The 57,671-nt window shown below is 57.2% G+C and carries 47 protein-coding genes (2 of these 47 only partly in view); 22 read left to right on the forward strand and 25 right to left on the reverse strand.

What is annotated here, in order from left to right:
• From ACR0B0_RS08975 to ACR0B0_RS08990, 4 genes are all read left to right on the forward strand, one after another.
• Nucleotides 1-910: the 3' portion of a sulfatase-like hydrolase/transferase gene (locus ACR0B0_RS08975; RefSeq protein WP_480647402.1), read on the forward strand. 779 nt of this gene lie to the left of the window's left edge; the window shows 910 of its 1,689 coding nt (coding positions 780-1,689); its start codon lies beyond the left edge, outside the window; it ends in the stop codon at nucleotides 908-910.
• Nucleotides 911-998: 88 nt separating this feature from the next.
• Nucleotides 999-2,516, forward strand: coding sequence for a 2,3-bisphosphoglycerate-independent phosphoglycerate mutase (gene gpmI / locus ACR0B0_RS08980; RefSeq protein WP_480647404.1), 1,518 nt, complete (start codon nucleotides 999-1,001; stop codon nucleotides 2,514-2,516).
• Nucleotides 2,513-3,643 (forward strand): murein hydrolase activator EnvC family protein, encoded by a 1,131-nt coding sequence (locus ACR0B0_RS08985; protein WP_480647406.1) that lies wholly within the window; start codon nucleotides 2,513-2,515, stop codon nucleotides 3,641-3,643. Before gpmI ends, ACR0B0_RS08985 begins: the two co-directional genes overlap by 4 nt.
• 6 nt (nucleotides 3,644-3,649) lie before the next feature.
• The gene (locus ACR0B0_RS08990; RefSeq protein WP_170350038.1) at nucleotides 3,650-4,990 is read left to right on the forward strand and encodes a S41 family peptidase; all 1,341 of its coding nucleotides are present in this window, start codon (nucleotides 3,650-3,652) and stop codon (nucleotides 4,988-4,990) included.
• Nucleotides 4,991-5,033: 43 nt separating this feature from the next.
• Here the strand turns inward: ACR0B0_RS08990 and ACR0B0_RS08995 are convergent, their stop codons facing one another.
• The 3 genes from ACR0B0_RS08995 to ACR0B0_RS09005 all read right to left on the reverse strand — a co-directional run bounded on the left by ACR0B0_RS08995 (nucleotide 5,034) and on the right by ACR0B0_RS09005 (nucleotide 7,766).
• Nucleotides 5,034-6,560 carry an MFS transporter gene (locus tag ACR0B0_RS08995; protein ID WP_170350039.1) on the reverse strand — a complete coding sequence of 509 codons (1,527 nt, stop codon included), beginning with the start codon at nucleotides 6,558-6,560 and terminating at the stop codon, nucleotides 5,034-5,036.
• A 79-nt stretch (nucleotides 6,561-6,639) separates the two neighbouring features.
• A complete protein-coding gene (locus tag ACR0B0_RS09000) occupies nucleotides 6,640-6,993 on the reverse strand; it encodes a hypothetical protein (RefSeq protein WP_170350040.1) in 354 nt (117 codons plus the stop codon).
• A gap of 11 nt (nucleotides 6,994-7,004) precedes the next feature.
• Nucleotides 7,005-7,766 (reverse strand): DUF6478 family protein, encoded by a 762-nt coding sequence (locus ACR0B0_RS09005; RefSeq protein WP_480647408.1) that lies wholly within the window; start codon nucleotides 7,764-7,766, stop codon nucleotides 7,005-7,007.
• A gap of 241 nt (nucleotides 7,767-8,007) precedes the next feature.
• On the opposite strand from ACR0B0_RS09005, the gene ACR0B0_RS09010 reads away from it, so the two are divergent.
• Genes ACR0B0_RS09010 through ACR0B0_RS09025 form a run of 4 tightly spaced genes read left to right on the forward strand, consistent with a single transcriptional unit; the run spans nucleotide 8,008 to nucleotide 14,260 of the window.
• Nucleotides 8,008-11,115, forward strand: coding sequence for an ABC transporter transmembrane domain-containing protein (locus ACR0B0_RS09010; protein WP_170350042.1), 3,108 nt, complete (start codon nucleotides 8,008-8,010; stop codon nucleotides 11,113-11,115).
• Nucleotides 11,108-11,998 (forward strand): CPBP family intramembrane glutamic endopeptidase, encoded by an 891-nt coding sequence (locus ACR0B0_RS09015; RefSeq protein WP_480647410.1) that lies wholly within the window; start codon nucleotides 11,108-11,110, stop codon nucleotides 11,996-11,998. The genes ACR0B0_RS09010 and ACR0B0_RS09015 overlap by 8 nt, the downstream gene beginning before the upstream one ends.
• 58 nt (nucleotides 11,999-12,056) lie before the next feature.
• Nucleotides 12,057-12,989, forward strand: a complete 933-nt coding sequence (accD, locus tag ACR0B0_RS09020) for an acetyl-CoA carboxylase, carboxyltransferase subunit beta (RefSeq protein WP_170350044.1) — start codon at nucleotides 12,057-12,059, stop codon at nucleotides 12,987-12,989.
• Entirely contained in the window at nucleotides 12,986-14,260 is a 1,275-nt protein-coding gene (locus tag ACR0B0_RS09025; RefSeq protein WP_480647412.1) for a bifunctional folylpolyglutamate synthase/dihydrofolate synthase, read from the forward strand. The genes accD and ACR0B0_RS09025 overlap by 4 nt, the downstream gene beginning before the upstream one ends.
• Before the next feature lie 78 nt (nucleotides 14,261-14,338).
• Here the strand turns inward: ACR0B0_RS09025 and zapE are convergent, their stop codons facing one another.
• Nucleotides 14,339-15,397, reverse strand: coding sequence for a cell division protein ZapE (gene zapE / locus ACR0B0_RS09030; RefSeq protein ID WP_480647414.1), 1,059 nt, complete (start codon nucleotides 15,395-15,397; stop codon nucleotides 14,339-14,341).
• Nucleotides 15,398-15,547: 150 nt separating this feature from the next.
• Between zapE and ACR0B0_RS09035 the strand changes: the two genes are divergently transcribed.
• The gene (locus ACR0B0_RS09035; protein ID WP_480647416.1) at nucleotides 15,548-16,789 is read left to right on the forward strand and encodes an MFS transporter; all 1,242 of its coding nucleotides are present in this window, start codon (nucleotides 15,548-15,550) and stop codon (nucleotides 16,787-16,789) included.
• A gap of 1 nt (nucleotide 16,790) precedes the next feature.
• Here ACR0B0_RS09035 and ACR0B0_RS09040 read toward each other — a convergent pair whose 3' ends face one another.
• From ACR0B0_RS09040 to ACR0B0_RS09060, 5 genes are all read right to left on the reverse strand, one after another.
• On the reverse strand, nucleotides 16,791-17,411 hold the full coding sequence (locus ACR0B0_RS09040; RefSeq protein WP_480647418.1) for an HAD family hydrolase: 621 nt from the start codon (nucleotides 17,409-17,411) through the stop codon (nucleotides 16,791-16,793).
• Nucleotides 17,412-17,556: 145 nt separating this feature from the next.
• Nucleotides 17,557-18,012: a YaiI/YqxD family protein gene (locus ACR0B0_RS09045; protein ID WP_170350049.1), complete on the reverse strand. Its 456-nt coding sequence runs from the start codon at nucleotides 18,010-18,012 to the stop codon at nucleotides 17,557-17,559.
• Entirely contained in the window at nucleotides 18,009-19,466 is a 1,458-nt protein-coding gene (gene sthA / locus ACR0B0_RS09050) for a Si-specific NAD(P)(+) transhydrogenase (protein ID WP_170350050.1), read from the reverse strand. The genes ACR0B0_RS09045 and sthA overlap by 4 nt, the downstream gene beginning before the upstream one ends.
• Before the next feature lie 3 nt (nucleotides 19,467-19,469).
• Nucleotides 19,470-20,303 carry an S-formylglutathione hydrolase gene (gene fghA / locus ACR0B0_RS09055; RefSeq protein WP_480647420.1) on the reverse strand — a complete coding sequence of 278 codons (834 nt, stop codon included), beginning with the start codon at nucleotides 20,301-20,303 and terminating at the stop codon, nucleotides 19,470-19,472.
• A 101-nt stretch (nucleotides 20,304-20,404) separates the two neighbouring features.
• Nucleotides 20,405-21,334, reverse strand: a complete 930-nt coding sequence (locus ACR0B0_RS09060) for an AEC family transporter (RefSeq protein ID WP_170394637.1) — start codon at nucleotides 21,332-21,334, stop codon at nucleotides 20,405-20,407.
• A 182-nt stretch (nucleotides 21,335-21,516) separates the two neighbouring features.
• Between ACR0B0_RS09060 and ACR0B0_RS09065 the strand changes: the two genes are divergently transcribed.
• Nucleotides 21,517-22,134, forward strand: a complete 618-nt coding sequence (locus tag ACR0B0_RS09065) for a TetR/AcrR family transcriptional regulator (RefSeq protein WP_170350053.1) — start codon at nucleotides 21,517-21,519, stop codon at nucleotides 22,132-22,134.
• Between the two features lie 86 nt (nucleotides 22,135-22,220).
• Here the strand turns inward: ACR0B0_RS09065 and ACR0B0_RS09070 are convergent, their stop codons facing one another.
• The 3 genes from ACR0B0_RS09070 to ACR0B0_RS09080 form a co-directional block, all read right to left on the reverse strand.
• Nucleotides 22,221-23,591, reverse strand: a complete 1,371-nt coding sequence (locus ACR0B0_RS09070; RefSeq protein ID WP_480647422.1) for an HlyD family type I secretion periplasmic adaptor subunit — start codon at nucleotides 23,589-23,591, stop codon at nucleotides 22,221-22,223.
• Entirely contained in the window at nucleotides 23,588-25,330 is a 1,743-nt protein-coding gene (locus tag ACR0B0_RS09075; RefSeq protein ID WP_480647424.1) for a type I secretion system permease/ATPase, read from the reverse strand. Before ACR0B0_RS09075 ends, ACR0B0_RS09070 begins: the two co-directional genes overlap by 4 nt.
• Before the next feature lie 61 nt (nucleotides 25,331-25,391).
• Entirely contained in the window at nucleotides 25,392-28,595 is a 3,204-nt protein-coding gene (locus ACR0B0_RS09080) for a beta strand repeat-containing protein (protein ID WP_480647426.1), read from the reverse strand.
• A gap of 340 nt (nucleotides 28,596-28,935) precedes the next feature.
• Here ACR0B0_RS09080 and ACR0B0_RS09085 point away from each other — a divergent pair, with 340 nt between their 5' ends.
• From ACR0B0_RS09085 to ACR0B0_RS09115, 7 genes are all read left to right on the forward strand, one after another.
• On the forward strand, nucleotides 28,936-29,856 hold the full coding sequence (locus ACR0B0_RS09085; protein WP_170350057.1) for a LysR family transcriptional regulator: 921 nt from the start codon (nucleotides 28,936-28,938) through the stop codon (nucleotides 29,854-29,856).
• A gap of 303 nt (nucleotides 29,857-30,159) precedes the next feature.
• The gene (locus ACR0B0_RS09090) at nucleotides 30,160-31,743 is read left to right on the forward strand and encodes an ABC transporter substrate-binding protein (protein WP_170350058.1); all 1,584 of its coding nucleotides are present in this window, start codon (nucleotides 30,160-30,162) and stop codon (nucleotides 31,741-31,743) included.
• 69 nt (nucleotides 31,744-31,812) lie between these two features.
• The gene (locus tag ACR0B0_RS09095) at nucleotides 31,813-32,907 is read left to right on the forward strand and encodes a M24 family metallopeptidase (RefSeq protein ID WP_480647428.1); all 1,095 of its coding nucleotides are present in this window, start codon (nucleotides 31,813-31,815) and stop codon (nucleotides 32,905-32,907) included.
• Nucleotides 32,907-33,914 (forward strand): ABC transporter permease subunit, encoded by a 1,008-nt coding sequence (locus tag ACR0B0_RS09100; RefSeq protein WP_170376837.1) that lies wholly within the window; start codon nucleotides 32,907-32,909, stop codon nucleotides 33,912-33,914. Before ACR0B0_RS09095 ends, ACR0B0_RS09100 begins: the two co-directional genes overlap by 1 nt.
• Nucleotides 33,914-34,816, forward strand: coding sequence for an ABC transporter permease subunit (locus ACR0B0_RS09105; protein ID WP_170350061.1), 903 nt, complete (start codon nucleotides 33,914-33,916; stop codon nucleotides 34,814-34,816). The genes ACR0B0_RS09100 and ACR0B0_RS09105 overlap by 1 nt, the downstream gene beginning before the upstream one ends.
• A gap of 4 nt (nucleotides 34,817-34,820) precedes the next feature.
• A complete protein-coding gene (locus ACR0B0_RS09110; RefSeq protein ID WP_170350062.1) occupies nucleotides 34,821-35,798 on the forward strand; it encodes an ABC transporter ATP-binding protein in 978 nt (325 codons plus the stop codon).
• On the forward strand, nucleotides 35,795-36,751 hold the full coding sequence (locus ACR0B0_RS09115; protein WP_170376836.1) for an ABC transporter ATP-binding protein: 957 nt from the start codon (nucleotides 35,795-35,797) through the stop codon (nucleotides 36,749-36,751). The genes ACR0B0_RS09110 and ACR0B0_RS09115 overlap by 4 nt, the downstream gene beginning before the upstream one ends.
• A 6-nt stretch (nucleotides 36,752-36,757) precedes the next feature.
• On the opposite strand, the gene ACR0B0_RS09120 is transcribed toward ACR0B0_RS09115, so the two are convergent.
• Complete coding sequence (locus ACR0B0_RS09120; RefSeq protein WP_170350064.1) at nucleotides 36,758-37,432, reverse strand: GntR family transcriptional regulator; 675 nt, start codon at nucleotides 37,430-37,432, stop codon at nucleotides 36,758-36,760.
• A gap of 231 nt (nucleotides 37,433-37,663) precedes the next feature.
• Between ACR0B0_RS09120 and phnY the strand changes: the two genes are divergently transcribed.
• Nucleotides 37,664-39,112 (forward strand): phosphonoacetaldehyde dehydrogenase, encoded by a 1,449-nt coding sequence (gene phnY, locus ACR0B0_RS09125; RefSeq protein ID WP_480647431.1) that lies wholly within the window; start codon nucleotides 37,664-37,666, stop codon nucleotides 39,110-39,112.
• Nucleotides 39,113-39,118: 6 nt separating this feature from the next.
• Here phnY and ACR0B0_RS09130 read toward each other — a convergent pair whose 3' ends face one another.
• Nucleotides 39,119-39,961, reverse strand: coding sequence for a fumarylacetoacetate hydrolase family protein (locus tag ACR0B0_RS09130; RefSeq protein ID WP_480647433.1), 843 nt, complete (start codon nucleotides 39,959-39,961; stop codon nucleotides 39,119-39,121).
• A 288-nt stretch (nucleotides 39,962-40,249) separates the two neighbouring features.
• Here ACR0B0_RS09130 and ACR0B0_RS09135 point away from each other — a divergent pair, with 288 nt between their 5' ends.
• Both ACR0B0_RS09135 and ACR0B0_RS09140 read left to right on the forward strand, forming a co-directional pair.
• Complete coding sequence (locus tag ACR0B0_RS09135) at nucleotides 40,250-40,894, forward strand: GNAT family N-acetyltransferase (RefSeq protein ID WP_170350067.1); 645 nt, start codon at nucleotides 40,250-40,252, stop codon at nucleotides 40,892-40,894.
• Between the two features lie 143 nt (nucleotides 40,895-41,037).
• Entirely contained in the window at nucleotides 41,038-42,756 is a 1,719-nt protein-coding gene (locus ACR0B0_RS09140; RefSeq protein WP_254440214.1) for an adenylate/guanylate cyclase domain-containing protein, read from the forward strand.
• 62 nt (nucleotides 42,757-42,818) lie between these two features.
• Here ACR0B0_RS09140 and ACR0B0_RS09145 read toward each other — a convergent pair whose 3' ends face one another.
• From ACR0B0_RS09145 to ACR0B0_RS09175, 7 genes are all read right to left on the reverse strand, one after another.
• Complete coding sequence (locus ACR0B0_RS09145) at nucleotides 42,819-43,712, reverse strand: hypothetical protein (protein WP_170350069.1); 894 nt, start codon at nucleotides 43,710-43,712, stop codon at nucleotides 42,819-42,821.
• Between the two features lie 153 nt (nucleotides 43,713-43,865).
• Nucleotides 43,866-45,161, reverse strand: a complete 1,296-nt coding sequence (locus ACR0B0_RS09150) for a gluzincin family metallopeptidase (RefSeq protein WP_170350139.1) — start codon at nucleotides 45,159-45,161, stop codon at nucleotides 43,866-43,868.
• A gap of 42 nt (nucleotides 45,162-45,203) precedes the next feature.
• Nucleotides 45,204-46,514 carry a TfuA-like protein gene (locus tag ACR0B0_RS09155; protein ID WP_170350070.1) on the reverse strand — a complete coding sequence of 437 codons (1,311 nt, stop codon included), beginning with the start codon at nucleotides 46,512-46,514 and terminating at the stop codon, nucleotides 45,204-45,206.
• Entirely contained in the window at nucleotides 46,511-47,716 is a 1,206-nt protein-coding gene (locus ACR0B0_RS09160; RefSeq protein ID WP_480647435.1) for a YcaO-like family protein, read from the reverse strand. The genes ACR0B0_RS09155 and ACR0B0_RS09160 overlap by 4 nt, the downstream gene beginning before the upstream one ends.
• A gap of 178 nt (nucleotides 47,717-47,894) precedes the next feature.
• A complete protein-coding gene (locus ACR0B0_RS09165; protein ID WP_480647437.1) occupies nucleotides 47,895-49,958 on the reverse strand; it encodes an ABC transporter permease in 2,064 nt (687 codons plus the stop codon).
• A 4-nt stretch (nucleotides 49,959-49,962) separates the two neighbouring features.
• Nucleotides 49,963-51,042: a quaternary amine ABC transporter ATP-binding protein gene (locus tag ACR0B0_RS09170; protein WP_480647439.1), complete on the reverse strand. Its 1,080-nt coding sequence runs from the start codon at nucleotides 51,040-51,042 to the stop codon at nucleotides 49,963-49,965.
• 60 nt (nucleotides 51,043-51,102) lie between these two features.
• The gene (locus ACR0B0_RS09175; RefSeq protein WP_170361707.1) at nucleotides 51,103-52,038 is read right to left on the reverse strand and encodes an ABC transporter substrate-binding protein; all 936 of its coding nucleotides are present in this window, start codon (nucleotides 52,036-52,038) and stop codon (nucleotides 51,103-51,105) included.
• A gap of 434 nt (nucleotides 52,039-52,472) precedes the next feature.
• On the opposite strand from ACR0B0_RS09175, the gene ACR0B0_RS09180 reads away from it, so the two are divergent.
• Both ACR0B0_RS09180 and ACR0B0_RS09185 read left to right on the forward strand, forming a co-directional pair.
• Complete coding sequence (locus tag ACR0B0_RS09180; protein ID WP_480647441.1) at nucleotides 52,473-53,576, forward strand: Hint domain-containing protein; 1,104 nt, start codon at nucleotides 52,473-52,475, stop codon at nucleotides 53,574-53,576.
• 353 nt (nucleotides 53,577-53,929) lie between these two features.
• On the forward strand, nucleotides 53,930-54,817 hold the full coding sequence (locus ACR0B0_RS09185) for a DMT family transporter (protein ID WP_480647495.1): 888 nt from the start codon (nucleotides 53,930-53,932) through the stop codon (nucleotides 54,815-54,817).
• Nucleotides 54,818-54,952: 135 nt separating this feature from the next.
• On the opposite strand, the gene ACR0B0_RS09190 is transcribed toward ACR0B0_RS09185, so the two are convergent.
• The 4 genes from ACR0B0_RS09190 to ACR0B0_RS09205 form a co-directional block, all read right to left on the reverse strand.
• A complete protein-coding gene (locus tag ACR0B0_RS09190; RefSeq protein ID WP_170350076.1) occupies nucleotides 54,953-55,156 on the reverse strand; it encodes a hypothetical protein in 204 nt (67 codons plus the stop codon).
• A 348-nt stretch (nucleotides 55,157-55,504) separates the two neighbouring features.
• Nucleotides 55,505-55,861 carry a DMT family transporter gene (locus tag ACR0B0_RS09195; protein ID WP_170350077.1) on the reverse strand — a complete coding sequence of 119 codons (357 nt, stop codon included), beginning with the start codon at nucleotides 55,859-55,861 and terminating at the stop codon, nucleotides 55,505-55,507.
• 29 nt (nucleotides 55,862-55,890) lie between these two features.
• Complete coding sequence (locus ACR0B0_RS09200; RefSeq protein ID WP_480647443.1) at nucleotides 55,891-57,327, reverse strand: UbiA family prenyltransferase; 1,437 nt, start codon at nucleotides 57,325-57,327, stop codon at nucleotides 55,891-55,893.
• A 104-nt stretch (nucleotides 57,328-57,431) separates the two neighbouring features.
• Nucleotides 57,432-57,671, reverse strand: partial view of a nucleotide sugar dehydrogenase gene (locus ACR0B0_RS09205; RefSeq protein ID WP_480647445.1) — the 3' portion only. 1,131 nt of this gene lie beyond the right edge of the window; 240 of the gene's 1,371 nt are visible here — the last part of the coding sequence; its start codon lies off the right edge, out of view; its stop codon occupies nucleotides 57,432-57,434.

The following is a 57,671-nucleotide window of genomic DNA, read 5'->3' on the forward strand; positions in this document are numbered from 1 at the left end:
CGAGGTCGAGCGCCAAAAAGCCCACCCGGTGCTGCGGGCCTTTATGGACACGAAGATCGGCCAGACATTTTCGCGCCAGGATGTGCGCGATGCGGTGATCCCCGCCTATATGGGCCTGATCAAACAGGCCGATGACCAGATGGGCCGCCTGTTCGACTGGATGGAGAAAACCGGCCGGATGGACGATACGATGATCGTGTTGACCTCGGACCATGGGGATTTTCTGGGCGATCACTGGATGGGGGAGAAGACCTTCTTCCACGATGCCTCGACCAAAGTGCCCCTGATCATCTACGACCCGTCACCCGAGGCCGACGCCACGCGCGGCACTGTCAGTGATGCGCTGGTCGAATCCATCGACCTTGCCCCGACTTTTGTGGAGGTTGCGGGGGGCGATGCGCCTTTGCACATCCTCGAAGGGCATTCCTTGCTGCCGATCCTATACGGGCAGCAGGAAGAGACCGCGCGCGATGTGGTGATCTGTGAGTATGATTATTCGGCCTCACCGATTGCCGATACGCTGAACGCCTCGGTCCGGGATGCGGTGATGTTCATGGTTGCCGACAAAAAGTGGAAGCTGATCCATTGTGAAGGTGGCCATCGGCCGATCCTGTTTGATCTGGAAAACGACCCGGACGAGTTGATCGATCTTGGTGAAAGCGCGGATCATGCCGAAATTATCGACCGTATGTACGATTACCTTTTCGCGTGGACGCGCCGCGCCTCGCAACGGACCACGCGCTCGGAACAACAACTGATCGATATGCGGACCAAAAGCCGCGGCAGGGGTGTTGTTGTCGGGGTCTATGACGAAAACGATGCTCCGCTGGATCTGACCGTCAAGTACCGGGGGCGCAAGGCTCGGCCATTCACCGAATATATCGGCAAGGAAAAACCGCCCCGGCATTAAATCTGCCCACCACAGGCCAAAAGGCGGTTCACCCGCCGATGGTCAGGCGGTAAAAGATCGACCAAGAGCAGAAATCCGGAGAGCTATAATGACCGCCCCCAAACCCGTTGTCCTGTGCATTCTCGATGGGTGGGGCCTGTCCGAGGACACCAAAGCCAACGCGCCGTATCTGGCCAATACCCCTACGTTCGACGCAATCATGGCCAACGGGCCGCATGCCACTTTGATAACGCACGGGCCCGATGTTGGCCTGCCCAGCGGTCAGATGGGCAATTCCGAGGTCGGCCATACCAATATTGGCGCGGGCCGCATCGTGGCCATGGATCTGGGTCAAATTGATCTGGCGATCGAAGATGGCTCATTCTTCGACAACAACGCCCTGCAGGATTTCATCGCCAAGGTGAAGGCCGCGAGTGGTACAGCGCATCTGATGGGGCTGGTTTCGGATGGCGGGGTGCATGGGCATCTGAGCCACATCATCGCAGCGGCCAAAGCCATCACCGATGCGGGCGTTCCTGTCGCGCTGCACGCGATCACGGATGGGCGCGATGTGGCCCCGAAATCGGCTTTCACCTACATTGCCGAGCTTGAGGACCGACTGCCCGAAGGTGCGCGCGTTGTGACTGTCAGCGGGCGCTATTTCGCGATGGACCGCGACAACCGCTGGGAACGCGTCAGTGAGGCCTTTGAGGCGATGATCAAGGGGCAGGGGCGGACTGCGGCCACAGTCCACGGTGCGGTTGACCACGCCTATAACCAGTCGGAAACCGACGAGTTCATTGTGCCGACGGTTCTACAAGGCTATGACGGCGTAAGTGATGGCGATGGTGTTTTCTGCCTCAACTTCCGCGCTGATCGGGCGCGCGAGATTCTACGCGCGATTGGCGAGCCGGATTTTGCTGATTTCGACACCGGTCCGCGCCCGCACCTGTCTGCGCTATTGGGTATGGTGGAATACTCGGACGGTCACAATGCCTATATGGCAACCGTGTTCCCAAAGCGCGATATCGTGAACACGCTGGGCGAATGGGTCGCTAAACAGGGGCTGCGTCAGTTCCGCTTGGCCGAGACCGAGAAATACCCGCATGTTACGTTTTTCCTCAACGGTGGCAAAGAAACGCCCGAAGTGGGCGAAGATCGTTATATGCCGAAGTCACCAAAAGTGGCGACATATGATTTGCAGCCCGAAATGTCCTCGGCCGAGGTTACCGCCAAGTTTATCGAGGCGATCGAGGCCGGGTACGACTTGATCGTCACCAATTATGCCAACCCCGATATGGTGGGTCACACCGGTAATCTTCAAGCCGCAATCAAAGCCTGCGAGGCGGTGGACCAGGGCCTGGCACAGGTGGTTGCCGCGCTGAAAAAGGCAGGTGGTGCGATGATCATCACTGCCGACCACGGCAACTGTGAAATGATGGTGGATCCCGAAACCGGCGGACCGCACACCGCGCATACCTTGAATCCCGTTCCCGTGGCGCTGGTGGGTGGGCCGGAAGGTTCCACGTTGCGCAATGGGCGTCTGTCCGATCTGGCACCAACCCTGTTGCAGTTGATGGGCCTTGAACAGCCACCCGAAATGACCGGCAAGAGTCTGTTGTTATGACCTTGCGCGCGCTTCTTTGGGCAGTGCTGTTTGCGACGCCGGTCCACGCCCAGACCGACCCGTCCACAGCGGCGCTGAATGCGGTGCAAATGCTGGAAGACGCATCCGTTGCCTTGACTGAGGCCGACAGCGCCCGTGACCGCGTGCGTGCCCTGACCGAAACCATTCAGGCCTATGAGGCCGGTCTGACCGCCATGCGCGAGGGCCTGCGCCGCGCCGCCACGCGCGAGGCACAGTTGACCACTGAATTGCGCAGCCGCGAGGATGAAATCGCGCAGTTGCTGGGCGTGTTGCAAACCATCGAAACAACCGCGCCACCGGTTCTGATGCTGCACCCCTCTGGCCCGTTGGGATCGGCCCGCGCAGGTATGATGCTGTCCGAGGTCACGCCAGGTTTGAACGCTCGCGCGCAAGAACTGGCCCACGACCTGCAAGAGGTTCAGACCCTGCGGCAGCTACAACAAAGCGCCGCTGATACTCTGACCGAAGGTCTGACCGGCGTGCAAACCGCGCGCACGAAGCTCAGTACCGCCATAGCAGATCGGACCGATTTGCCGGTGCGTTTTGTCGAAGATCCGGTTCGAACGGCGATCCTGATCTCGTCCACAGAAACGCTGGAAGGGTTTGCCAGCGGACTGTCGGAAATCTCAGAAGGGGAGATTGCTGAAACCAACGCGGATATTTCACAGCGCAAGGGTAAAGTTGCCTTGCCCGCTCAGGGTGTTGTGCTGCACCGCGCTGGTGACACGGATGCAGCAGGGGTCAAGCGCCCGGGTGTGGTGCTGGGCACACGTCCACGCGCGATTGTGACATCGCCTACCGCGGCTACGATACGTTATCGCGGGCCACTGCTGGATTTGGGGAATCTGGTCATCCTAGAGCCTCAACCCGGTCTTTTATTCGTATTTTCGGGGCTGCAAGAGGTCTACGGCAACCCCGGTCAGGTGATCCCCGAGGGCACTCCGGTCGGCTTGATGCCTGGTGAAACGCCCGAAATCGGCGCTATTTTGTCAACAAGCAGTGATGGCACTGGAACTGATCGGTCAGAAACGCTCTATATAGAGGTAAGACAGGATAACAGCCCCGTGGACCCGGAATCGTGGTTTCGGACCAGCAAGGATGGATAAATACATATGAAGAAATTTGTGATGGCCGGTTTGGCCGGAACCGTGGCAGGCATACTCGCAACTACTCAGATCGCAGGACCCCTGTTGGCACAAGAGGCTGAGAACAAGGCCAGCGTCTATGAGCAGCTTGATCTGTTCGGGGACATTTTCGAACGCATACGTGCGCAATATGTTGAAGAGGTTGAGCCCGAGGAGCTGATCGAAGCCGCGATTGATGGCATGCTGACATCGCTGGACCCGCATTCCAGCTATCTGTCGCCTGACGATGCCGAACAGATGCGCGTGCAGACACGCGGCGAATTTGGCGGGCTGGGTATCGAAGTCACGCAGGAAGAGGGCTTTGTGAAAGTCGTCTCTCCGATCGATGACACCCCGGCGGATGCGGCTGGGATCGAGGCTGGGGACTTCATCACCCATGTCGATGGCGAAAGCATTCTGGGCCTGACGCTGGACAAGGCGGTGGATCTGATGCGCGGACCTGTGGGTTCGGAAATCGTGATTACGGTCGTGCGCGAAGGGGAACAGGAACCCTTTGACGTCACGATCATTCGCGACACGATCAAGCTGACCGCTGTGCGTGCCCGCACCGAAGGCACCAGCGTCGTGCTGCGAGTGACCACCTTTAACGACCAGACCTTCCCCAACCTTCAGGAAGGGCTGAACGAACAGATCGAAGAGGCTGGTGGCATCGAAAAGGTCAATGGCTTTGTTCTGGACCTGCGCAACAACCCGGGCGGTCTGCTGACGCAGGCGATCAAGGTTTCCGATGCCTTCCTGAACGAGGGTGAGATCGTGTCTACCCGTGGCCGCGATCCGGGCGAGGGTGAGCGGTTCAACGCAACCCCAGGCGATCTGGCCGAAGGCAAGCCGATTGTGGTTCTGATCAATGGGGGTTCGGCCTCGGCGTCCGAGATTGTTGCCGGTGCCTTGCAGGATCACCGCCGCGCCATCGTGGTCGGCACCAAAAGCTTTGGCAAAGGTTCTGTTCAGACGGTCATGCCGCTGCGTGGCGACGGGGCCATGCGCCTGACTACGTCGCGGTATTACACACCGTCGGGTCGTTCGATCCAGGCGCTTGGCGTCAGCCCCGACATCATTGTCGAGCAACCGCGCCCGGTGCCGGATTCGGAAGAGGAAGATTCGAACCGTCCCGCCCGGTCCGAAGCCGACCTGCGCGGCAGCCTGAACAATGACAGCCTCAGCGAAGATGAGATTCGTCAGATCGAGGAAGACCGAGCCCGGGCCGAAGCCACAGCCGAGCTACGGGAAGAAGATTATCAAATGGCCTATGCTATCGATATCCTCAAAGGTTTGTCGGCCTTCAACCCGAACGGGCCGTCGCAGTAAACAAACGGGGCCGCCAGACAGGCGGCCCTTCTTCTTTGGTGGATCAGCTTTCCACTTTGTGCAGCTTTTCCTCATCCAGCAACATCGCCAATAAGACGCCGACAGATACTGACACAGTGGCGAAAATGAACGCCATGTTCATGCCGGTGTCAAACGCTGCGGTGATGGCGGTTTTGACCTTTTCGGCTTCGGCCGTGCTCAGTTTGTCCATGATCGCGCGTGCAGAGGATGTGGTCAGCGTCCCACCGTTGATGGCTCGCTGATCGGATTCCGACATATCAATCCCGGCGGTCGCCAGACGTTCGCCCAGGCTACGCAGACTGGCCAGATACATGATCGCGGTCGCGCAGGCCACCGAGATGGCACCATAGACGAGGTGAGTCATGAAACTCAGCCCACCGACCAACCCGGCCCGTTCCGGTTTCACCGCGCAAACCGCAGCGGTGCCTGATGGGCCAACCGTCAGCGTGGCCCCCAACCCAATCATCGCCATACCGGGCAGAATCTGAAAATAGCCCAACCCTGCGGGCAACACGACAACACTGGCCGCACCGATAGTGGCGCACAGGTAACCCCAGAACAAAAGCCGTTTGGGACCGAAATCGTTGTACAGTTTGCCCGACAAGATGGACCCCACGGCAAGCAGAACAGTAAGCGGGGCCAACCCGAATGCAGATTGCAACGTCGACCAGCCCAATACCTTTTGCATGTATTGGGGGAAATACATCAACCCTACGAACGCTGCTGAGACATTGAACATGTTCAGGCCCAGCGTGATGCGAAACTCTCTGTTCGCCATCATCTGGGGCAGCAACAGGGGTTCTTTCACGCGTTTTTCCACTTGTGGGAACAAGACGAACAAAACAGCGCAGACGAAGAACAGCATCAGCAACGGCGATGAGGTCCAGCCCCAATCTGCACCCACGTCCAACCCATAAAGCAACAGCAGGACAGCCACAGACAGTACACCCATACCTGCGACATCGATGTGTTCGCCTTTTTTGTGCTGGGTTTCGCGCTCCATCAACACCAGGGCGGTGACCATTGAAATGGTCGCAAACACAACGTTTGCAAGGAAAAACAGCCGCCAATCCCCAAGGTTCACGACCGTACCGCTGATCAGCGGGCCAATGACGTTACCGCATGTGACGCCTGCCAGAATAAGCCCCATGATCATGGCGCGATGTTCGGGGCGCGAGACTTTGGTGGCGCCATAGGCCAGCGTGCAGGGCCAGACACATCCCGCGCCGATCCCCTGTAATGCGCGTGAGACAATCAGAAAATCCAGGCTAGGCGATACAAAACACATGACTGAGGAAAACATAAAGATCGACAGGCCGATCAGCATCATCTTGCGGTGCCCGTACATGTCGCCAAGCCGCCCTCCGGCGACCATCGTCATGGCAAAGAACAGGGCATAGATGTTCAAAACCCATTGGGTGCTGGTGATATCGGCGTCGAAACCGTTTTCGATAGCCGGAACCAGGATCAACGCGCCGGTAAAGTCGATGCCGATCCCGAACCCCGTCACCATCAGCGCGATGAGTTTAATGATGCTGCTGCGGTCCATGAGCTTGCCCAAGTTGCTGCGGGTCGCTCAAGGATGCACGGGATTCTGATGAAAAGATAGGGACTTGGCCCTATACGGGCTATTCGCCCACGCTCTGCGCCCGCCGAAATGCCCGTTTCAGCATATCCAGTTCCGCGCGCAGCAGCTCGACCTCAGCGCGAAGATCATCCGCTGCCGGGGCGCCTGCGATAATGGTAAAATCGCCAAGTTTTTCGGACGTGCCTGCGTCCACAATGACAAAGCAATGCACGCCATCGGACAGTGCCTTCACGGGTACAGGGACAGTCAGTGCCCATCCGTCATCTGCTGGTGTCACGCGTACGTCTTCCAAAGGTTCGCCCAGGTACAGAACCTCAACAGTCACCTCGGCCTGCAGGTGACCCTGCCAGAGGCCGTTCTCGAACCGGATGGGTGTCAATGTCGGTTGCGTCATGGCCGGACCTCTTACAAATCGGCGCGATGGTGGCGGCAGAAGGTCAGATCGCGCAGGGAAACGCGGTTCATCTGCGGGTTTTCAAAGATCAGGTCCAGCCAGATCTTCTCGATCCGCGACTCATTCAAGGGCAAATGTGCCAGATCGAAATCGACTGAGCAGGAGCTTGCAGACAGGTCCAGCTTGCGCAGAACCTGTTCAGCGTTGGGTCCGTGCTGGATGTTGAGACGGGCGAATATCTCAAGCGGCTGCTCGGCCTCGATCAGGGTATCCACACGCATGAGATGCTGTTTGGTCAGGCCCTGAGCAGCCTCGTACGGCAATTCCACAGACAGGGACAGGAAAGAGCCCGAAAACCCGAACACCTCGACTGTCATCCCATATGCGGCCAGATCCTTGTCGCGGGAATTCCGGGTCTGCCGCATTGCTATTTCGGCCAGCGAACAGTCGTGGAACAAGGTCACCTGCCGGTCCATCTGTGCCTTACGGGCAGCCGAGGCCACACCCGGACGCGCCAATGGCCCGCGCCACAGATCCGGTCGCCAGCACCAATCGGTGCCAAGGGGTTTGGGGAATTGGGTCGACCCAATTCGAGGTCGGGCCAGACGGCTGTCGGCCTCATGAATCAGCATCTGCAGATGCGTGCGCAGCTTGCGCGCATCATCGCGCTGTTGCCGCAGTTGCGGTTCAGGTGCAGCAGGTGCGCCACGCAGGGCCTGACGCCAGCGTTCGACGGCGAGGCGTTGAATATAGCGATCCAGAAGTCTGCCCATGGCCCCATCATTCAGAGTGTGACCCTGTTTAGTCAAAGACAACGCAGGGTTTAAAGGAGAATAAACGATACTGAGGGGCAAATCTCGCGAATTTGTGACTGATGGGGCGGATGGGCAATCGATTTGAAACCTGTTAGCCCAGCCATTCTTGCAATCGTAAAGGTCAGTGCGTACCGTCTGATACCTGATTGCAGTGGATCATCCGAAAACGCATCCAATAGATTTGAGGCAAGGCCGGGGCATGGAACCCACTCTATTCGCTTTCATATGGAAACATTCGAAAAAACAACAGCTTGTGCTGCTGTTTCTGACGGTTCTGTCATTCCCGTTCCTCTATGCCTCGCTTGAGTTGCCCAAGCAGATTATCAACGGGGCCATTGGCGCGCCAAGTAATACGGTAACGATCCTGGGATTCTCGGTAACGCAGGTGCAGTATTTGCTGATCCTGTGTTTCGCCTTTTTGGCAACCGTGATTGCCAGCGGGTTGATGAAAATGCGCATCAACACGATGAAGGGCATCCTTGCTGAACGCATGTTGCGCCGTTTGCGGTTCACTTTGATCCATCGCACCATGCGGTTTCCGAAATCCTATTTCGCCACCACCAGTCAGGGTGAGCTGGTGTCGATGATCACCTCTGAGGCCGAACCGATGGGTGGCCTGATGGGCGACGCGATCGCGCAGCCGGTGTTCCAGTTCGGGCAGATGATGACCATCGTCACCTTCCTGTTCATGCAGAGCGTCTGGTTCGGCCTTGCCAGTGTGGCTCTAATCCCTCTACAGGCCTGGCTGATTCCAAAGTTGCAACGCCAGATCAACCTGCTGAACAAGGAACGTATTCAAGAGGTCCGCAACCTCAGTTCAGAAATTGGCGAAAGTGCGGCTGGGATCAGCGATCTGCGCACCAATGGCGGCTGGCGGTATCGGCAGGCGCAGTTCAGTCATCGTTTGGGGCTTTTGTTCGAGATCCGGTTCAAGATTTACAACAAAAAGTTCTTCATGAAGTTCCTCAACAATCTGATCACGCAGATGACGCCGTTCCTGTTCTATTCGGTAGGCGGCTATCTGGCGATCACGGGTGAGGTGACAGTCGGGGCGCTGGTTGCTGCACTTGGGGCCTATAAGGATCTGAGCGGCCCGTGGAAGGACCTGCTGACCTATTACAATCAGGTACAGGACATGTCCCTGCGGTGGGAGGTCGTGACCGAACGCTTTGCGCCTTCAAACATGATCCCTGAAAATCTGTTCGTGGGTGAGCCCGAGACTATTCCGCATCTGACGGGCGATATCGAGTTGCGAAACGTCACCGTGCGCGATGATGACGGCAAGACCATTCTGGAAGATATCGACCTGACCATTCCCAAGGGTGCGCGGGTCGCCATCCAATCGACCCATGCCGCGGAACGAAATGCGCTGGCGCAGGTCCTGACCCGCGAAGTCCTGCCGGTGCAGGGCGACGTGATCATGGCGGGTCACAATCTGAAAGACCTGCATCAGGTCGTGATTGCGGCCCGGATCGGCTATGCCTATTCGCGGCCCTATCTGTTCGACGGCACGCTGGGCGACAATCTGTTAATGCCCCTGCGTCCGCATCCTCAGCATGAGGCCGATGCCGCCGTGGCGCCGACTCGCTGGCAAATCGAAGCTGCCCGCGCTGGAAATCCGACGGATTCGCTGACGGATGAATGGATTGATCCGGGGCTTGCCGGGCTGGACGATGTTGATGACATTCGCGCCTGGTGGTTCCAACTGGTCGAAGCGATGGGTACTGACGAACTTATGCTGCGCCGTACCCTGCGCACACAATTTGATCCCATTTTGCATCCTGATCTGGCGCAGGACGTGGTCAACCTGCGGGGGACGATTGCGGAAAAGCTGCAGGAAAAAGGGCTGGACCAACACGTTTATCGGTTCGACCCGGATCGTTTTAACCCGGCTGTTCCTTTGGGGGGTAACCTGCTCTATGCGACTCCGTCTCGGGATATCACGCCCGAGTCTATGGCGGATGATCGGCGGTTCAAGAACATGCTTGGGATGCATGATCTTGCCGATGACGCCATGTCCATGGCCAGCGCCGTGATGGAAACATTGGATCAGGCCTTTGGCCGCGACGGCACCGATCACCCGCTGTTCCTGCGTCTGGGGATGTCCAAGGACATGTATCACCGTCTGCTCGACATCAAGGATCGGCGTAAGTCGAGAGGAGACAACGGAATTTCCGAGGATGAGCGCGCTTTGCTGCTGACGCTGCCGTTCCTGCTGACGGCTGAGCAGATTGGCCCGGACTTCCCCGAGGAATACAAGGACAAGATTCTGTCAATCCGCAAGGATCAGGCCGAACGGCTGCGTGGGGCGCTGGATGGTATGTTCGTGCCTCTGTCGCCCGACAGCTACATCCCGCGCCTGACGGTGATGGAGAATGCGATTTATGGCCGGGTGTCCCTGATGGCCGGAGCCCATGCCGATGAGATCGAAGATGTCGTTGCTCAGGCCGTGAACGAGGCTGGTCTGCGCCGTCGGGCTGCGTCGACTTTGTACGATCTACCGACCGGGCTGGGCGGAAACAACCTGCCAACCGTGTTTCAAGAGCGCGCGGCGTTTTCCCGCGCGGGGATCAAACGTCCCGATATCCTGATCCTCGACAAGGCATTGGCCAGCCACGATTCCCAAAGCCGTCTGCGCACACGTCTGCGGCTGCGCGAATTGTTGCCCGAATCGATCATGATCTTCATGGAGGATCATTTTGCGCACCCTGAGGCCTATGACTTGTTCATCGAGATCAAGGATGGTCGGATTGACGGTGTCTCGCGCACCCAAACCCACCACGAAGACGGGGCCTCGGCTGATCTGAGTCGCAAGCTGCAGATCATATCCTCGACCGAGCTGTTTTCGGGGCTGGATGCGCGCAATCAGCGGCTGCTGGCCTTTTCGGCACAATGGTACGAGGCTGCGTCGGGGCAGATGATCTTTTCCCGTGGGCAAGCACCCGACGCGGCGTATCTGTGCATCAAGGGGCAGGCCAATCTGGACTGGACCGATGAAAGCGGTGGCACGCGCACTATATCGATCATTGAACCCGGTCGGTTGATCGGCGATCTGTCAATTATCACCGGCGATGTCCGTCAATTGGATCTGACAGCGGCCACAGATTGTACGTTCCTGCGCATCGGAGCAGAGGAATTGCGCGCTGTGATCGAAAGCGATGCGTCGGTCGCGGTTCAGTTGCTGCAAACCGTTGCCGGGTATCTGACCACGTTGTCCACAAGGATCAACACCATCCAACACGCATCTGAGGTGTTCCCTGAAATCCCACAATCCATCGAAGGTGAAAGCTCTGGCAACAATGCCTGACCCTCACGCATATGCCGCCCATGAGGGGCTTGTGGGCGACGCACGCGCCCGGCCCGAACTGTGGCGCCTCGCGGCGGGTCTGGGTATTGTCCTTGTTCTCTATGTGACGTTGAACGCAGTGTTGTTTGCCTTTGTCGGGCAATTGCTTCAACCAGATCAGGCGCAGGGTCTTTTGCATGGAACCTCAACGTCGGCCGCGCTGATTCTGCTGTTGAGTTTCGGTTTCCTGACGCTGGGCGTGGCTATCGCCGCCCGTCAAATGCAGCACCGGTCTCTGGCCGCCATCCTTGGCCCGCGCCGCCTGTTATTGCAACAATTCTGGATGGTCCTGCGTGCCTTGGTGATTCTGGGCCTGATCATGGCGGCCCTGCCACCCTATGGTATGGGTGAGACGCTGACGCAAAACCTGGCCCTGTCCACATGGTTGCTTTTGCTGCCAGTGTCGGTGATTGCGGTCCTGATTCAGACCAGCGCCGAAGAAGTGCTGTTTCGCGGCTATATCCAGCAATGCTTGGCGGCTAGATTCCGATCTCCGGCGATCTGGATGGGAGTACCTTCGGTACTGTTCGCAGCAGGGCATTATGCGCCCGGTGTCACCGGCGAGAATGCCCTTCTGGTGGCCATTTGGGCGTGTATTTTCGGCCTGCTGGCGGCGGATTTGACCGCAAGGTCGGGAACATTAGGACCTGCTATTGCATTGCATTTTCTGAACAATGCGGTCGCGCTTCTGTTCATTTCGCTGCCTGAAACGTTAAGCGGGTTGGCATTGTATCTGCTGCCTTACGACATGTCCGAAACCGGCTCGTTACGGCAATGGCTGTTCGTTGATTTTGCGGTAATGACTGTCAGCTGGTTAACTGCACGTCTTGCGCTCAGGCGTTGATTGCATTTCTTTCCGTTGCGTCTTATTTGACGTCAATGCCGCAAAACAAGGTTCCGACATGAACTGGATCACAAACTACGTCCGTCCCCGGATCAATTCGATCTTCTCGCGCCGGGAAGTGCCCGAAAACCTTTGGCACAAATGCGATGAATGCGGCACGATGCTGTTCCACCGCGAGCTGGCGGAAAACCAGAATGTATGCACCCAATGTGATCACCACATGGCGATCACCCCGCGGGACCGTTTCGCACACCTGTTTGACGGTGGTATTTTCACCGAGGTCGAAGTTCCCGCACCAACAGCTGACCCGCTGCAATTCCGGGACCAGAAGAAATACCCGGATCGCATGAAAGCAGCTCAGAAAAAGACCGGTGAGTCTGAGGCAATGCTGGTTGCTCGGGGCGAAATCGGGCGCACCCCGATTGTGGCTGCCGCACAGGACTTCTCGTTCATGGGTGGATCGATGGGCATGTATGTCGGCAACGCCATCATCGCCGCCGCACAAGAGGCGGTAAAATTGAAGCGCCCGTTGGTTCTGTTCTCAGCCGCTGGTGGCGCACGGATGCAAGAAGGTATCCTCAGCCTGATGCAGATGCCGCGTACAACCGTGGCCGTTGAGATGCTGAAAGAGGCGAACCTGCCCTATATTGTCGTGCTGACTCATCCCACTACCGGTGGCGTGACCGCATCTTACGCGATGCTGGGCGATGTCCATATTTCGGAACCCAATGCGCTGATCTGTTTTGCAGGGCCGCGCGTGATTGAACAGACCATCCGTGAAAAACTGCCCGAAGGGTTCCAGCGCGCGGAATACCTGCTGGATCATGGCATGTTGGACCGTGTGACCAAACGGACCGAGATGCGTGAGGAACTGATCACCATTACCCGGATGCTGATGAACCAGCCGCCAGCGGTCAAAGGCGATCTTCCCGCGCCTCAGCCCGAAGAGGCCAAGGCCGAAACCCCAGCCGAGGAAACGGTCGAAGAATGACCAGCCCGACATCTGACGTCATCCTCGACCGGATGATGGCGCTGCATCCCAAGATCATTGACCTGACCTTGGATCGTGTCTGGCGTTTGCTGGCAGCTTTGGACAATCCGCAGGTCAAGCTGCCACCGGTGATCCATATCGCCGGAACCAATGGCAAGGGCTCGACCCAGGCGATGATCCGTGCCGGGTTGGAGGGCGCGGGGCTGTCAGTCCACGCCTATACCTCGCCCCACCTCGCGCGGTTTCACGAACGCATCCGATTGGCCGGAGAGCTGATTTCGGAACCCGCTTTGACCGCCGTTCTGGATGAATGCTACGCCGCCAATGATGGCGAAAACATCACTTATTTTGAGATCACGACCTGCGCGGCCCTGCTGGCTTTTGCACGGACGCAGGCAGATTACACGCTGCTTGAGGTCGGCTTGGGTGGCCGTCTGGATGCCACGAATGTCATACACGAACCGGCAGTAACGGTGATCACGCCAGTTTCGATCGACCACGAACAGTTTTTGGGAGATACGCTGGGCAAGATCGCAGCCGAAAAGGCGGGCATCATCAAACCTAGTGTGCCCTGTATCGTCGGCCCGCAACAGGACGAGGCGCTAGAGGTCATCGAATACACCGCCGCACGCCTGGGAGCGCCGCTGCTGGTCCACGGTCAGCACTGGCATGTGCATGAGGAAAACGGGCGCCTGATCTATCAGGACGAAACCGGGTTACGTGATCTGCCATTGCCCAACCTGCTGGGTGCGCATCAAATTCAGAACGCTGGTGCCGCGCTGGCCGTTCTACGGTACCTTGATCTGGGCGACGACGCCTACGAGGCCGCAGTGACCCGTGCCGAATGGCCCGCTCGTATGCAGCGCCTGAAAACCGGTCCCCTGGTCGAGGCTGCGCCACAAGCTGAGCTGTGGCTGGATGGTGGCCACAATACCGCTGCTGGAGTAGCACTGGCGGATGTTTTGACCAAACTGCCAGAGCGCCCGACGCATTTGATCTGCGGAATGCTCAACACTAAAGACGTGACGGGTTACCTCGCACCGCTCGCGAAACAGGCCCAAAGCCTGACCGCAGTATCGATCCCTGGCGAGGCCGCAACGCTGAGTGCCGAAGACACGGCCGCTGCCGCGGCTAAAGTCAACCTAACCGCCACAACCGCCGACAGTGTTGCCGACGCTCTGAAAGCAATTGTCGGGGAAAACTCACAAGCCCGTGTTCTGATCTGCGGTTCGCTGTATCTGGCGGGAAACATCTTGCGCGAAAACGGCTAAATTCTCTGCCCGCAGGGGCTTCATCTGGCCAATAATACCTCGAGGGAGCCACGCAAAGCGCGGCGGGGGCTCAGCCCCCTATTTCCCCCAGTCCTGATCCTGCATTTCCCGCAGTCGCGAGGCAGTGCGTTCAAACTCGAACGTCCCTTCGCCTTCGACATACAACATCTCGGGCTCAGCCGCGGCGGAACAGATCAACCGAACCTTGGCCTCGTACAAGGCGTCAATCAATGTGACGAACCGTTTGGCTTCGTTGAAGTTGTTGCGCGACAAGCGCGGGATGTCCTCTAGCACCAGAACCTTCAACTCATCTGCAATTGCCAGGTAATCCGCCGGTCCTAACATGCGACCACACAGATCGTAGAACGTGGCCCGGGCAACTCCGTTCCGAAAGGCCGGCAGCTCGACCGACCGGCCTTTGACCTGCAAGACTAGCGGTTCCGCCGCACCGCCCGACAAATCGGTCCAGACGTCACGAATGTTCTGCCGTGCCTCGGGTCCGATTGGAGTGAAGTATACCGGTGCGCCCTCCAGCCGGTTTTGGCGGTAATCTGTGGGAGATACCAGCTCCCACACCTGAAGCTGTTCCTTGATGCGGGCGATGAAAGGCAGGAACAACTGCCTATTCAGCCCGTCCTTGTACAAATCGTCAGGGTGCCGGTTTGACGTGGTCACAACCACAACGCCGCCTTCATAAAGCAGGTCGAACAGACGCCCGACGATCATGGCATCGGTGATATCGATAATCTGCATCTCGTCAAAAGCAAGCAGCCTGACCGAATTCACGACCTCTTTCGCCACCGGAGCCAAGGCATCCTCGACCCCATCCTGACGGGCTTTGTGCATACCGGCATGAATTTCCTGCATGAACGCATGAAAATGCACTCGACGTGCGGGAATATCCTCCAGCGCATCGACAAACATATCCATCAACATGGATTTCCCGCGCCCCACGCCACCCCAAAGATACAACCCCTCGGGCGGGGGCGGAGCCTTGCGGAACAACCCGCGTTTAACCGGGGCGGACAGCGCCGCGCGGATACGTTCGAAATGGGGTAGGACGGCCTCTTGCGCATCGTCCCGGGTCAGGCTGCCCCCGGCAATGCGGGCGTTGTAAATCGAAATCAGATCCGTCATGGATTCGAGCCATAGCGCCCGCGTTGAGCCTTGAAAAGCGGCCATTTCCCACGACCCATCAAATTTCCTTATCCGTGACCGCAAATCTGCTGATTTGACCGACTGCACAAATCCGCTACCGTCCGTCGAACCGATACCCCCGAGGTCCCTATGTCGCATTCTACGCGCCTGCTGAACCCAATTCTGATCGTCGGATGTGTCATCATCACGGTCAGCTTTGCTGTGCGGGCCTCTTTTGGAGTATTCCAGATTCCGATTGCCAGCGAGTTTGGTTGGCTGCGCACCGATTTCTCGCTGGCCATAGCGATCCAGAACCTGGCCTGGGGGATTGGACAGCCGATCTTTGCTGCAATGGCTGAAAAGATTGGCGACCGGAAAGCCATCATTCTTGGCGCGTTGACCTATGCGGCTGGTATGGTTCTGTCGGCTTGGTCTGTAACGCCGTTTGGTCATCAAATGTATGCGTGGCTGGTTGGATTTGGCATCGCGGGCACGGGTTTTGGTGTCGTACTGGCGGTGGTCGGGCGTGCGTCGTCCGACAAGAACCGCTCGATGTCTTTGGCGATTGTCACGGCGGCGGGCAGTTTCGGACAGGTGATTGGCGCACCGACGGCAGAATGGTTGCTCAGCTTCCTGCCCTGGCAACAGGTGTTTCTTGTCTTTGCAGCTGCGATTCTAGCCCTTGTGCTGACGCTGCCTTTCATGCGCGCACCACAACCGGTCAGTAAGGCCGAACTGGAAGAGAGCATGAGCCAGATTCTGAGCCGGGCGTTCCGAGACCCCTCTTATGCGATGATTTTTCTGGGGTTCTTCAGCTGCGGCTATCAACTGGCGTTCATCACCGCCCATTTTCCAGCCTTCGTGACCGAGATGTGCGGCCCGATCCAACCCGGTGGCGTGCTGCATTCGCTGGGCATCACCACCACCTCGGCCCTGGGGGCTGTGGCAATCTCGCTGGTGGGGCTGGCGAATATTGGTGGCACCTTACTGGCCGGTTGGGCCGGTAATCACTTCCCCAAGAAATACCTTCTGGCGTCGATCTATACCGCCCGCACATTAGCGGCTGCGGTCTTTATCCTCATGCCGATTACACCAATGTCGGTCATCGTATTTTCGATTGTCATGGGCTCGCTCTGGCTGGCGACTGTGCCTCTGACCTCGGGTCTGGTCGCGCATCTGTACGGGCTGCGCTATATGGGTACCCTGTACGGTTTCATCTTCCTCAGCCACCAGATTGGAGGTTTCCTGGGCGTCTGGCTGGGCGGGCGCATGTATGACGTCTATGGCGATTACACGATGGTCTGGTGGATTGGCGTAGCCGTTGGCGCCTTCAGCGCTATAGTTCACCTGCCCATTCGCGAAAACCGCAGCGGAACGCCGGTTCCGGCCTGATCTACTTGGCCTCGTCTGGGGTCAACAGACCTTCGGCCACCAACCTTTCCGCCCAGCCCTGAGGGCCAGTGAAATGATGCGTCTGCCAGCCCCGCGCGCGTGCCGTTTCGATGTTGTCGATCCGGTCATCGGCAAACAGCAAACTGCTGGGTGGTAGACCACAATCATCCTCGACCATCTCATAAATCGGGGAGTGCGGCTTGACCGCTTTCATCCGGCCCGAGACATACTGCCGGTCAAATTCGTTCAGGAACGGATAAATCGTGGTGGCATAGTCGAAATTCTGCACCCCAAAATTAGTGAGCGCGAAAACCGGGATATTCTTTGCACGCAAAGCCCGTTGCAGGCGAACGGAATGCGGGATTTCCGGCGTGGCCAATTCGATCCACTTGTCATGCCACAAGCGGATTTCGTCGCGCCATTCGGGGTATTTCTCAGCCCAATCATAGATCGTGTCGGTAAAATGGTGGCCCTGATCAACCAGATCGTTCATCCCGTGCAGATCAACCTCGGCAAACATGGCGCGGCGGCGGTCTTCTCCGATGGCCTTGTCATAGTAACGCTCTGGCTGCCATTCGATCAGAACATTTCCAATGTCGAAAATTACGGCTTCAATCGGCATATTACGCCCCTGTCAAATCAATCTCTGCTTGCGCCCGACTGAACCAATCCCGGGCAGGACTTTCAAGTCGGAACCGCAGCGCGCAGCGCTGCCCGGCCCAACGGGAGAAGGCGCATCATTGATGCGTCGCCGACGGGCGGGAGAGTTACCGGCGCCGCGCTGCGCGCAGTTCACGTTCCAACGCATCCAGAAACCGGGATCGATCCGCCTTGCCAAAAGGTTTGCCTCCGCCACCAGCCCCCAGCGGATTGGCTGCCCGCAGGTCGGCCATCAGATCGCGCATGGCTAGCTGCTGGCCGATATTGGCTGCCGTAAACGCTTCACCATTTGGGCGCAGCACGCGTGCCCCGGCTTCAACGCATTTGGCGGCCAAAGGGATATCCGAGGTCACCACCACATCCCCAGGCCCACAACGCTCGGCGATCCACTTGTCCGCCTCGTCCGCGCCTTCCGCAACGATGACGACCTGCACCAGGGGATTGGCCGATGGCCGCAACCCACCATTCGAGACCAACGCCATCGGCACCTTGTGGCGTGTCGCCACCCGCTCGGCTTCGGCCTTCACAGGACAGGCATCGCCATCGACATACAGGGTGGTCACGCCTTCTTGGCCTGTTTCTTGGCGGGTTCTGCGGGTTTCTTGCGCACCTTGAACTCTTCGGGGATCGGCATCCGGTTGAACGCGTCCAGACCGGCGATCTTGTAGGCTTCGGCCAAGGTCGGGTAGTTGAACGTGTTCTGCACGAAGTAGTCCACCGTGCCTTTCAGGTTCAGCACCGCCTGCGCGATATGGATTAACTCAGTCGCCCCTTCGCCAACGATCTGCACGCCCAGCACCCGGCGGGTTTTCAGCGAGAACAGCATTTTCAGCATGCCATGCTCCAACCCCATGATATGCCCGCGCGAGGTTTCGCGGAATCGTGCGACACCAACCTCATATGGGATGCCGCGTTCCTCCAATTCTTCCTCGGACATACCGCAGGTGGAAATCTCGGGCACCGAATAGATGCCATATGGATACCAAGGGCTTTCTGGCAGTGTGGGGGTGTCCAACGCATGACAGGCCGCGACACGGCCCTGTTGCAACGAAGTTGAGGCCAACGACGGGTGCCCGATCACATCGCCGGTGGCATAGATATGCGGCACAGTGGTCTGATAGGTTTTACGGTCCACCTTGATGCGGTTGCGATGGTCCGTCTCCAAACCAACTGAGTTCAAATTCAGCGCCGAGGTCGCACCCATGCGCCCGGCCGCAAACAGCAGCATTTCAGCACGGACATGGCGGCCATTATCCAGTGTGACTTCGACATGATCCCCTGTGTCCTCGATCTTTTCCACGGCAGAGCCCAGCCGCAGATCGACGCCGTTTTCGCGAATTTGATGGGTGAAATCGTGGATCAACCGCTTGTCGATGAAATCAAGGAAGGTTTCGCGCGGCTCGATCAGAGTCACGCGCACATCCAGTGCCGAGAACATCGTGGCATATTCAACGCCGATTACCCCCGCGCCGATCACGACAAGCGAGCGCGGAATCTCGGCCATTTCCAGAAAGTCATCGCCGTCGACCACGGTTTTGCCGTTAAAGGGCACGTAATCCGGGCGGTAGGTTTTGGTCCCGGTGGCGATCAGGAACTTGGCTGCAGTCAGGCGTGTGGTTTCACCGGCATCAGTGGCGACCTCAATCTCATGGGGGCCAACGAACCTGGCCAGACCGTTCAGGGTTTCCACGTGGTTGCGGTTGAACTGATGTTCCAGCACGTCAACCTCGTGATCCAGCGTCATGTGCAGACGCGCCTTGAGGTCTTCGGCGCGGATTTGATCCTTGACCCGGTAAGACCGGCCATAAAAACTGCGCTCGCGCCAGCCGGACAGGTTTAGCACCGTTTCGCGCAAGGTTTTCGAGGGGATTGTGCCGGTATGAACCGACACGCCGCCAAATCGGTCTTTGCGGTCAATCACCAGCACACGACGTTTCAGTTTGCCCGCCTGGATTGCCGCGGAACGCCCTGATGGCCCTGACCCGATGATGATCAGGTCATAGTCAAATTTGCTCATCCGTCAGTCCCCGTACAGCGCTTCGGCGTGGAAGGTGATGTGGTCTTCCATGAAGGTCGATACAAAGAAATACGAGTGATCATAGCCCGGCTGTAAACGATAGGTTGCCTGCTGGCGTCGTTCCGCGATGGCTGTCGCCAGCGCCTCGGGGCGTAGAAGGTCGATGAACTGATCACTGGCACCTGTGTCGATCAGGATTGGACCGTCAAAGCCAACCTCTTTCATCATCAGCGAGGCATCGTGCTTGGCCCAAGTGGCTTCGTCATTACCCAGATAGGCGCTCAGCTGTTTGCGCCCCCAATCCGCGCCGGTCGGGTTCGAAATCGGCGCGAAGGCCGAAACCGACCGAAACCGACCTGGCAAGTTCATCGCCAGGGTCAGCGCCCCGTGGCCACCCATTGAATGACCAGTGATCGCTTGACGATCCATGTCGATGGCGAAGTTTTCTGCCAGCAGGTTCGGCAGTTCCTCGGCCACGTAGTTCCACATGTTAAAATGCGGTGCCCATGGGGTTTGTGTTGCATTCACATAGAATCCAGCGCCCTGGCCCAGATCATAGTCATCGTGATCGGCCACGCCTTCACCCCGCGGAGAGGTGTCGGGGAACACGACGGCAATGCCTTGTTCGGCTGCCCAGGCCTGCGCACCGGCCTTGGTCATGGCGTTTTCGTGTGTGCAGGTCAGGCCAGACAGATACCACAGGACGGGAACCGGGCCGTCCTTTGCCTCGGCAGGTAGAAACAGACCAAAGGTCATGTCGCATTGGCAGGCTGACGACGCATGGCGGTAGACGCCCTGCACGCCACCGAAACAGGCGTTTTCCGAAAGGGTTTCCATCTGGCAGAGTCCTTAAATTTAGATCGCGTTATGGCTAACGATCCAAGGACGCCGCGTAAAGGCCGCACGACTTCGGCGCGCGTTTTTTTGAATGCTTTGGCTCAGAGCGTCCCAACCCAGGCGATGACCACCGGCACGGTCAGGATACTGACCGCAGTCGACAGCAGGATCGCTGCCGAGGCCCGGTGCGGGGCCACACGGTAGTGGGCCGCCAGCATGTAAACATTTCCGGCCACCGGCAGCGCCGCTGCCGCAATTGCGACCGTGGCGGAAAAGGCATCGACTGGCATCAACCACAGCAGCACCACGGCCACACAAGCCGGGTGAATGACCAACTTGCAAAAACTCAGCCATGCCGCAACCTGAATGCGTTCGGCGGACTTGGACGCCAAAGAGGCCCCAATTGCAAACAAAGCCCCAGGTGTGGCCGCCCCGCCCAGAATGGTCAGAAAATCATTGAGTGCCGCCGGAACCGGCATTTGCAAAGCCGACCACAGAAGCCCTGCGGAAATCGAAACGATCATTGGGTTCTTCAACAATCCCAACCCAATCAGGCGCAACGTTGCCGGGGTCAGCCGCCCGTCGCGCCCCGCGTTGATCAAAATCACGATCAAGGACGAAAACACCACCAGATCAACGGTCAGAACCAGCATGACCGGCCCAATGGCGGCCTCGGACAACAACAGCGCCAGCATCGGTAGTCCCAGAAAGCCGACATTTCCGATGGCGGCACATTGGGCCTCGACCGCCGCGGTAGGAATATCAAGCCTGCGAACCCAGGCCACTCCAGTTGCCAGACCATACACGGCGAGAGTTCCCAGCAGATAGCCCGCCATCAGCCGACCATTGAAAATGTCGGCAAAGGGCAGGGTGGCGGCAAAGCGAAACAGCATCGCCGAAAGTGCGAAATAGAACACGAACTTTGTCAGATAGGCTGTCGCGTCTTCGGTGAAAAAGCGGCTGCGCCCGGCCCAGTATCCCAGGCCGATGATTGCAAAAAACGGAAGCGTGCGCAGAAATATTTCGACCATGCCCAAAGTGTTAGCATCGTTTGACCGCGCAGCAAGCCTTGAACGACAACGACCGGAAGCCGCGGGTTTGCGGGGCAAAACATTCAGAATTCACATTCCGTTACGCAACGGGACAACGCGAATCGTTGTATCTGTACTGATCGGTTTATAGTTTGAGGGGAACACTAACCCTAGGAGAGCTCATGACTCAGACAGCCGCCATCCTTCGCACGGGCCGCAAATTCGATCAGGTTTTGCGCGGAGCCCGAGAAGTTTTCATGGCGGATGGGTTCGAAGGTGCCAGCGTCGATGACATCGCGCGGGCGGCGGGCGTGTCCAAGGCGACGCTCTACAGCTATTTCCCCGACAAGCGTCTGCTGTTCATGGAAGTCGCCCAGACCGAATGCAAGCGTATGGCTGAAAGAGTCATTTCGATGATCGACGACTCCAAACCTGCGCGCGAAGTGTTGACGATCACGGCGACGCAGCTAACCGCATTTCTAGTGTCCGATTTCGCGCAGCAGGTGTTTCGTATCTGCGTGGCCGAGCGGGATCGGTTCCCTGAATTGGGCCAGGCGTTTTACGAATCCGGACCTCAGAATGGCCAGCGTCATATGGTCGAATATTTGGAAAAGGCCGTTCAAAAAGGCGAATTGGTTATCGAAGATGTTCAGATTGCAGCCGAACAGTTCTCAGAACTGTGCAAGGTTCGCTTCTGGACCAAAGCCGCGTTGGGCATCCAGACCAATTTCAAACAATCCGAGATTGATGAGATCGCGTTGCACGCAGTGGACATGTTCATGGCGCGTTACGGCGTCTGACACTTAAGCACGCATTGATACTGGTTGGATCGGGACAACGATCTCAGAAATGCCTGCGCCCAAGTCTCGGACGCAGGCGGCTAAAATCACTCGATAAAGGTCTTGGCCAACCGGTCGCTTATGGGTTGCGACAGATAGCTTATGACGGCGCGTTCGCCGGTATTGACGAACAAATCTGCGGGCATGCCGGGCACCAGTTCCAATGCGGCCACGTCTCGCGGTTGTTCGGCATTCAGCTTTACCCGCGCCTTGTAATAGGCTTCGCCGGTGCGTTCATCCTCAAGCGCATCGGCTGAGATGTCGAAGATATGCCCCACAGCTTCGGGCACGTCCGCTTGCGCAAAGGCCGACAGGCGGATGCGCGTGGATTGACCGATCCGCAGCTTATCAATGTCGCCGGTCTTGACTCGTGCCTCGACGATCAGGGCTTGATCGGCTGGGACGATATCCATGATCGGCGCACCCGGGCGGATCACCCCGCCATTGGTTGACACTTCCAAATTCACAACGCGTCCGCTGGTCGGGGCCAGAACCTGTGTTCGCTTCAGGCGTGCCAGCGTGCCCGCGAATTGCGGTCGAACCAGATCAAGCTGGGCCTCAACAACAGCCAGCTCCCCGGCGAGGACCTCATCGCGTAGTTTTTGCTGGCTGAGCAGGGACAGCTCCAACTCTTGCACTTGATCTTCGGCCTGGGCGATCTGGGTGCGCAATGATGCGTCAACGCCAGCCAGCCGTTCCAACTCGATCTGCCGTGCGCTGACCCGCGTGACGGCGACCAGCCCCTTATTCAACAGCGTCTCTAAGTTGGACAACTCAACCCGCGTGATCTTGATCTGGTTCCGGGCCGCGCGGCGCTGTTCATCCAGACCCGTGACCTGGTTGCGTAGGCCCGCGATACGTTGCGCGTTGATCTGCGCTTCGGTCCGGCGGGCACGGGCTTCGGCGTCAAATAGTTGTTTCTGGGTCAGGTAAGGCGACACCCAATGCAGGCGGTCCATTCCTTCGCGGAATCCCGCCAGGGCGGTGGTTTCTTCAAATTGGCTCTGCCCGCTCATTTGCGCCAGCAGGCGCGCGCGGCGAACCGACAGCTCACCCAACTGGCTACCCTGAACGCTAAGATCCACGTTAATCTCGGTGCTGTCGAGCTGAACCAGAGGCTGCCCTGCCTGCACAAATTGGCCGTCTGTGACCAGGATCGACTGAATTATGCCGCCGTCCAGATGTTCGACCGTTTTGCGTTGGCCCTCTACCACAAAGGATGCGGGTGCAACCACGGCACCATCGAGTTTCGAGGCAAAGGCCCAATAGGCGCTACCACCGACGAATACCGCCAGGGTGAACAGGCCGAACAGGACATAGCGGGCGATGCCAGGGGAACTGTCCGAAATCTCTTTCAGCTGTGCGTCGTGAAATCCCACGGCAGTTCGAGGGGCTGAGTAATTGACCAGGTCAGTCATTGGGCCGCTCCTGTGATCTGAGTTTCATCCACCCGGCTGGGTGCCGGTTGTGTTGGTTTGTCCAGAACGTTGCGGCGATTGACTTTCAGAACGTCTTGCTTGTCGCCGAATTGAGTTTGATTGCCATTGCGCAACACCATCACCTTGTTCGCCGCCTGCAGCGTGGCTGGGCGATGCGTCATGACAATGGCAATCCCGCCGCGTTCCTGCACGGCCAGCAAAGCATCGCGCAGGGCCTGTTCGCCCTCGGCGTCCAGATCCGAGTTGGGTTCATCCAAAACCAGAACAAACGGATCACCGTATAGCGCACGTGCCAGAGCCAGCCTCTGACGCTGACCGCCGGACAGGAAAAAATCGCGGCCAAGCCTGGTTTCGTACCCGTCGGGCAAACCGCTGACCAGTTCGTGAACCCCTGCTTCGCGCGCGGCACGCAGGACCTCGGCATCGTCGATCGCGGTGGAGAACCGGGCAATGTTTTCGCGGATTGTGCCATCGAACAGCTCGACATCCTGTGGCAGGTATCCGATCTGTTTGCCCAAGTCTTCGGGATTCCATTTCGACATCGGGCTGCCGTCCAGCAGAACCTCGCCCCGTTGCGGATGCCAGATGCCCGCAAGCATCTTGCCCAGCGTGGTTTTGCCCGAACCGCTCTGGCCAATCACTGCCAGAACGTCCCCGGCCGTGAGGCTGAAATCAATCGCCCGGATGGTGGCATTGATCGCAAGTGGAGGGCCTGCCTGAGCGATGCGGACGTCCATCGATTTGAACGCACGTGGCAAGTTCAGGTTTGGAGGCGCCTCGGCGAAATCTTCGGTCAATTGTTTGATTTTGCTATAGGACCCGCGTGCAGCCAGAAAAGTGCGCCACTGCCCGATCAACTGATCAATCGGAGCAAGCGCGCGGGCCAGAACAATCGTGGCGGCAATCATGACGCCTGCGGTGGACTCGCCGATCACGGCCAGTGCCGCACCCATCCCCAGAACCGCTGATTGCAGGCCCATACGTATGGTCTTGGACAATACGGAAAAGCTGGCCACCCGATCAGCGGCGCGGGTTTTGTGTTGGTGCGCGTCAGTTTGCAGCGCGGTCCAGCGGCGTACCAGATCGGATTTCATACCCAGCGCATGGACCAGTTCGGCATTCCTGTCGCTGATCTTGAACAGCGCATCCGACCGCCCTCGTGCCTGCGCGGCCTGCTGCATCGGGCCTCGGGATCGGGCGTTGTTGATCAGCGCCATCAGTGTCAAGGTCAGCGCTCCGGCCAGGCCCAACAGACCCAGAAACGGGTGCAGCACATAAAGAACCATCAAATAGATTGGTATCCACGGAGCATCGAAAAAGGCGGTCAGGGTGGTGCCGGAAATGAATTCGCGGAACCCGTTCACATCCTCGACCAGGTTTTCGCCTGCCTCAGCTTCTCCTTGGACCCGGCGGCGCATGGCGGCCCCCAGGACGCGCGCGCCGACGCTGAGTTCGAACCGGGCGGCCAGGCGGCCCAGAATGCGCATCCGCATCAGGTCGAGGCACGCAATGACGATGAATACCCCCGCCAGCAGCACGGACAAGGCGATCAATGTGTCTATGTTCTGGCTGGTCAGAACCCGGTCATAGACCTGCAGCATGTATAGCGGCCCGGCCAGCATCAAGAGGTTCAGGAACAGGCTGAAGATCGCAACCGCAACAAAGCCTTTGCGCAGCGATCCCCAGGCGGTTTTGACGGGATTGGAATTCTGGAACATCGGATAGCCCTTTCCGGTTTGGCAAGCGGGGCGGCCACAAGACCGCCCCGTTGTGGATCGCTTAGGCGACGAAGTCGTCTTCGGTTAGGTCTGCGCTGTTGATTCCAGCCAGACGGACCGAGCCTTCGTTGCCAAAGGTGATCAGGGTGTCATTGCCATCCTGCGCAACATTCACCGCGCCGCCGAAATCGGGGCCTAGGTCGCCGAACTGCAGCTGATCGCGACCGATCTCAAAGTCCTGGATCAAGTCATTGCCGAAGTCTTCACCGAACGAGAACGTGTCTCGTCCCAGTCCGCCGATGAGGATGTCATCACCGCCTTCGCCCGAGATCAGATCTCCGCCCGCGCCGCCATTCAGCACGTTGGACAGATCGCTGCCGACGATCACGTCGCCATCATCGGACCCGATGACGTTTTCAATGGACTGCAGCACGTCGGTCTCGAACTGGTTTTCGACAACGTCCTGACCGATGACACCGGTACCCCCGGTCGCATTCACATCCAGCGTTGCACCTGCGTCGACCAGAGTGTCCTGCACCACCGGGCCGTTCACGCCCGCCGGAGCATTGTGCAGATGGATCGCCGAAATAGTGCCCGGGATTGGGGTACCCAGCTCTGCCTCGCTGATGCCAACAACGCTCAGCTCGCTGGAATAGGTGACCTCACCAGTGTTCAGGTTCTGCGTGATGACAACGGTGGCCTCACCGGTCGCTTCGCTGTTTGACAGCGGCCCTGGCTCTTGCGCCGCGTCCAAACCGCCACTCAGGCTAACGGTGCGGATACCGTTTTCGGTCACGTCGCTGTCGACCGATAGCTGCCCGCGGATTTCACCCGCCGGGAACTGGTTGGTGTGGATGTTGTAGTAGAGGTTGCCTTGAACCGCCTGCTCAACAAAACCGGCACCATCGGCAATGTTGGACCCGAACTGATCCGGTGCCGCGATAACCGCATCGGTGACCGAGATGTTGAACCCGGTATCGCGGGTGGCGGTGCCATTGCCGTTGGCGTCCAGACGAACCTCGACCGCGACGTCCAGATCCGAGAAGTCGGCCGTGTCGATGCCGTCTCCACCGTCGATGAAGTCATTGCCCAGACCACCGGTCAGAACATTGTCGGCATCGCCGGCAATCAGAACGTCATCACCTGCGCCACCGTCGATGTCACCATTGGTAGTGCCCAGATCGACAAAGATATCGTCGCCATCGCTCAGCAGAACGTCACCGTTGATCACGCCTTCGTCGTCATTGACGATGGTGACGGTGCCTGCGTCCGAGGCGTCGATTGCGTTGACCGTGCCGCGGATTTCGCCCTCGTTCAGGACGGCACCAACAAGGTTCAGACCGCCATCAACGCGCAAGCCCGCCGCAGCGTCCGAGTCCTCGGATCCCGCGATCAGACCTTCGTTGACGACAACTCCGGCAAAGGACGCGTCATCCTGGCTGGTGAACAGGCGCAAGCCATCGCCCACCTGGTTGCCCTCTGCGGCGTCTCCACGGCCTTGCAGCGTGCCTTCGTTGACGACAGCGGCCGAGACCACATCGCCAGACACATCGCCGGTTTGCAACGAGACGGCTGAGCCGTTATTGCCTTCGCCTGCGTCAACCAGACCGGTGTTGGTAAAGGTATAGTTGTCGGCGGTACCATCGGCATAAACCGTACCGTTGCGCTGGTTGCCGGTACCCAGAATGTCACCTTCGTTGATGACCTCGAGCCCTACTCCGTCAATATTCAGCGCGCGGCTGTCCGAGGTGACAGTACCCCGGTTGACGAAGGACCCGCCCGAATGATCGCCTGTGCCAAAGTAGACACCGTTCTGACCACCCGCAAAGACGCCGGTTTCCTCGTTGACCAGTTGGCCTTGGAAATTGACGTTGTTCACAGCGCGGAACGCGCCGACAGTGCCATTTGCACCTTCGGACGAGACCGAACCTGTGTTGGTGATCGTTCCGGTGAACAGAGCAGGGCCAAAGCCGCCGCCTTCTAGCCGGGCGCCTTCCAGACGGATGCCATCTCCGGCGGTGCCCAGACCAGCGCCTGCATTGCCGCGACCGGCGACGGAGCCTGCATTGGTCACTTCGACCTCACCATTGCCTTCGGCAGACAGGGAAAGTGAAACGCCAGCGCCTTGGTTGCCTTCGCCCGCATCGATTGAGCCGGTTGCCAGGTTGTTGATCGAGAAATCAGACGCGGTGTCGTCGGCGTAGATCGTGCCGTTGCGCTGATCGCCAGAGCCCAGAATGTCACCGCCATTGACCAGATCAACGCCGGAGCCGTCGATATTAACCGCGCGGCTGCCTGATTGGATGGTGCCAAAGTTCAGCACATCCAGATCATGTTCGCCTTCACCGATATAGAGACCGTTGCGAGGTCCTTCGATCACACCGGTCGAGGTGTTCAGAATCTCACCTTCGGCATTTGCGCCATTGGCAATGCGAATACCGGCGGCGGTGCCTTGATTGCTTTCGGTCGAAATCAGACCGCTATTGATGATCTCGGTTTCAAGAATGGCACCTTCTGCACCATCATCGATGCGGATGCCGTCTCCGGCCAGACCTGTATTTGCCGCCGCCTGACCGCGGCCTTGAATGGTCGCGCCAAAGCCGTTGAACACGTCGGTTTCCACGCGGTCTCCGAGTTCATCACCGACTTGCAGCGAAATACCGGCGCCCTGATTGCCGTCACCGGCATCAATCGTGGCGCCTGAGAAGTTCGAGATCGAAACATCCTCGGCGGTGCTGTTGGTATAGATCGTGCCGTTGCGCTGATCGCCGGTGCCGATGATGTCGCCAAAGTTGCGCACATCAATGCCCTGACCCTGAATATCAACCGCACGACTGTCCGAACTGATCACGCCGCCGCGGAAATTATCCAGGCTGCCAGAGCTGTCAGGCCCGGCAAACTGCACTCCGTTAAATTCCCCGGCTATCTCTCCGAAGTTTCGGACTGCGGCGCTGCCGGTCACCTGAACGCCGGTGGCCAGAACTTCGGGACCGTTATTTGCTTCGATCCGGCCCGAGGCAAAGTTGAAGATGTCGACATCTTCACCCTGCGCCTTCACCGCGGCCACCGCGTTGTTGGTGACTATCTCACCAAAGTTCAGCAGGCGCGAGAAATCATTGGCTAGCACAAAGGCCGGAGTGTCATCGACAACCGTGCTTTGGAAAAAGTTGTTCAAAAGGGTTTGGCCATCGCGGCTGGTCTCTTGCGCCAATGTGGACGTGGTTAAGAGACGTGCGCGTAAGCTTTCCATAAGTTGGGACAGCATGGGGGACTCCATCATGGGTTTGCGTAATGCGGTCCGCCCGCTGGTCTGGGCATTCCACGTAGCAAAGGGGTAGTCACCACCACGGCGCAGCTAAAATTCATCCTTCGAATTGGCGGTATAACCAATACAAATAGTCACGGATGGCGTGATATCTGGCCACCGTGCCTCGTTTCTTTTCAATTGGTTACGTGGCGTGTCTCCGCAGTGCCCTTCTATTCAATGGCGCGGATTGACGGTTTTGTCAGTGATTGTGATGCCGATTTCCTGCAGCGGCGCGCCGGTTGGCGTATGTAAAGGGCATCCCCAGCGGGATCGGGAAACGGATCACGGGCCCAAAACCATGAATTTCAGAGACCTGGAATATGTGCTTGCCATTGCCAGACACGGTCAGTTCAGTCAGGCGGCTGTGGCCTGCAATGTCTCGCAGCCCGCTTTGTCTAATCAGGTAAAGAAGCTGGAACAGGAATTGGGAACGGATCTGTTCCTGCGCCTGAATAGCGAAGTGCGCCCCACTGCCTGTGGCAATCGCGTGATCGCCATTGCCGAGCGCATCCTGAAAGACGCCCAGAACATCCGAGATACCGCGACTCAGTTTCGCAACCCCGAGGCAGTGCCTTTCAATATCGGTATGACCCCGACACTGGCCCCCTATCTGACGCAGTATTTTTCCGAGCTGTTCAGCGCGCTTTTTCCCAACATGCGTGTCACCATGGTTGAAGATCTGCCACAGAACATGTTGCAAATGGTTGAAGATCACACGCTGGACGTCGCCCTGGTGGCAAAGGTCAACAACAGCGAAGCGCTGGATTTCACCTCGATCTGGTCTGAACCCCTGTTTCTGGCCGTACGCGAGGGCCACCCGCTGTGCATGTTGCCATCTATCGCGCCAGAAGATGTGCCGGTGCATGATTTTATCCGGCTTCCCCATAGTTTTGGTTATGAACTGGAAGACCGGTTGCCCGAATCAGACCCCTCGAACCGGGCCAGCAAGCGGTTTGATCTAAGTGCGCTTCGGTTCGAGACGATCTGCCGCCATATCTGCCACTCGGATGATTGCACCATCGTCTCGGCATTGGCGGCGGAACAGTTCAAACGGGACAAGTGGCCTTTGTGCTTTGTCCCGTTCGAAGGCCCCGGCAATCTGCGAAACCTGGGCGCGGCAACGCGTCCGGGCTGTCCCCGCCGACCGCTATTGGACCGTATCGGTGCCTATATCAATGAACGGCCACCTGTCGGGGTTACGCCCACTTTTTCACACTGACCGTCAACTGATCTCTTGTATCTTGACCTGCGATGGCGACCGTCACGCTGTCACGTAGCAAGACATGGGCCGTTAGGTCATGGTGATTATCCTCTTGCCCGAACGACCCAAAAGGCCGAACGTGTGGGGGTATCCGCCTTGTTAACGGGTTGCTCAAATTAGCGTGTGCAAGTCAGTTGACAATGGATTTTGTATTTTGGATACATTGGGCAGAGATATCGCGATGACACGAGTCGTCTAGGAATGCTCTGACCACAAAGAGCAACGCGAATGTCTGAATAAATTCATTTCTGGGAGACCCACATGAAACTGAAATTGATGGCCGCAACTGCTGCGATCGCCTTGTCGGCTGCCGCGGCACAGGCAAACACTCTGGTGTATTGCTCTGAAGGATCGCCCGAAGGGTTCGATCCGGCCCTGTTCACCGCCGGGACGACTTTTGATGCGTCTTCGCACCCGATCTACAACCGCCTGCTGGAATTCGAAACCGGAACGACCAACGTCATTCCCGGTCTGGCCGAAAGCGTCGAAGCCAGCGATGACGGTCTGGAGTACACGTTCAAGCTGCGTCAGGGCGTCAAGTTCCATTCCAACGACGAATTCACCCCGACCCGTGACTTTAACGCCGATGACGTGATCTTCTCGTTCATGCGTCAGAAGGACGAAGGTCACCCGTTCAATCAGGTGTCCGGCGGCACCTGGGAATACTTCCAGGGTATGGGCATGCCAGATCTGGTCGAGTCCATCGAAAAGGTCGATGACTATACGGTCAAATTCACTCTGACCAAGCCTGAGGCGCCGTTTGTGGCCAACATGGCGATGGATTTCGCCTCGATTCTGTCGGCCGAATATGCCGATGCGATGATGGCAGCAGGAACACCTGAAAAGCTGAACACAGCGCCCATCGGCACTGGTCCGTTCTCGTTCGTGGCCTATCAGAAAGACGCCGTGATCCGCTATGCGCAGAATGCGGACTACTGGAAAGATCCGGCGGACGTGGAAAACCTGATCTTTGCGATCACTCCAGACGCTTCGGTTCGGTACCAAAAGCTGAAGGCTGGCGAATGCCACATCATGCCGTATCCGAACCCGGCTGACATTCAGGCGATGAAGGATGACGGCGACATCAACATGATGGAGCAGGAAGGCCTAAACGTCGGTTATCTGGCGTATAACACCACTATGGAGCCGTTCGACAATCCGAACGTCCGCAAGGCGTTGAACATGGCGATCGACAAAAACGCCATCATCGATGTGGTGTTCCAGGGCTCAGGCCAGGTGGCCAAGAACCCGATCCCGCCAACCATGTGGGGCTACAACGACGCCATCACCGACGATGCCTATGATCCCGAAGCGGCTAAGGCGATGCTGGAAGCCGAAGGTGTTTCCGATCTGTCGATGAAGATCTGGGCGATGCCGGTACAGCGTCCGTACAACCCGAACGCACGCCGCATGGCGGAGTTGATCCAGGCGGATTTTGCTAAGGTCGGTGTGGATGTTGAGATCGTGTCCTATGAATGGGGCGAGTATCTGTCGCGCTCGAAAGAACTGAACCGCGATGGCGCCGTTCTGCTGGGCTGGACCGGTGACAACGGCGATCCAGACAACTTCCTGGCCGTGCTTCTGGGCTGTGACGGTCGCGAAGCCTCGAATCGTGCACAATGGTGCCACGAACCGTTCGAAGATCTGATCCTGAAAGCCAAGCAAACCACCGATCAGGCTGAACGCACCAAGCTGTATGAGGATGCTCAGGTCGTCTTCAAAGAGCAGGCACCATGGGCCACCATCGCACACTCGGTCGTTTACATGCCGATGAGCAATAAGGTGCAGGGCTACAAGGTGCACCCGCTGGGTGGCCACATCTTCTATGGCGTGAGCGTCGAATAAATCACCACTCACTGACCGGAGCCGCCCAAATTGGCGGCTCCGGTTTTCTATTTCTGGAGGTCGGCGCGAATGCCGGATTTGTCCGAGTACCGTCAACTGGCAAAGGACATGTCAGTAGACGCCGTGGCGCTTGTGCCTGGCCCGAATTTCACCCGCGCTTTGGGAAAACCCTTCATGAGCCACGAACGGCCTTTCGTGGTTGTGATCCCAGCCGAAGGTGCCCCAGCTGCGATTGTGCCAAATCTTGAGCTGGGGTCATGGGCGCTGGTCGGGTTTGACGGCGCTGTCTTTGATTGGCGCGATCAGGCAGGCTATGACGATGCCTTTACCGCGCTGGCCGCGCGTATGCCACTGTCGTCACTGGCGGTGGAAGGGCAGGTGATGCGGGTTTTCGTATCCAAGGCACTAACCCGCGCGATGCCGGATCTGCGCATTGTGGACGGCGAGCGTGAGATTTCTGGTCTGCGTATCATCAAGACCGATGAGGATATCGCGGCGCTACAGGCTGCGATTGATATCTCGGAACGGGCGTTGCAGCGGGTCATTGAGGATGTGCGTGTCGGCCAGACCGAGGTTCAGATCGAACAGGCCCTGATCCAGGCGTTGTTTGCCGAAGGCGCCGCCTCGCTGGCTTTTGCGCCGATTGTGGCCGCGGGTGATAACTCGGCGCAGCCGCATGGTAAGGCGCGGGCGGATTACAGAATCAAACCCGGCGACGCGCTGTTGTTCGATTTCGGTGCCCGCAAACACGGTTTTGCCGCCGATATTACCCGGACCTTTTTCGTCAAAGAGGTCTCGGACGAGGGCAGGGCGGTCTACGATACAGTCCTGCGCGCCAATCTCGCCGGTTTCGAGGCCTGCCGCCCCGGGGTGACCGCGCACGATATCGACGACGCGGTCATCAGCGTGCTTGAGGCTTCGCCTTTTGCCCACCGCATCCGCACCAAGACCGGACATGGTCTGGGCCGGGACGTCCACGAAGCACCGTATATCATGCGCGGGAATGACCAGAAAATCTTGCCCGGAATGGTTTGGACCAACGAACCGGGCCTTTATGATCTGGACAATTTCGGCGTTCGCATAGAAGATGACGTGCTTGTTACACGGGATGGCTGCCGGTCGCTGACCCGCTTTCCCAAAGATCTCACAATCATAGGTCGCTGATGTTTGGCTACTTACTCACACGCCTTGGCATGTTCGTTCCGACATTTCTGGGCGTGACGCTGATTTCCTTCATGTTCATTCGGGTTCTGCCCGGTGATCCCATCATCGTCATGGCTGGCGAACGCGGCATGACCGAGGAACGCTATCAGGAGATGGTCGAGAAGCTGGGCTTCGACAAACCGGTCCTGCAACAATACTGGGATTACCTTGTCGGCGTCCTGCATGGCGATCTGGGCGAGAGCTTTGTCACCAAAAAGCCGGTCTGGGATGAGTTCTTCGCCTTGTTCCCTGCCACGCTGGAGCTGTCGCTTTGTGCAATGATCTTTGCGGTGGCACTGGGATTGCCTGCCGGCGTGATCGCGGCGGTGAACAGGGGCAAGTTCTTCGATCGGGCGCTGATGTCGTCAGCCCTGGTCGGGTATTCGATGCCGATCTTCTGGTGGGCTCTGCTGCTGATCATCGTGTTCTCGGGCAATCTGGGTTGGACGCCAGTCTCGGGTCGGATTGACCTGCTGTATTATTTCCCCAGTGTCACCGGTTTCATGCTGATCGACAGTCTGTTGTCAGGCCAGGCGGGGGCGTTTGGTTCGGCCGTCCGGCACCTGATCCTGCCGACGATCGTACTGGGCACCATCCCGCTGGCGGTCATTGCACGTCAGACACGCTCGGCCATGCTTGAGGTTTTGGGCGAGGATTACATCCGCACTGCCCGCGCCAAGGGTCTGGCGCCGACACGGATCAACGGGCTGCATGCACTGCGCAATGCGTTGATCCCGGTGATTACCGTGATCGGCCTGTCGGTCGGTACCTTGCTTGCCGGGGCGATCCTGACCGAGACGATCTTTAGCTGGCCGGGTATCGGCAAGTGGATGGTCGACAGCATTTTCCGCCGTGACTATCCGGTGGTGCAGGGTGGCCTGTTGATGATCGCGGTGATTGTCATGCTGGTGAACCTGCTGGTCGATGTCCTCTACGGCATCATCAACCCCAAAATCCGGAGGCGGTGATGGCTGAACTATCCGCAACCCCACCCAAAACCGAAGACCGCCCCAGCGCATTGCGCGAGTTCTGGTATTACTTCAGCGAAAACCGCGGCGCGGTCATGGGGCTTTGGGTTTTTGCCGCGTTTGTCTTGTGCGCCGCCTTCGCTCCGCTGCTGGCGCCTTACGATCCGACGGAACAGTTCCGCAATCACATCCTGCAGCCCCCGGCGTGGCAAGAGGGTGGCAGCTGGGCCTTTCCGCTGGGCACTGACCCACTGGGCCGGGATATGCTGTCGCGCCTGATCATGGGATCCCGCTATTCCTTCTTTGTCGGCATCGTTGTGGTCTGTGTGGCCGTGACAGGCGGTGTGATCATTGGTCTGTTGTCCGGCTTTGCACCCAAATGGGTTGATACGATGATCATGCGGGTGATGGATATCATTCTGTCCTTCCCGTCGCTACTGCTGGCATTGGTACTGGTCGCCATACTCGGGCCCTCTCTGACCAACGCCATGATCGCCATCGCCATCGTTTTTCAGCCGCACTACGTGCGTCTGACCCGTGCCTCGGTCTTGTCTGAACGTCAGAAGGATTATGTCACCTCGGCCCGCGTGGCCGGTGCCAGCAAAGCGCGGCTGATGTTTAAGACCGTGCTGCCCAATTGCCTGGCCCCGATCATCGTGCAGGCGGCGCTGTCCTTCTCGACCGCCATTCTGGACGCCGCAGCCCTTGGCTTCCTAGGCATGGGCGCGCAGCCGCCCACGCCAGAATGGGGCACCATGCTGGCCGAAGCGCGAGAGTTCATTCTGCGTGCATGGTGGGTTGTGACATTCCCCGGCCTGGCCATCCTGGTCACCGTGCTGGCCATCAACCTGATGGGCGACGGTCTGCGCGACGCGCTGGACCCGAAACTAAAGCGGAGCTGACGACATGAGCCTGTTGGACATCCGAAACCTCACCGTCGAATTCGCCACCGCTTCGGGGAAATTCCGCGCCGTGGATGGCGTCGATCTGTCCGTCGACAAGGGTGAGCTTATGGCCATCGTCGGCGAAAGCGGCTCGGGTAAATCCGTGTCGATGCTGGCGTTGATGGGCCTGCTGCCATGGACGGCTACGATCACCGCCGATCAACTGAGTTTTGAAGGCATCGACCTCACCAAAATTTCGGCTCGTGACCGCCGTAAGATCATCGGCAAAGACATCGCCATGATCTTTCAAGAGCCGATGTCGTCACTGAACCCCTGTTTCACAGTCGGCTTCCAGATCAAGGAAGCCTTGCGGATTCACCTCGGCCTGAATCGCAGGGATCGCCACCAGCGCGCCATCGAGCTGTTTGATCAGGTCGGTATCCCGGCCCCCGAAAGCCGCCTGAACACCTTTCCGCACCAGATGTCGGGCGGGATGAACCAGCGCGTCATGATTGCCATGGCCATTGCCTGCAATCCCAAGCTGCTGATCGCAGATGAGCCGACAACAGCGCTGGACGTGACCATTCAGGCGCAAATTTTGGACCTGTTGGTTCGGCTGCGGGACGAACAAGGGATGGGGCTGGTACTGATCACGCACGATATGGGTGTGGTCGCTGAAACCGCTGAACGGGTTCAGGTGCAATATGCCGGTCAAAAGGTCGAGGAGCAGCCAGTCAAGGACTTGTTCCGCACCCCGCGCCACCCCTATACGGCTGCCTTGCTGAGCGCGTTGCCAGAACGGGCGACCTCGAAACTGTTGCCGACTATTCCTGGTGTCGTGCCCGGTCAGTTCGACCGGCCCAAAGGCTGCCTGTTCAGCCCCAGATGCCAATATGCGGACGACCTCTGCCGATCTCTGCCGCCAACCCCGCACAGCGCGGATTTCGGTAAGGCCCGTTGCCATTATGTTGAAAAGATAACCGCCGGAGAACTGGCATGACCGCCCCCATCGTTCAGGCCAGCGCATTGGCCAGATTCTATTCTGTCAAAGGCGGATTGCTGTCGAAACCGGCAACGGTCAAGGCGCTGTCAGGTGTGGATTTTGACCTGCAACCCGGCAAAACACTGGCGATTGTCGGAGAATCCGGCTGCGGAAAATCCACGCTGGCGCGGGTGGTAACGATGATCGAAGAACCGACCTCGGGCAGCCTGACCATTGATGGGGTCGACATTACCCCGTCGAAATGGGCGCAAATGCGCGAGACGGTGCAGATCGTGTTTCAGGACCCCTATGGTTCGCTCAACCCGCGTCAGCGGATCGGGCAGATCCTGCAGGAACCGCTGATCATCAACCGCCCCGACATGTCTGCCGCCGACCGCGAGGCCCGAGCGCGTGAGATGATTGACCTTGTCGGCCTGCGCCCCGAGCACTACGACCGCTATCCGCACATGTTCTCAGGCGGTCAGCGCCAGCGCATCGCCATTGCCCGCGCGCTGATGCTGAACCCCAAAGTACTTGTGTTGGACGAACCGGTCTCGGCGCTGGACGTGTCGATCCAATCGCAGATTCTGAACCTGCTGGTCGAGTTGCAGGAGCGTTTGAACCTTGCCTATCTGTTCATCTCGCACGACCTGTCGGTGGTAAAACACTTCGCAGATGATGTGATCGTCATGTATTTGGGCCGCGCGGTTGAAAAAGCCCCAAAAGAGTTGCTATTCGCCGCGCCCCGTCATCCCTATTCGAAGGCTCTGTTGTCTACGACACCCCGCGCTGACCCTGAGGCCCGGAAAGAGCGGATCAAGCTGGAAGGTGAATTGCCGTCCCCAATGAATATCCCCAAGGGCTGTGCCTTTGCGCAGCGGTGCTGGCTGGCCACCGAAGAATGCCGCGCCGCGCCGCCCGAGCTGAGCGGAGACAGGCATCAGGTCGCTTGCCTGCACCCGTTGGACTAAACCCGCTTATTCGGTTTTACGCGTCGCCGTTATCATGGCTAGCAATTGTTCCTTGGTACGCTGGATATGCCGGGTCAGCAGGTCACAGGCATCATCGACCCGACCCGCACGGGCCAGCGACAATAGCTCGCGGTGGTCTTTCTTGGCGGGTTCGCGTTGCTCCATGACACTTAGATGCATGCGAACATAGCGGTCGGACTGCACGTTTACCCGCTGAAGGATTTCGTTGCTCAGCCCGCGACCGGCAGCGGCGTAAAGCGCCATGTGATATTCATTGTTCAAGCTGCCCCAGCGGCCCACATCATATGCATCATAGGACTTTTCCATCGCATCCAGAATCCGATCGCATTCGTTGAAATCGGCGGCAGTCATCTGCTGAATGGCGCGTTTGAAAAGATCCACCTCAAGCAAGACCCGCAGGTCGAAAATCTCTCCGATTTCGGACAGGGAATGCGATGTGACCGCAGCACCTCGGTTGTTGGTTAGCTGCACGAGGCCCTCGGCATCCAGCCGTTTCAGCGCCTCGCGGATCGGCATGCGCGAGACGTCGTAATCCTCAGCCAGTGCCTCTTGACGAATGGTTTCACCTTCGGCGATTTCACCGCTCAGAATCCGCTCGCGCAGATCGTTGGTGATGACGTCGGGCAGGCTTTGTCGGGGGATCGCACGCGTTCTGGGCATTCACTTCGTCTCGGGTACTGGAAACTTGTATCCAAAATACAAAATGCCTGAACAATTTCCAAGCCCTTTGCATTAAGGATAACAATTAGGTGTCGCACGGATTCTGACGGACCATGAGCAGGGATTTCTCTGGTACGAAAATGGCGTTCTGACGGTACGAGACGAATTACAGGATAATTGACGTATTTATCTATGAAACAAAAGCGGCGCTTAAGAAAAATGGACGGGATCATGAATACATCCGACATTCGCAACGAAGGCATGCGCATCGGGGGGCAGATCGTTTTTACCGAGGCTACGGTTCCCGTTCACTACCCCTATACCAACGAGGTTATTGGCACGGTGCCAGCAGGCACCGCCGAACACGCACGCAAGGCTTTTGAGGTCGCTGCAAGTTATACCCCCAAGCTTACCCGGTACGAACGCAGCCAGATTCTGCAGCGCGCAGGTGAATTGATCGGTGAAAAACGCGACGATCTGGCGAAGTGGCTGACGCTGGAACTTGGCATCTGCCACCAGCATGCGATTTACGAAACCAAGCGGGCGCAGGATGTATTTCAGTTCGCCGCAGCCGAAGCGCTGAAGGATGATGGTGAGGTGTTCTCGTGCGATCTGACCCATAATGGCAAGCAGCGGAAGATTTTCACTAAACGCGAACCGGTCAAAGCCATCAGCGCGATCACGCCCTTCAACCACCCCCTGAACATGGTCAGCCACAAGGTTGCCCCGTCGATTGCCACCAACAATTGCATGGTCTGCAAACCGACCGAATTGACCCCGCTGACAGCGCTGACACTGGCTGACATCCTGTACGAGGCAGGGTTGCCGCCCGAGATGTTCCAGGTGGTCACTGGCTGGCCACAGGACATTGGTGATGAGATGGTCACCAATGAAAACATCGACATCATCACCTTCACGGGTGGGGTGCCGGTGGGCAAAATGATTGCTGAAAAAGCGGGGTTTAAACGTCAGGCGCTAGAGTTGGGCGGCAACGATCCCCTGATCGTCTTGAACGATCTGAGCGAGGCTGATCTGGACCGGGCCGCAGCCATCGCCGTGGCCGGGGCCACTGGCAATTCCGGGCAGCGTTGCACGGCGATCAAACGTGTTCTCGTACAGGACAGCGTGGCGGATAGATTTGTGCCGTTGGTTCTGGAAAAGGCCAAGGCCATTCGCTTTGGCGATCCGCAGGATCCTGAAACGCAACTGGGCTGCGTGATCCATTCCGAGGCTGCAGAACTGTTCGAAAAACGTGTTTACATGGCTGAAGGCGAGGGCGCGGTGATTCTCTATCACCCCGGTCGTCAGGGCGCGCTTTTGCCGCCGATTGTTGTCGACAAGGTTCCCCACACCAACGAGCTGGTGATGGAAGAAACCTTCGGTCCCATTATACCCATCGTCCGCGTGCCGGATGATGACGCCAAGGTCATGGAAATCTCAAACGGAACTGCGTTTGGCCTGTCCTCGGGCGTCTGCACCAACGATCTGAACCGCGCGATTGCCTATATCAATGGTCTGAATGTCGGAACCTGCAATATCTGGGAACAGCCCGGGTACCGGATCGAAATGTCGCCTTTTGGGGGCATCAAGGACAGCGGCAACGGGGTCAAAGAAGGGGTCATCGAGGCGATGAAATTCTTCACCAACGTCAAGACCTATTCCTTGCCCTGGCCAGAGTAAGGGTGTTCAGCCCTGCACTACGTCCTGTCGCTGCACGCCCAGCCCTTGGATGCCCAGTTCCATCTTGTCACCGGGTTTCAGATAGATCTGAGGGGTCCGTCCCATACCCACACCCGGTGGTGTTCCGGTTGAGATCACATCCCCTGGCTGCAGTGACATGAACTGTGACAGGTGCGAAATGACTGTGGCCACATTGAAATGCATCGTATTGGTCGAACCATCCTGATAGCGATGCCCGTTCACCTCAAGATACATCTGCAGGTTCTGTGGATCGGCGATCTCGTCCCGGGTGACCAGCCAAGGTCCGATCGGGCCGAACGTGTCGGCCGATTTACCTTTGACCCATTGGCCCGAGCGGTGGAGTTGAAAATCCCGCTCGGACAGATCGTTGATCACACAATATCCGGCTACGTGGTCAAGCGCCTCGGCTTCGGAAATATATTTGGTGTGCTTACCGATGACGACGCCCAGTTCAACCTCCCAATCGGTCTTAACCGAACCGCGCGGGATTTCGACAGTGTCATTCGGACCTACGATGGCAGAGGTCGCCTTGAAGAAAACCACCGGCTCGTCGGGCAGGTCCAGACCGCTTTCGGCTGCGTGATCGGCATAGTTCAGGCCGATGCAGGCGAATTTACCAACATTCCCGACACATGCCCCAATCCGCGGATCACCGTCGACGACAGGCAATGTTCCAAGGTCGAGCCCACGCAGCCGCGCCATGCTTTCATCGCCAAGCATCGCGCCAGTTACATCGTCAACAATCCCCGACAGATCGCGGATTTTACCGGCCTCATCCAAAATACCGGGCTTTTCCGCGCCAACCGGCCCATAGCGTAACAGCTTCATATCCTGTTCCCTTTCAACTCAGTTGGTCCAGCCGCCGACGACGGCAATAGGCTGTTCGATGTGACCAAATCACCGCCGCCTTGGGCGTGCAATAGACAAACCGGTGCGGGGCATACTTCAGGATCGTGCGACCAAGGGCATGTTGATCTTCGGCACGTCGGGGTCTGATCTTCGCAACCATAGGTATATAATCGCCGGGCCGCTGTTTTCTCATTTCGTATTTGCTGCCTATGTATGTTAGGCTCTGGGGTGTATATTTTCTGATATTAGTTAAAGGTAGTTGGTCCATTGTCAGACAAGTCCGACAGCGTATTCAAACTGCGCCCACTTGAAAAAGCAGATCTGGAGGTAATCACACCCTGGTTTCAGGATATCGAGGACCTCGGCCGATTTGATCGTACATCGCGGATTCCGTTCAACCTTGCGCAAACCGAAGACGTCTGGCGCGATGCATTTAGCGCGTCAGGCGGCAGCGGAAAGTGCTGGTTCGTTGTCGTCTCCAATAGCGGACAAGTGGTGGGGATTGTTGGGCTCGAGGCGATTTCCCCGGTAAACCGGGACGCGGTCATCGCCATGTTTGTCGAAAAATCGGTTCGGCGTTTGGGCCTTGCCATCAGAGCGACGGCACTGGTGGCGGATTTTGCATTCCGTCAACTGGGTTTGAACAGGCTGACCTCATATTACAGGCAGGATAATCATATCAGCCGCGACCTTGTGGAAAGACTGGGATGTCAGGTCGAAGGTACCATGCGGCAAGCCTGGTATGCAGACGGAACGTTTCATGACATGATTGTTGTTGGACTTCTCCGTCAGGATTGGATGAATACTCGTCCGACCCTGGCAAAAAGCATTAGCTCAGAAACAGTTGTGACTTTCGGAGAGAACGGGTGCCCAAGCTGGTCTTGGCCACCACAGGTTGATAAGTGTGACTAACGGGGTGTGCAATTGCTCTGCAAGCGCAGAGGCACATTTTGCTATAAGGTGACCATAGGGTTCGAACGCAGCCCCTAATACGAGTTATGAATGTGAACACCACGAGTCCAAACTCTTCCATAACGCAGAAGCTGGGTGCAGTCTTGTTTGCCGATGTCGTCGGGTATTCCCGCCTGATGAGTGAGAACGAGCTGGACACCTATAACGCATTGAAATCGTTGATTTCTCATCTTGAAGAGACCTGCGCGCGTTTTCAGGGCCGGGTGGTCGAGGTGCGCGGCGATGGTATTCTGGCTTTGTTCGAAACTGCCACCAGTGCCGTGGAGTTCGGCGTCGAACTGCACCGCATTGCCAGCCAGCACAATCAGGATCGCGCCGAAAAACAACGAATCAACTTTCGCGCGGGCGTCCATCTGGGCGAAATCCTGATCGACGATCGCGGCATTCATGGCGACAATGTGAATATCGCGGCGCGTCTTCAGGAAATTGCTGAGCCAGAAAGGGTTTACGTCAGTTCCGCCGTTTATGATCAGGTCTGTAACCGGCTGCGCTATGGTTATGAATTTCTCGGTCCGCAACACCTGAAGAACATCCTTGCGCCTGTCTCGACCTATTGTGTCCGCAGCGAAGTCGCTGGCGCCACGATGGCTGGAACGATGCGGCCGGATATGCCAGGAAATATTCTGGAACGTCCCGATACACCCTCGGTGGCGGTTCTGCCCTTCAGCAGTAATGGCGGAGACGAATCCGACAGCTGGATTGCCGAAGGGCTGACCGACGACATCATCATGAACCTGTCCAAGTTCCGCAATCTGTTCGTAATCGCGCGGAACTCGTCCTTTTTCTTCAAGACGCAGGGGATGCCACCGAAAGAGGCCGCGCAAAAGCTCAACGTGCGGTATATCGCGCGGGGCAGCGTGCGTCGCTCGGCCAGCCGCATTCGGATCACGGCGGAACTGATCGATGCCTCAACCGAACGCACCATCTGGGGTGAGCGGTTTGATCGTAATATCGACGATATTTTCGACATTCTGGATGAGGTGACCGAGTGCATCGTGGCCGCAACCGCGGTGATGATCGAGTCGCATGAAAAGCAGCGGATGATCCAGTCGGTCCCATCCGACCTCGAGGCTTATGGCTCTGTTTTGCAGGGCCAGTATCACATCTTCAAATACACCAGGAATGACAACCGGAAGGCGCAAAACTTCTATCAGAGTGCGCTTGACCGGGATGGGGGTTATGCACGCGCTGCGGCTGCCCTGTCACGAACGCTGAATATCGACTGGCGCTATTCCTGGTCCGAAGATCCTACGCAAGCCCTGGATCAGGCGCTGACTTTCGCACAGCGGGCGATTGAACTGGATCCCACGGACGCGCGCGGTTTTGGTGAATTGGGGTATGTCCACCTATACCGCAAGGAACATGACGCGGCCCTACAGTCGTATAGGCGGGCGTTGGCATTGAATCCCAACGACGCCGATATGCATTCAGATTATGCCGACGCGCTGGCTCACTACGGTGACAACGAAACGGCAATCACTCATCTGCAGCAGGCGATGCGGTTGAATCCATACTTCCCGGACCAATACTTATGGCATCTGGGTGGGGCATATTTCAATCTCAGGCAGTATCAAGACGCCATCGACGCCGTAAACAAGATGAACAACCCTACAGAAGGGCAACGTTTGCTGGCAGCAAGCTATGCACAACTTGGTGAAACCGACATTGCGCGTCAGATCGCGGATAAGCACCGTGTCGCGCATCCTAATTTTTCACTGGCACGTTGGGAAACAGTGCAGCCGGACAAGTTAGAAGAAGACACGCAACATTTTGTTGGGGGCCTGAAAAAGGCAGGTTTCTAAATAAAGACAGGCCCTGTTTTGCAAGGGCCTGCCGTGTTCTTTCCCGATACTGTAAAACTGCGTCAGTCTTCTGAGCCTCGTGCGCGCGCACCGCTGACCCTGGCTCCGCTCACACGGGCACCGCTGACGCGCGCCCCACTGACACGAGCTCCGCTGACACGCGCGCCACTCACGCGGGCTCCGCCAACGGCCGGGCTGTCAAAGCCGAAAAAGATATCCAGCAGAACCTGTTCAAACTGACCAGTCATTACATCCATCCGGACGGTGTAATCGGCCTTGTCATAGTCCCACACCTTGATGTCGTTGGCGATCTGATAATCAGCTGAAGCAACGCCAGAGAGGGTTGGGTCACTCGGGGCTCTGGACGCAAGGTTACCGGGTTTGTTACCTTCAGTTGGGCTTTCACCCTTTCCGTGAACCAGGAAAATAGTGGGCTCCGGCAACTCATAATAGGTGCCCTCGTAAGAGAACCCATAGATACGCGCCAATCTGGCGTCATCGCCATATTGATCTTTGAGCTGCTGATTGGCTCCAAGTTTTTCTGAAAGTTCCTTGCGGAATACAAACTCTTGCTTATTGAAGCCAGTCGGCGTGGGCAAAGTCTGTTCCCAATAGCTGTCTGCGTATTTGTCCCCATCGGCGACCTTAACAAGAGCGCCCTCTTTCACCCGTGTCTGATCCTCTAGTGTATAGTTGGAGTTCGTTACTTTTACAGTATAGATACCATTCTTTTTCGGACGATTTCCGGTAATCAGAACCTTTTCGTCGTTCGCAACTTCTTCACCGTCGATAGTGTCATCCGCGACGGACAAAGTCTTGTTCACTTTGACCTTTTTCTTCGCAACAAGCTTTACGGTTTTAGCCGGCGTCACATTCTTCGAAGCTGCGACCTTCAGATCATTCAACAAACGGCCAAACAACAACACTTCTGAAAAACTGAGCAAAGATTCGGACATCTCATTTTCTCCCAACTATGGGATCGACGGAGTTTGAACCCTCATCTCCCCCCTTTAAATTAGACTCGAACAAATAATTCGAGCAAATACATTCCAATAATCACCCCAAGATTGCATGCCATAAAACCGTTTAAAAATAAAGGATTTTAGGCGCTAACCCGGCACCTGCGTGCGAACTGAATCGGAATGACTGTCTTCATCGGGGTCCGGCACGCGAGGACCGGCCGTTGTCAGGCCGATATCGCGCATGCGGAAATTGCCTTCGATGATGCGACGAAATGCGCCGCCGGAAATCTCTTGATCCACGGCCAGCAAAGCCTTTTCGACACCGAAATAGCTTAGCATATCCGCGTCCAGTCGCTCCCACGCGTCGGCCAGATAGGTGCCCAGATAATCGCGCGCCTCAATAAGGGCGATGCGGAACCCTTCGGGGTTTTCGGCGTATCGCTTGTCAAAAATACCCTGCATCACTTGGCTGTATTCTGGCGTGCCTTCCAGTTGGTCCGACAGGTCCTCTTCTTCCGCCGAGATCAGGCCATGCACCAGCAATCGTTCGTGGTAGATGTCGACGAACACATCGAACATCGCACCGGTCAGGGGTTCGGACAACGCGTGCTCGCTGGACCATCCGGCGGCGAATTCCGACATAGTCCGATCATTGGCGGCAATCCGGATCTGCGCGTTGTCCGACAGTTCGGCAAAACGGCTGAGGCGGTTGAAAGTATAGAGGTTCCCCCGCGTGTTTTCGAGCAACGCGTCCACCACCGAACCGAAGTGCAATGACGCCAGCAGAGCCACCAGATCGGCAGCGGATTCGTGAAACCCGTAATACTCGCCCGAGGCATCTCCGTCTGTTGGCATTCCGATCACACTGTAAATAATCGCATGGCCGACTTCATGCGCGACCACGTCGAAATTCAGGCTGTAAGGGCGGTATTCATTCCCGTGTTCATGGGTGCCACCGGTTTCCAGAAAACCCCAACCGATATGCGCGTTGTCGAGGCTGGGCAGAAGTGACAGTTCCAGACGGTCGAAGTCCCGGGCAAAGTGCCAAGGGATCTGACGGTCGAAATACCCCTGCCAGACATCCATTGTGAAATGGGCTGAACCATACAGATGCGCAGCCTCAAAGGCCGGGTCGGTTGGGTCGATATGGATGAAATTTCCGAACTCATCCGGCATTGCCGGCGGATGGATATATCCGTCCCATGGTGGCAGGTACATGCCCGGACCGTTCGGCCCCGGTATAATGGCACCGTAAGGCGTGGTTTTTCCCACCGGGTTCACCGTATACATGCGCGGCCCGGACGGCCCCGGGCCGATACTGCCCTGAGGGGCAGAGATTTCGACCAGTTCCAATGGGGCATCAGGTTCCAGAAAAGGCGACTGCGGATACAGCAGGAATCGAGTGCCGGGTTCTTCGTCTTCGATCTGTTCGGGGTAGTTCACAAAACGCCCTCCGGTATCGTGCCCGGTCAATTCCGGCGGCCTTTAATCGGCGGCTCCGGCGTCGGCACTTTTATGGCAATATAAAAACTCGGCTTCTATCAGGTCATAAAACGCATCGCGCCCGGTCAGACCAAGCGCCACTGCGTAGGAGTCAAGATCATCAGGCACCTGTTGGTCAAGACGAGATTCAAAATACCACATTAGCACCCGCAAACGATCCACTCCGGATGAGCCCGCCGGAATGGCGTTCTGTCCCTTGCTGGCGGCCCGATCCCGCAACAGGGTGTATTGACCCGTGCGACGCAATTCTGACAGCAGTTGTGTGTCCAAATAGCTCGCGCGGGATGCAACGGTGGCGTCGATCCGCGCAGCGTCTGCCAGCATAGCCTCATAGCTTTCGGGGTTCAGATCGTTCGCCTCAATCCACGCCATCAGGTCAGACCGCCGTGACAAGCCTGTTGCCGCCCTATGATCGTCCATCTTCCGGACCAGATCAGCGCGTGTAGGGGTACGATCCCGTCTAGAGGCATCTTCGCGCGACAGCAGCGCCAACGCGGCGCGATCTTTCAATTGCGCGTATAAGTCAGGGTTCAGACGCAATTCGTCGACAATGGCGCGATCAGCTTTCGGCTCACCGCCATCCACCCTTGCGCATAAGGCTTTCCACATCAGGGTTGGTTCGGTACGCGTCACCTCGGTCGCGGGCAAAGGTGTACCATTCAAGTGATCCGACATGCGGGTCAGCATGGCGCATGCGTCAACCGCCTTGGCGTCGACCCGACCCGTCGGCAGCCAATCCGCGAAACCGTCCACTCCTGGCAAGTCCTGCACGGCAGAGATAATATCCGCCCAAATTCGCTGGCGATAGTGCATGACCTTGGCGAGATGTAGCATCTCAGACGCCGTGTCCGTAGGCAGGACACCCGCAGCCTGCGCTTGCTCCACAGTTGCGCGGATCGACACCATCGGCTCGCTGAGAGGTTGGAACCCCAGTTCGGCCGGGCTGTGTAGCACGGCAACCTCATCGTCATCCTGCAGGACATCGGTGTAATAGTCCTGAAAGATCTGACCAACCCCGATCATTCCGAAATCAGCCAGCTCGGCCGCGCGCAACGCGCCCATGCTGGCGCTGCCAAAGACCGGAATACCCAGTTCGATCGCCCATAGGATTTCCTTGTGCCATACCGATGGAACCCCTTCGAAAAATCCGTCTATGATCCCGATTGCGGTCGGTTTTTCGCGCGCGACACGATAGACGTCGCCTTGTCGAACGGGTGGCAGAATGGTCGCATCCAGATGTTCGGCCACTGCGTCAGACGTCAGGGTAGGTCCCACAAAAACAACTGCCGTCATGCCAAACCATCCACTATGCGCTGTGCCCGGGGGCCGGGCACGTAATCTGGCTCGTCATGCGGAGCCTCCAGCCCGGGGATCACAGCCCGGATCACGGCGATATCAATTTCAGGCCGCGACAGATCAACCGTCACCACCTGTGAAATGCCCACGGCGGCAAGCCGTTGCAGCAGCAATTCCAGGTCTTCGTCAAAGGACCCGGTCACATGAGACGGACAATCGTCAAATCTTTGATCCGCTGCGGCACTATCAATTAGGTCACGCACATAGCGCCCCCGATCCATCTTGGCCTGATCGGTGAATTCCTCTGGATCCAGATCATCCCGCGCGCCAGAGATATAGGTAAGTCGCGTCTGTGCCGCCTCGGTCAGGGCCCGCAGCAAGGCGATCGCACGGTCTGGGTGGCAACCATCACCAATACCGATATGGCCGGGCTGTCCGCCGCCTTCGCAAATCACACAGCGGAAACTGGCAATTCCTATATCTGAAGTCGTGTTCCACAACCCGATCTCAAGCCCGGCGGTGGCAATCATTTCGATGGCCTGACGACAGCGCGGGTCATCCACAGTGTCTGGATCAAGGCGGGGGGCGCTCGCACGGTGATGCCACATTGTTGTGGCGTCCCGTTCGATCAACTCGCAGATGGCGTGACAGCTGGCCTCGGCCACGTTGTTTCCCGACGCCAGACCGTTGGTCGTGCGAGGAAAGGCAGCCTGACCGCCAACCGGCGCGGTGGTATAGTCGGTATCGACCATCTCAAGCGGAACCCAGCACGCGTGACCCGTACCCAGATCCTGGCCTAAAACCCATAACATGTTGGCCTGCGGATCGAAATGCCCGCCGGTCACACGCGGTAGCTTGGTCACCTCAACCACAGTCGCATCTTGGGCCAGTTCGGCATATCTGGCCAGACGCTGCGGCAATTGCACCCGTTCGGCATGCCAGGACTCAATCGCTTCCATCACGCCTGAAGCTTGAGCCGCGTGCAGCGACAACCCTTTGCCCAATGACACCGCAACCGACCGGGAATTGGGCCGGGCAACCATCACGGTGGGCAATCCGATCCGGTCCAGGCCAGTCAGGTTTGCAATCCTGGTGATGCCCATGGCCTTTAGATAAGGTTTAACAATTTGCAGAGTGTGCTCAGGATCGCGCAGCCGATGTGTGTCCAGCACATATTGCTTCTGCGATCCATCGGGCATGTTACAAGCCTTGTTTGAAATTTACGCTCAACGTGAAAATAACTGCGCCGGGCCAGTCCGTTACGGGGCAGGATGATAGATCATACCCTATCGGTCAACCGCTGCGGCCTTTGGACCTTTCGGGAGCCGCCGCGTAACATTGTCAGGCCGTGTGTTCAGTATATCGTACCGCTGGAGATTAAAGGGCGTCGTTGAGTTTCACCCCCAGACGCGCCTGAATTTGCTGGCTGAACCCCTGTGTGATGCGGTCGGCGATCATTGCGATGATGGCCATGCCTATCCCGGCAGTCATCCCGACCCCGAAATCGCCATCTCCGAGGCCGATATAAATCTGCTGGCCCAGATCGTCAGTGCCCACCAGGGCGGTAATCACCAACATTGAAATCCCGAACATGATTGTCTGGTTTAGGCCCAGCATGATTGATGGCACCGCAAGTGGCAATTTCACCTGCCACAGCAACTGCCGGGGCGTCGTTCCGATGGCTGTTGCCGCCTCGATCACGTCATGCGGCAGGTTGCGTAGCCCATGTTCGGTGTATCGGATCGCCGGAACAATCGCATATACGATAATGGCCAGAAGAGCCGTGAATTCACCAATCTTGAACACCATCACAAAGGGAATGAGGATCACGAATAGCGGCATGGTCTGTAACGTGTCGATAACGGGCCTTACTATGCGGGACACAGTGTCATTCTCGGACGCCCAGATGCCGATGGCGCTGCCGAACAGAAATGACAGCAGAACGCCTACGCCGCAGAGGTACAAGGAAATGACTGACGGTTCCCAAATTCCGGTCAGAAGCAAAAAAGCGACCCCGGCCAGCGCCCAGAGTGCAAGGCTCTTTCCTCCGGCCTGCCAGGCCAGGGCCAGGATCACGGCGCAAAGCGCAATCCAGGCCAGCCCGGTCAGGCCGGAATACAGAACCAGCCCGAACAGGATCACCCAAAGAGCTTGCAACTGCTTGCCTTTGAACGCGAAATACCCAGCTATTGCCGCGACGATCAGTGCATATCCCGTGGTCACGGCGGGTGTCATGGCAAAACCCCAGGTAAACGGGCTGACGGCCTGAGACAGCCCGATCTTGATTGGCAGCATCAGGTAGAACAGCGCGACACGTTTGATTGCTTCAAGCGTGGTGCGGAATTCGACAAAGATCCACTCAAGCCCCGCGTTCATAGCCGGGGCGGGGTTCAGCACCCACGCTTCGGGCCAGTCTTTGAGGGGTGGGAAAACCATGGCCAGCAGCCAAGCAACGCCAAACAGCGCAGCGCAGATGATCCAGCCTTTGGCCCCGCGTTTAGCTGAACTGGACTGCACCGCGAACCCCCAGGTGATCCGATCCAGCACCATGGCCATCAACGCGATCACGATCCCTGCCAATAGGCTTTCACCGAACTGCGCTTTGCGCATGGTCGATAGCACCTCCCAGCCGATATCGTTTGTGCCGCCGATGATCGATGCAATGATCACCATGGACAATGATGCCATCGTCGTTTGGTTCACCCCCAGCAGGACTTGCCGCTGCGCCGTTGGAACTCGCACGCGCCAGAAAAGCTGGGATGGGGTGGCACCGCTCATCAGGCCGGACTCGATCACTTCGTCCGGAACACCGCGCAGGCCAACGATGGTATTGCGCACCATTGGAGGAAAGGCGAACAGGATGGAAGCGACCAAACCGACCGTAGTGCCAAATCCGAACAACAGCAGGATCGGCAGCAGATAGGCAAAGGCCGGAACGGTTTGCATCAGATCCAGGACTGGCATGATGATCCGATAGGCTCGGTCAGACAGAAACCCCCAGGTTCCCAGCGCAAAGCCCAGTGCCACCGCCATTGGAATCGAAACAACCACAAGCGCGAAAGAGTTCATGGACTGTGTCCAGAACCCAAACGTGACCATGTATAAAAGGCTGACGGCGGTAAAGATCGCAAGTCCCCGACCCCCTGCACGAAGGGCCAGATAGACCCACAGCATAAACCACGCCACCCATGGCACCGCATGCAGAACCGTCTTGGCCAAAAGGATGGGCCAATCCAACAGCCAAGAAATGGCTTTGAAAAACCAGCCGAAGGTCACCACAAACCACCGCATCGCGATATTCATCGGGTCGGTTACCGGCAGAACCAGTGCATCAGGATAGGTGACCAGTGGCCCAAGGCTTTTGGCAAAGACGACGCAAATGGCCACAAGCACTGTGACCGCAAGCCAGACCACCAGCGATCTGTTCGAAACTGCATCCATTAGGTCAGTCCTTGACCGCTGAGGCGTCTGATACACCGCTGGCCAAAGCGGCAATCACGTTCTGACTGGTCATGTGTACCAGCGCATTGTCGTCCTTGCGCACGGCCACCCCGTTGTCGTGTGAGGCCAGATAGGGCAGCAGATCGGCCACATTGGTTGAGGCCGGAACCTCTTTGATCCCGCTCGGCGGGACGTTGTCCGAAGCCACATCGCCCGCCGTCAGGATCAGCTCCCACGGGACGTCATTGGTGAATTCACGCACATAATCGTCGACGGGGTTCAGGATCAGATCGACTGGGCGCCCGATCTGAACCACTGCGCCATCCTTCATGATTGCCATTCGATCGGCAATGCGCAGCGCTTCAAGAAAATCATGGGTTATGAAGACGATAGATTTGTGCAGCTCTTGCTGTAGCCGCAGGAACTCGTCCTGCATCTGGCGTCGGATCAATGGGTCCAGCGCGCTGAAGGGTTCGTCCAGAAACCAGACCTCTGGTTCTACAGCCAGCGACCGTGCAATGCCGACACGCTGTTGCTGCCCGCCCGACAATTGGCTGGGAAAGCTGCTTTCGCGCCCTTCTAGGCCGACCAATGAGATCACGCGCTCGGCGCGCTCCAGACGCTCTTTGTCGTCCAACCCTTGCAACTTCAGGGGAAAGGCCACGTTTTCCAGAACGTTCAGGTGCGGCATCAGGCCAAAGCTTTGGAACACCATCCCCATCTTGTGACGGCGAATGTCTATCAGTTCCTTCGCCGAGACCTTCAGCAGATCCTCACCATCCAGCAATATTTCCCCGGCGGTGGGTTCGACCAGACGGGACAGACAGCGCACGATGGTGGACTTACCCGAACCTGAAAGCCCCATGATCACAAAAATCTCGCCCGGCATGACATCAAAGCTGACATCGGTCGAGGCGACAATGCCGCCGTCATCGCGAATGTGTTGAGCCAGGGCCTTGGCCTCGCTTGGGACCTGACCTGCCACACCGATGTTGCGCAGATGTTGATCCGCCCCTTTACCGTAAAGTTTCCAAACATGTTTGCAGGACAGTTTCGGGGTGCTGGGTGGGGAAGATGCAGTCATTTTAGCAGCCTTACAAAGGGTGGAGCGCATATGTCGCGCTCCACCATGGTCAGAGACGGGTTACTGTTTTGCCGCTGCAACCCAAGGCTGCCACACGTCTTCGTTTGCGCCCATCCACTCGGCCACGACTTCTTTGACTTCGCGCCCGTTCTGATCCACTTCCAGGATCAGTACGTTCTGTACGTCGTTGGTCAGGTTCATTTGCTCAACCATCTTCATCGCATCCGGATAGGTCGACGCGAAATCTTTCGAGACGATCTTATCGACAGTTGCCTGCTGGAAGCCGCACGCCTCGCCGCGTTTCTGGCTGGCCTCGTCGCAGGTGCCATGCGGCGTGTCCCATTCGACCCAGTTCACATCGGTCTCGGCAAAGACCCAGTGCGGCTGCCACATCATCATCAGGATAGGCTGCTCGGCGGCCACGGCGCTTTTCAGTTCGGCCAGCATCGCTCCTTCGGAACCGCCCGGAACCGGCTTGAACGGCAGATCGATCAGCTCAACCAGATCGGCTGACCGGGTTCCCCAGTCTGCCGGGTAGGTGATCAGACGACCATCCGGGAAGGTATCCGCGGCGGCAAAAGCCTGCGCGCAGTCATACAGCGCCTCATAGGCCGGTAGGCCAGGGCATTTTTCGGCCATGTATGGCGGATAAATCCAGCCTTCCTGCGGCTCAAGCCCCAGGCCGCCAACAACAATGATATCCCCGGCCTCAACGGCCTTGGGGTAGATGTCGCCGACATTGTTGGTCCAAAGTTCCGGCTGATAATGCAGGCTGCCCTCGGCAATGGCGGCCAGCTGCGGCACGGCACCGGCGGTCACGTACTCGACCTCGTGGCCCAGCTGTTCGAACAGCGCCCCTGCAAAATGGGCCGAGATATGCTGACCGGTCCATTCGTTGACAGCAATCTTGATGGGATCGGCCAGAGCAGCGCCCTGGCTTAACAGCAGTGCGGCTGAAGCCAGCAAAGCAGGCTTCAGAGAGTTTGAAATAGTCATTGTGTGACCTCCGTTGGTGGACTGGCCATTTTGGCCTTTATTGTTTGCTGTATCGAAAAACAGTACAGTTGCAGGTATTTGGCCCAACAGACTGCTTTCTATCAACAGTGTTTTTAATAGCTCTTTCGAATGCGATCTTCACTTGCACCAAGTTGAGCATGAACGCGATCCTAACATGAGAAAACAGACCATCAAGGATTTGCACCGTAAGTAATTGATGCGCAACACGGGTTCGGTTCTTTTGCGCATCACTACACGATAAAGATCTGTACTCTGCTGATGATTGACCAGCCCGACCCAGATACCAATAAGACACGTTTCGGTATTTGTTTTGACCACCAAACCCGATCCACAAATAAAAATTCTTGAATTGTTAAGAAGCCGAAGGTTATTTGACTGCTGTACGTTCGTTTTTTGTTTTTTACGAGTTTTCCATGCCGACAACATTTACCGTCTTTTCCCTTGGCAACCAGCAAATCTGGGACACGGCTGAAGGCAACCAAACCCTTTCAACCGGCGCAGTGAATTCGTCCCTTGGCACCTATGGGTCTGCGGGAAATCCTCTGTTTGACAGTAGACAGACTTTCGCCGAGGCAGGGTCTGGTTTCAGCGGCGGGGATTCTACGGCCTATGATCTGGACAACAACGTCTCGAACGATCAGTTCAGCATCGACGGTGGGTCGCCGCAGTCGTTTGATGCAGCAATGCAATTCGATGCTGTCATTACATATACCGATGGCTCGACCGTAAGTATTACAGCTGTTGTTTTTCAAGATACCAACGGCAACACCTATTGGGCACCGGAATTTCAGGATAACGCGGATCAGGACGCGATCGACGCAAGCGCGATCGAGTCGATTCAATTGGTCTCGCCGATCTATGCGAACGGCTTCAATACCGGATACTCGCTGTTCGGGGAAAGGGCCGATTCCGATCCGTTGTGTTTTGTGCGGGGGGCGTTGATTGCCTGCCCGGACGGGCCCAGGCCCATCGAGTCCCTGAAAGCGGGAGATCAGGTGCTGACCATGGATAGCGGCGCACAACCAATTCGTTGGATCGGTCGACGTACGATGGCGGCTATTGGAAAATTCGCACCCATCCGAATCCGCGCGGGTGTTTTGGGCGCCGAGGACACATTCGAGGTCAGCCCGCAACATCGCCTTCTGTTACAAGGCGCCGACATCGAGTTGCAGTTTGCCAGCCCACAGGTTTTGGCAGCAGCAAAGTATCTGGTTGACGGTGACGGAATATCTGTGCGCATCGGTGGCGAAGTCGAGTATTTCCATCTGCTTTTTGATGATCACCAGATTGTCTGGGCCAATGGTGTCGCGTCAGAAAGCCTTCTTCTTGGCAAAGCGGGGACAGCCGCGCTGGATGAAGAGGATGTTTCGGAAATCCAGACGTTGTTTCCGGAACTTGATTTGCAATCAGGGCGGGGTGTTGAGGCTGCGCGCCCGGTTTTGAGATCTTATGAGGCGTCGTTGATGACCGCGGGGCGTTCAACGGAAAATCCAGGTGCCCTTAGAAAGATTGCTTGAGGCGGCGGAATAATTTCCTGTTTTAGAATGGCACGGATCAGGGAATTTAAGCCTTTGCGTCTTGCGGATCAGGATTAAAACCCCAGAAATATCTTTCAATTCCAGGCGTGTAGAGAAGTAGAAGCGCGAACGTGCGAAATCTCGCAAATGCCTGGCTATGCGCAACAAGGTAATTCATCGCCTTCTTGGAAGTCGCGGATTTGGTCGAGTGACCATTATTAGAGAGCTTTCCGCAAGAATCGGGTCGCGGTGTTGGGGGCGCGCGGACTAGTTTTTTAGGAGAAGCATCAACGAGGAACCGGCAATAAATGACTCCGCAGCCCATGCCATCGATGGATTTGAAGGCCACTGCCATGCTGCTGTTGCTTGCGGCCGTTTGGGGCGGTTCGTTTTTCTTCGGCGAGGTTGCCCTGACCGAAGTGCCGCCACTGACAATTACGCTGCACAGGGTGATCTGGGCGGTTCCTATTCTTGCCCTGATCGTCATAATCAAAGGATTGAGCGTGCCACGCACCCCTCGGATATGGGGCGCTTATCTTGTTATGGGCGCGCTCAACAATGCCATCCCATTCTCGCTGATCTTCTGGGGACAAACGCAGATCGACAGTGGACTTGCGTCAATTTTAAATGCAACGACGGCAATGTTCGCAGCAGTTGTGGCTGGTTTGCTTCTCAAGGATGAGCCGTTGACGCCAAAGAAGATAGCAGGTGCTGCGCTAGGTATATTGGGTGTGGCCTTTATCATGGGACCAAGTGCGTTGACTGAGTTCAATCCCAGCAACCTGGCACAGTTGGCTATCCTTGGGGCCACACTTTCCTATGCTTTTGCCGGCGTCTGGGGCAGAACTGCCCTTTCAGGCCAACCGCCGCTTGTGAATGCGCTCGGTATGCTGATTGGCAGCACCGTGCTTATGATCCCAATTGTTCTTTTGATGGATGGCGCCCCCAATTTTGATTTGTCTTTAGGCGTTTGGTCTGCGCTTCTTGGGATGGCCGCGTTGTCAACGGCATTGGCCTATGTTCTTTACTTTGCAATTCTTGCGCGTGCGGGTGCGGCCAATCTTCTTTTGGTGACGCTGCTGATCCCACCGTTTGCTATCGGTCTTGGCGTGACATTCCTTGGTGAGAGGATGGAGCCGAGTGCGTGGATTGGGTTCGCCATCATTGCTTTGGGCTTTGCCGTGACCGACGGTCGACTTTTTTCACGCATCGCTAAAGGCAAGCCCAGACAAGCGGAATGAGACGCATCTTTGAATTTCACGGCATAATGGCAGGCGCGAGAAACACGAAGTTCGAATATGGATAACTTTTACATGGAATGAGGGAAGTTTCAGTACAACAGGACACTAAGCAACATGGAAACCGCCCAGCGGCGCTTAGCCGGAATAGGCGTGATCGTGTTTGCGGAGTCGATTGTGCAACAATTTGGCCACCCCAATCACGATGAGAGCTGCCAGAATGAACAGCCAGCCAAACAGAATATAGGCCCCCAATGCCATCAGGATAGAAGAACCGGAATATAAGGCAAAACCGCCAGCACATAGGCCAACAAGGATGGCTATTCCGAAAATTCCCATCATTTCTTTCGGCCCTCCGGCTGTGACCTTGGTCGTGTCCCCCTCCAAACTGGCAAGAGTGATGCCTTGGAGCGAGCGCCCACGATGATTCCGCGCCTAAATCATGGCAAAACTGTGAACCACCTTGGGTTAAAATTTGATTATTGTTACCTGACGGGGCAACGCCCCACTACTCGTTCGACACTGCGTATTTTTGAGGCCAAAAGAAGCCTGACCAAATTATTCCTTAAATTCCGTGCTGCGGCAATGCTTTCTGAAAAAGACCTCGAAAAATGTGCGAAGGTTTGCTTGCCAACATATAGATCTGTTGCGGGATTGGACCAGTCGCACCGGGCTTGTTTAGACCAGGCCTCAGGCTTGTTTCACCTGTGACAGGACAAAAACACCAGCGATGACCAGCCCGATGCCAACGATTTTTTGCAGGTTCAGTGTCTCGGAAAACAAGAAATATCCGACGACAAGAATGCCGACCATCGCCAATCCGGTGACGGCCGGGTAGGCGATACTCAGTTCAAGGCCGCGGATGGCGACAATAAAGCTGCTCAGCAACAGCAAACCACTGATCAACCCGGCCCAGGCCCAGGGCGAAACCACAAGGGCACGAATATCGAAAGGTCCTGAAAGCTGTTGCACAGCCAGTTTGAACGAGACGTTTGTGCAAATGTTCGCGCAGACCGCAAATAGCAACGCAGACCAGTATAACGACATAGTATTCTCCTTCGTTTTCGCGGCCATCATCAAAGGGTCAGGTATTTCGCAGCCAGGGTCACAAGAACAAACGCGCCACCGACCATAAGACTGATCCTGTCGCGCAGGGCAAACAGGACCGGATCGTCCGCGACCCGTCCGCGCCGGGCACCGACCCAGATGCGGTTGCCCCAGTACAGCAGTAGCAGACACAGCAGCCAAAGGATTTCGGGTGTCCGGTAAATCTCCTGCACTTCGGGGCTGTTGATATAAAGCGCCAGAATGACAACGGCTGCGGTGATATTGGCCACGCCCAGGCTGAACATGGTTTCGCTGTCGGCATAGGAATAATCCCGGCCATGGACATTGCCGTCATCTTCAGGTGCCGCGGCCACTTCGATGTAGCGTTTCAGATAGCCGAGGCTGACAAAGACAAACATCGAGAATGCCAGAAACCAGGATGACAGGACAATTCCGGTGGCCGCAGACCCCGCGATGACACGCAGCGTGTAAAGCGACGCCAGCACCATGACATCCGTTGTTGCAATCTGTTTGAGCCAGAAGGAATAGGCCATGGTGATGATCAGATAGGCAATCAGCACAACCGTAAAGACGGGTGGAAGGAAAGTCAGTGAGAGAGCAAAGGCGATAACGGGCAGCGCGATGGCCCCGGCAATGCCTGTATGCAGGGACAGATCGCCCGATGGCAGAGGGCGGTGCCGTTTGCTTGTGTGCTGGCGATCAGCGGCCAGATCGACCAGATCGTTCAGGAAATACACGCCTGACGCACAAAGACTGAAGCAAACAAAAGCCAGCAAAGACGCAAGAACCGACGAAAAGGGCAGATATTGTTGAGAGGTAAAGATCGGCGCAAAGATCAGGGCGTTCTTTGCATATTGATGCGGCCGCATTGATTTGAGAAAGGCGCGCCACAGCGGCGGGCGTGATGTGATGACTTTCTCGGCTGTGCCCGCCGCCTGCGCCGTTGCCACCTCGGATTCAGGAGCATTTACGAATATGTTCGACGCAGAGGCGGCCCAGATCGGGTTGTCGGCGGCGCTGTCTCCGGCATATGCAAATGCATCACCATGGGCGGCGGCGCGTATCGCGGTCAGCTTGTTGGCGCCTTTCAGGTTGTGATCTGCATCCGTTGCCAGCACGGACTCGAATATCCCCAGATGTGCGGCAACCTTATCGGCATATATGCGGTGCGAAGCTGTCGCGAGAACCAACTGCCTGCCATCCGCTTTCTGCTGTTCCAGGTATTCAAGAAGCGGGGTTTCGTATGGCAGCGTCTCAGCCCTGAGGGTGACCTCCTGGGCAATGCGTTCCTTGGCGTAGGGAATACCTTTGAACAGCCATAAAAGGAGGGGAAAGATATTAAGCGGGTTCCTTTTCAGGAATTGAAGGATGGCCTCGACAAAAAGATCAGTTCTGATCAGCGTCCCGTCCAGATCAACAAAAATTTTCTCGGGCTTTTCACTCATTACAAGAATTCTACTTTTGATTTTTACCTCATTGAAAGTACGTAATTTTAGTAACCTTTTTTCTGTTTCAAAATTGCCGGACGCGTTGCACAGGGCTGATGTGTTCAGAGTTTGACGAGCTTGCCGCTTGTCACGGTAATTTCTGCTTTTTCAAAGACGTTGCGTGTGTCGAAGATCAGCGTCGCCGTGCGCGCGACCAGATCGTAATCCGGGGCGCTGTGATCGGTGATGACGGCCACCGCCGCATATTGTCTCAGGTTCTCGGCCGCCAGCGGCACAGACTCCCGGCCCGCAAGCTGCGGGTATTCACCGCCTTCCGGCAGTCGGGGGAAATACGGGTCGTG

The organism is Ruegeria sp. BA12 (assembly GCF_056539625.1).

Coding starts and splice junctions, on each gene's coding strand:
- ACR0B0_RS09095 (WP_480647428.1), top strand. CDS start 31,813: ATGCCGGATTTGTCCGAGTACCGTCAACTGGCAAAGGACATGTCAGTA.
- ACR0B0_RS09025 (WP_480647412.1), top strand. CDS start 12,986: ATGACCAGCCCGACATCTGACGTCATCCTCGACCGGATGATGGCGCTG.
- ACR0B0_RS08985 (WP_480647406.1), top strand. CDS start 2,513: ATGACCTTGCGCGCGCTTCTTTGGGCAGTGCTGTTTGCGACGCCGGTC.
- ACR0B0_RS09155 (WP_170350070.1), bottom strand. CDS start 46,514: ATGACGGCAGTTGTTTTTGTGGGACCTACCCTGACGTCTGACGCAGTG.
- zapE (WP_480647414.1), bottom strand. CDS start 15,397: ATGACGGATCTGATTTCGATTTACAACGCCCGCATTGCCGGGGGCAGC.
- ACR0B0_RS09160 (WP_480647435.1), bottom strand. CDS start 47,716: ATGCCCGATGGATCGCAGAAGCAATATGTGCTGGACACACATCGGCTG.
- ACR0B0_RS09090 (WP_170350058.1), top strand. CDS start 30,160: ATGAAACTGAAATTGATGGCCGCAACTGCTGCGATCGCCTTGTCGGCT.
- ACR0B0_RS09000 (WP_170350040.1), bottom strand. CDS start 6,993: ATGACGCAACCGACATTGACACCCATCCGGTTCGAGAACGGCCTCTGG.
- ACR0B0_RS09065 (WP_170350053.1), top strand. CDS start 21,517: ATGACTCAGACAGCCGCCATCCTTCGCACGGGCCGCAAATTCGATCAG.
- ACR0B0_RS09115 (WP_170376836.1), top strand. CDS start 35,795: ATGACCGCCCCCATCGTTCAGGCCAGCGCATTGGCCAGATTCTATTCT.
- ACR0B0_RS09190 (WP_170350076.1), bottom strand. CDS start 55,156: ATGATGGGAATTTTCGGAATAGCCATCCTTGTTGGCCTATGTGCTGGC.
- ACR0B0_RS09060 (WP_170394637.1), bottom strand. CDS start 21,334: ATGGTCGAAATATTTCTGCGCACGCTTCCGTTTTTTGCAATCATCGGC.
- ACR0B0_RS09170 (WP_480647439.1), bottom strand. CDS start 51,042: ATGACTGCATCTTCCCCACCCAGCACCCCGAAACTGTCCTGCAAACAT.
- ACR0B0_RS09015 (WP_480647410.1), top strand. CDS start 11,108: ATGCCTGACCCTCACGCATATGCCGCCCATGAGGGGCTTGTGGGCGAC.
- ACR0B0_RS09105 (WP_170350061.1), top strand. CDS start 33,914: ATGGCTGAACTATCCGCAACCCCACCCAAAACCGAAGACCGCCCCAGC.
- ACR0B0_RS09180 (WP_480647441.1), top strand. CDS start 52,473: ATGCCGACAACATTTACCGTCTTTTCCCTTGGCAACCAGCAAATCTGG.
- fghA (WP_480647420.1), bottom strand. CDS start 20,303: ATGGAAACCCTTTCGGAAAACGCCTGTTTCGGTGGCGTGCAGGGCGTC.
- ACR0B0_RS09010 (WP_170350042.1), top strand. CDS start 8,008: ATGGAACCCACTCTATTCGCTTTCATATGGAAACATTCGAAAAAACAA.
- sthA (WP_170350050.1), bottom strand. CDS start 19,466: ATGAGCAAATTTGACTATGACCTGATCATCATCGGGTCAGGGCCATCA.
- ACR0B0_RS09130 (WP_480647433.1), bottom strand. CDS start 39,961: ATGAAGCTGTTACGCTATGGGCCGGTTGGCGCGGAAAAGCCCGGTATT.
- ACR0B0_RS09100 (WP_170376837.1), top strand. CDS start 32,907: ATGTTTGGCTACTTACTCACACGCCTTGGCATGTTCGTTCCGACATTT.
- accD (WP_170350044.1), top strand. CDS start 12,057: ATGAACTGGATCACAAACTACGTCCGTCCCCGGATCAATTCGATCTTC.
- ACR0B0_RS09005 (WP_480647408.1), bottom strand. CDS start 7,766: ATGGGCAGACTTCTGGATCGCTATATTCAACGCCTCGCCGTCGAACGC.
- ACR0B0_RS09165 (WP_480647437.1), bottom strand. CDS start 49,958: ATGGATGCAGTTTCGAACAGATCGCTGGTGGTCTGGCTTGCGGTCACA.
- phnY (WP_480647431.1), top strand. CDS start 37,664: ATGAATACATCCGACATTCGCAACGAAGGCATGCGCATCGGGGGGCAG.
- ACR0B0_RS09110 (WP_170350062.1), top strand. CDS start 34,821: ATGAGCCTGTTGGACATCCGAAACCTCACCGTCGAATTCGCCACCGCT.
- ACR0B0_RS09200 (WP_480647443.1), bottom strand. CDS start 57,327: ATGAGTGAAAAGCCCGAGAAAATTTTTGTTGATCTGGACGGGACGCTG.
- ACR0B0_RS09075 (WP_480647424.1), bottom strand. CDS start 25,330: ATGTTCCAGAATTCCAATCCCGTCAAAACCGCCTGGGGATCGCTGCGC.
- ACR0B0_RS09035 (WP_480647416.1), top strand. CDS start 15,548: ATGTCGCATTCTACGCGCCTGCTGAACCCAATTCTGATCGTCGGATGT.
- ACR0B0_RS09040 (WP_480647418.1), bottom strand. CDS start 17,411: ATGCCGATTGAAGCCGTAATTTTCGACATTGGAAATGTTCTGATCGAA.
- ACR0B0_RS08990 (WP_170350038.1), top strand. CDS start 3,650: ATGAAGAAATTTGTGATGGCCGGTTTGGCCGGAACCGTGGCAGGCATA.
- ACR0B0_RS09070 (WP_480647422.1), bottom strand. CDS start 23,591: ATGACTGACCTGGTCAATTACTCAGCCCCTCGAACTGCCGTGGGATTT.
- ACR0B0_RS09145 (WP_170350069.1), bottom strand. CDS start 43,712: ATGTCCGAATCTTTGCTCAGTTTTTCAGAAGTGTTGTTGTTTGGCCGT.
- ACR0B0_RS09175 (WP_170361707.1), bottom strand. CDS start 52,038: ATGACTATTTCAAACTCTCTGAAGCCTGCTTTGCTGGCTTCAGCCGCA.
- ACR0B0_RS08995 (WP_170350039.1), bottom strand. CDS start 6,560: ATGGACCGCAGCAGCATCATTAAACTCATCGCGCTGATGGTGACGGGG.
- gpmI (WP_480647404.1), top strand. CDS start 999: ATGACCGCCCCCAAACCCGTTGTCCTGTGCATTCTCGATGGGTGGGGC.
- ACR0B0_RS09195 (WP_170350077.1), bottom strand. CDS start 55,861: ATGTCGTTATACTGGTCTGCGTTGCTATTTGCGGTCTGCGCGAACATT.
- ACR0B0_RS09080 (WP_480647426.1), bottom strand. CDS start 28,595: ATGCTGTCCCAACTTATGGAAAGCTTACGCGCACGTCTCTTAACCACG.
- ACR0B0_RS09120 (WP_170350064.1), bottom strand. CDS start 37,432: ATGCCCAGAACGCGTGCGATCCCCCGACAAAGCCTGCCCGACGTCATC.
- ACR0B0_RS09085 (WP_170350057.1), top strand. CDS start 28,936: ATGAATTTCAGAGACCTGGAATATGTGCTTGCCATTGCCAGACACGGT.
- ACR0B0_RS09185 (WP_480647495.1), top strand. CDS start 53,930: ATGCTGCTGTTGCTTGCGGCCGTTTGGGGCGGTTCGTTTTTCTTCGGC.